We start from the raw sequence: 56216 nt of genomic DNA, 5'->3' as shown, positions 1-56216 counted from the left end.
TCATCTCGTCGAAGGTGTACTTCTTGTAGCGGGTGTCTTCGCTGGAGAAGGCGCCACCACGGTAGGCGCTGGCCACCATGGCATGACCTTCCTGATCCTTCGGTGTGGTCACGGTCTGCTTCAGCTGACCATAGAACTGCACCTGGACCGGCTCGGCGGATTTGTTGTCGATCTTGTAATCGACGCCAATCGCATAGTCACCGCGCTTGAGCACGAATTCCTTGGTGAAGACCACGCCCTTGCTGTCGGTCCAGGTCATGGGCACCACGACTTGATCCTGACCGTCGGCCAGCTGATAGCTGGTCTGGGCGGCTTCATAGGTGGGACGACCCTGGGGCTGGCTGTCCGGGCCATCGCGACCCACCAGACCACTCTGGGCAACATAGATGTGCGCAGGTTGGCTGGTCAGCAGCGTGAACGCCTGTTCCTTGCCTTCTTCCAGCTTGTGGGCCAGCAGTTCGGCAGAGACGATGTCACCACCCTGGGTATCCAGGGTCAGCTTGAGCACGTCGGAGGAGACGGTGACAAGCTTGCGTGCGGCGGTGGCGTTGGCTTGCTCGGAAACCTGGGGAATATCACCGGTCTGACCGGCTTCAGGCACGAAATGTTCGGTTTGGGCCACGGTAACCGGGGCCGGCTTCGGAGCCTTGTCGGACTCCCACTGTTGCCAGAGCAAGAAGCTCACGAACAGCAAACCGATCAGAAGTAAATTGCGTTGTGATTCCATAGTCTTCAGTTTCTTCGCTTTGGTTGCGGAACCGGGTCATAACCACCCTCGGATAAGGGATGGCATTTTAATAGACGTTTGCTAGCTAACCAAACGCCTTTTATGAAACCGTGAAGTCGGATGGCTTCTATCGCAAATTGGGAACAAGTCGGAGTGAAACGGCAGCGTGGCCCGAGCAGGGGACTAATGATTAGCTGATACAGGCGTATCAGTTTGATAGCTACCCATTGCAACGGCGTGACAGAGTGCGCCATAGCTTTTCCAGTAACTTGAACAACTCCTCGTTATCCATCTCTTTGATGCCGCCTTTGGCTATGACGACGATGTCGATAGCGGGCAGGTTGGCCTGATTGAGACGGAAGCTTTCCCGTACCACTCGTTTGACACGGTTGCGCCAGACCGCACGCTTGAGTGCTTTTTTGGGCACAGCGAGGCCAAGACGGGGGTGTTCGAGGGTGTTGGGGCAAGCAAGAAGTGTAATTTGCGGCGAAGCGGCCCGGACAGGCTCGGCGAAAACGCGTTTGAAGTGTTCGGGAGTTAACAGACGTAACTCCCGAGAGAAGGTGTGCTGGGTAGGCATTAGACTACCAGGCGGGCACGACCCTTGGCACGACGAGCGGCCAGAACCTTGCGACCGTTGGCAGTAGCCATGCGAGCGCGGAAACCGTGAGAGCGCTTGCGCTTCAGGTTGGACGGCTGAAAAGTACGTTTACTCATGATTAGATTCCGTATTTCTGTACAGTTTTGATTGTCACACTGAGCCGACGCGCCAGCTATAGCGTGTGACGACTAGCAAAAGAGGCCGAATTCTAAACAGAGTTCGGCTTCTCGTCAATCCGCCGCACCCCTCATCTTGCACCGAACTCATGAAAGAGGCCGTGAAAGCTGACAGGATCCGGAGGATCAAGGGCCCCGAATTATACTGGCAACCCGGGGTTAAACAAGGATCCTCCAAGAAAAAAGGCGGCAAGGCCGCCAAAGAGAGAGCTATTTAAGCACTTTGCGCAGGAATTCCCGGGTGCGGGGATCCTGCGGATCGACCAATATCTGGCTCGGTGGGCCCTGCTCCACGATCCGGCCCCCTTCCATGAAGATCACCCGATCGGCGACATCACGGGCAAACTCGATCTCGTGGGTCACCACCACCATGGTCTGGTGCTGGCTGGCGAGCAGTTTCATCAGCCCCAACACCTCATCGACCCATTCGGGATCGAGCGCCGAGGTGGGTTCATCGAACAGGATCACCTTGGAGTGCGCCGCCATGGCACGACCTATGCCTACACGCTGCTGCTGGCCGCCGGACAGCGACGCCGGATAGGCATCCCGCTTGTCGGCGAGGCCGATGTCCTTGAGGATGCCGAGTGCGGTGGCTCGCGCCTCCGCCTTGGGTTGCTTCCAGACGGTGATCAGCCCCTCGGCAATGTTGTCCAGCGCCGTCTTGTTGGCGAACAGGGCGTAGTTCTGGAACACGAAGGAGGCGCGCTTGCGCAGCTCGATGGCCTGCTGCTCGCTGGCATTGGCCAGATCCAGCCGCAGATCGTCGATGGCAAGCGCGCCGGCATCCGGCGTCTCCAGCAGATTCAGGCAGCGCAACAGGGTTGATTTACCGGTGCCGGAGGGGCCGATGATGACCACAATCTCCCCCTTCTTGACCTCCAGATCGATGCTGTTGAGCACTACATTGTCATCGAACGCCTTGGTGAGGCCGCTCAGTTTGATCATGAGTTGTTCCTCAGTCGGCGCAGTTAAACCGGGCTTCCAGCAGGAGCTGTGAGTGAATAATTAACTTGTTCATCATCTTGTCCTCCCTTAGTAAGCACGGTTGAGACGAACTTCCAGCAGATGCTGCAAGCGGGTGAAGAAGATGACCACGACCCAGTAGACCAGGGCCACTGCCATGAAGCTCTCGAAGAACTTGAAGGAGGAGGCCGCTTCCATCTGCGCCTTGCCCATGATCTCCGCCACCCCGAGAGTGAAGGCCAGCGAGGTGCTCTTGATCATGTCGATGAAGTAGTTCATCAGCGACGGGGTCGCGATGCGGGCCGCTTGCGGCAGAATGATCCGCTGCATCGCCTGGTAGCGGCTCATGCCGATGCTGAGGGCTGCCTCCATCTGACTCTTGTGGATGCCCAGAATGGCGGCCCGGATCGACTCGGCCATGTAGGCGGCAAAGTGCAGGGTCAGGCCTATGATGGCGGCGGTGAAGGCATCCATCCCCACGAAGATGGGGAAGAGTTGTGGCAGGCCGTAGTAGAGCAGGAACAGCTGGACGAGCAGAGGGGTACCCCGAAAGAACGAGATATAGAGCATCGCCAGCCAGTGAATCGCGGGAACGCGAAACACCCGTACTATCGCCAGGGCCAGCGACAGCACGAGTGCCAATACGAATCCCCACAGGGCCATTTCCATCGTGGTGCCCAGATATTTGAGCAGGATGGGGAACAGCCCGAGCGTGTACTCGAGATCGAAATGCATCATTTATTTGCTGGTGATGTCCGCTGCGAACCATTTTTCCGAGATCTTGGTCAGGGAGCCGTCTTTGCGCATGGCGGTCAGGGCATCGTCAACTTTCTTCAGCACGGCCTGCTTTTCCGGGGTTTTCAGGAAGGGCAGGGCGTTTTCGATAGTCTCGAATGGCTTGCCGGCCTGTTGCAGCGGCAGCTTGGATTCCTTGATCAGCTGGGCGGTGGAGACGCGGTCCATCACGAAGGCATCGATGCGACCCAGGGCGACGTCCTGCTCGAAGCTGGAATCATAGGTACGGATGTCGATCTTCTTGTTCGGATCGTTCTTGCGCAGCAGCTCTTCGAAGTTGGAGCCGAGGTTCACCGCGACGGTCTTGCCTTCCAGATCCTTGAGACCCTGGATGCTGTCGTTACCCTTGCGTACTACTATCTGGGCGCCGTCATAGACATAGGGCTGGGAGAAGGCGTACTTGGCCTTGCGCTCGTCGGTGATGGTGATCTGGTTGGAGATGGTATCGACGCGACCGGTTTCCAGCATGCCGAACAGACCGGAGAAGCTGGCGGTGACGAATTCGACCTTGTAGCCGGCACGCTCACCGATCTGGTTCCACATGTCCACCTCGAAGCCCTGCAGCTTGTCCTGCTTGACGAAGGTGAACGGGAAATATTTGCCGGACATGCCGACCTTGATGGTTTCCTGGGCGATGGCTTGGCCTGACAGGGCGGCCAGCAGAATGGCGGCGCCGGAGATCAGCTTGATGGTGGATGTCATGGGATTCCTCTCTCTCTATATTGTCTTGTATTTTTAGTTGTAATCACGGGTTGGCGCTGATGTTATTGGAATAAAATATAAAGAATAAATGATATTTGGTTATATAAAATAACCGCAGCAGCACCGAATCATTCTGTCCACACCCCAGCTGGTAGCTGTGGGTAACTTTGGGGATGAAATCAGATCCTGGGGCGCTGGATCCTTGAAAGTCAAGGATCTTATTTGCTGGATCCCCGTGGCGGCAACTGGAGATCCAGCCGCTAAAAACGTAGAATAGCCGGTCTTTAGTTAATCAATTGACGGGAGTCTAGAGTGACTGCTTCGCTATGGCAGCAGTGCCTAAACCGGCTGCAAGATGAGTTGCCCTCGGCAGAATTCAGCATGTGGATCCGGCCGCTTCAAGCGGAGTTGAGTGACAATACTCTGACCCTGTATGCACCTAATCGCTTCGTTCTGGATTGGGTACGCGACAAGTACCTGCTCCGGGTCAACGGCATCATCAATGAACTCTGTGGCGTCGATGGTCCCACCCTGCGTTTTGACATAGGTAATCGTCCCCATCCCGTCGCGGTCGCCAGAGCGCCGACGCGGGGGGCTGCGCCTGTGAATAACTTGCAGAAGAGCTGGGAAAGCAAGGCGGAAACCAAGCCCGAGCCGAACCACAAGAGCAACACCAACGTGAACTATACCTTCGAGAATTTCGTCGAAGGTAAGTCCAACCAGTTGGCCCGTGCGGCGGCCCGTCAGGTCGCCGACAATCCGGGTGGCGCTTATAATCCGCTGTTCCTCTATGGTGGTACCGGTCTGGGCAAGACCCACCTGCTGCACGCCGTTGGCAATGCCATCAAGGAACGCAAGAAAGACGCCAAAGTCATCTACATGCACTCCGAGCGTTTCGTTCAGGACATGGTGAAGGCGCTGCAGAATAACGCCATTGAAGAGTTCAAGCGTTATTACCGTAGCGTCGATGCCCTGCTCATCGATGACATCCAGTTCTTCGCCAACAAGGAGCGCTCCCAGGAGGAGTTCTTCCATACCTTCAACGCCTTGCTCGAAGGTAACCAGCAGATCATCCTGACCTCGGATCGTTATCCGAAGGAGATCAACGGGGTGGAGGATCGCCTCAAGTCCCGCTTCGGCTGGGGCCTGACGGTGGCGATCGAACCGCCAGAGCTGGAGACCCGAGTCGCGATCCTGATGCGCAAGGCGGACGAAAACCAGATCCACCTGCCGGACGAAGTCGCCTTCTTCATCGCCAAGCGCCTGAGATCCAACGTCCGTGAGCTGGAGGGGGCCCTCAACCGGGTCATCGCCAACGCCAACTTCACCGGTCGTGCCATCAACATCGATTTCGTGCGTGAAGCGCTGCGCGACTTGCTGGCCTTGCAGGAAAAACTGGTCACCATCGACAACATCCAGAAGACGGTGGCGGAGTACTACAAGATCAAGCTGGCGGACCTGCTGTCCAAACGCCGTTCACGCTCGGTAGCCCGTCCACGCCAGCTGGCGATGGCACTGGCCAAGGAGCTGACCAACCACAGTTTGCCGGAAATCGGGGATGCCTTTGGTGGCCGTGACCACACAACCGTTCTTCATGCCTGCCGCAAGATCGAGCAGCTGAAGGAGGAGAGTCACGACATCAAGGAGGACTATTCCAACCTGATCCGTACCCTTTCGTCCTGATAATGGAACGGAGTGCACAGATGCAGCTTGAATATTCCAACCTGATCCGAATTTTTTCCTCCTAATCACAACGGAGAGCACAGATGCAGCTCGAAATTAGCCGTGAGGCCCTGTTACGTCCTCTGCAACTGGTGTCCGGTGCCCTCGGTGGCCGACCGACCCTGCCGATCCTCGGCAACGTCCTGCTCGATGTCAGCAACGGTCTGTTATCCCTGACCGGTACCGACCTCGAAGTGGAGATGAGAGGTTTGGTCTATCTCAACAGCGACAGCCAGGATGGCCGCACCACAGTGCCGGCCCGCAAGTTGCTGGACATCTGCCGTGGCCTGCCGGAAGGGGCGGACATTCGCCTCAGTACCGAAGGCGAACGGTTGATCATCCGCTCTGGTCGTTCCCGCTTCAATCTGTCGACCCTGCCGGCGACCGAGTATCCGAATATCGAGGACTGGGAATCCGTGCTCGAGTTCGACATCAGCCAGCTGGAGCTGAAGAAGCTGATCGATGCGACCCAGTTCTCCATGGCCAGCCAGGACGTGCGCTACTACCTGAACGGCATGCTGTTCGAGAGCGAGGGTCACGGCCTGCGCACGGTCGCGACCGACGGTCACCGCCTGGCCACCTGCCGCCGCGAGGTGGTGCAGGAATCGTTGCCCGATCATCAGGTTATCCTGCCTCGCAAAGGGGTGCTGGAGCTGGTGCGTTTGCTGGAGGCGGAGGACAAGCCGGTACGGCTGCAGATCGGTCGCAGCAACCTGCGCGCCGCCCTCGACGGTTTCATCTTCACCTCCAAGCTGGTGGATGGCCGCTTCCCTGACTGGCGCCGCGTCATCCCGCGGGGCAGCGACAAGGCCCTGATCGCCGGTCGCGAGGATCTGCGCCAGGCCTTCGCCCGTGCAGCCATCCTCTCCAACGAAAAATTCCGTGGGGTGCGTCTCAATTTGCAGCAACACTTGCTGCGCATCACCGCCAACAATCCGGAACAGGAAGAAGCGGAAGAGTTGCTTGACGTACAATACGAGGCTGGCGAGATGGAGATCGGCTTCAACGTCTCCTATGTGCTGGACGTGTTGAATACGTTAAAATGTGACCAGATCCGGATCAGCCTGAGCGATTCCATCAGCAGTGCCATTATTGAGGATTTTGACAGCCAAGATGCTCAGTACGTGGTGATGCCGATGCGGATCTAGTCGTGTCCCTGGTCAAGCTCCAGCTCAGCGACTTTCGCAATATCCAGCAGGCCAGTCTCAAGCTGTCACCCGGCCTCAACATCCTGGTCGGGTGCAACGGCAGCGGCAAGACCAGCGTGCTGGAAGCCATTCACTACCTCGGTCTCGGTCGTTCTTTCCGCACTCACCTGACCGGGCGGGTCATCCGCCAGGGGGAGCGGGCCTTCACCCTGTTTGCCCAGTGCGAGCTGGAGGGGCGCCAGGTGCCCATCGGGCTCGCCAAGGACAAGAGTGGAGAGACCCAGCTCAAGATCGCCGGCGCCCAGGCCCAGCGATTGGCCGAGCTGGCCGAGCTGCTGCCGGTGCAGTTGATCCATCCCGATGGTTTCAACCTGCTGACCGGCGGGCCCCAGGCCCGTCGGGCCTGGCTGGATTGGGGTGTTTTTCATCAGGAGCCGACCTTTTTCTCCCTGTGGGGACGAGTGCGGCGGTTGCTGAAACAACGTAATGCCCTGCTGCGTCAGAGCAGTCAGTATCGCCAGTTAGCGTTCTGGGATCAGGAGTTGGTGCGGTTAGGGGGGGAACTGGCAGAGTTTCGCGCCAGTTATTGTCAGGCCATTACGCCCCTGATCAAGGAAATGACGGCGGATTTTTTGCCGGAATTCGATATCAGCCTCGGTTTCTACCGGGGCTGGGAGAAAGACCGCCCCCTCGGCGACTTGCTGGAGGCTGGGTTCGAGCGGGATCGCTCGCTGGGCTACACAGGAGTAGGCCCGCAGAAGGCCGATGTGCGGCTCAAGGCGAACGGTGTACCCGCTCAGGATATTTTGTCCAGGGGTCAGCTGAAGTTGCTGGTCTGCGCCATGCGACTGGCCCAAGGGCTCTATTTGAATCAACATAGCAGCCGTGGCTGTATTTTTTTAATTGATGATTTTGCCTCTGAACTGGATGTCGACAAGCGCCGACTGCTGGCTGCAAGGCTCAAGCAGTGTGCGTCTCAGGTGTTTATCACCGCCATCGATACCGGTCAGCTCGCAGACATGATGGATGCGAGTGACTGCAAGCTGTTCCACGTGGAACAAGGCAAGATCTCCGAAACGTTAGAGAAGGCAGAGAGTAAGCTATGAGTGAAAATACTTACGACTCCTCGAATATCAAGGTGCTGAAGGGCCTGGATGCGGTCCGCAAGCGCCCGGGGATGTATATCGGCGATACGGACGATGGCTCGGGTCTGCACCACATGGTGTTCGAAGTCGTCGATAACTCCATTGATGAGGCTCTGGCTGGCTACTGCTCCGAGATCCAGGTCAAGATCCATTCGGACGGTTCCGTCTCGGTACGCGATAACGGCCGCGGCATCCCGGTCGACATGCACGAAGAGGAAGGTCGTTCTGCGGCCGAGGTCATCATGACCGTGCTGCATGCGGGCGGCAAGTTTGATGACAACTCCTACAAGGTGTCCGGTGGCTTGCACGGCGTGGGTGTCTCCGTGGTGAACGCCCTCTCTGACAAACTGCTGCTGACCATTCGCCGCAATGGGCACGTCTACGAGCAGACCTATCGTCTGGGTGAGCCGCAGGCACCGCTCAAGCAGATCGGTGACAGTACCACTGGCACTGGCACCGAGGTGCGCTTCTGGCCGAGCCCGACCATCTTCAGCGATACCCTGTATCACTACGAGATCCTGGCAAAGCGCCTGCGCGAGCTCTCCTTCCTCAACTCCGGTGTCTCCATCTATCTCTCTGATGAGCGCGACGGCCGTGAGGCACATTTCTGCTATGAAGGTGGCATCAAGGCCTTCGTCGAATACCTGAACCAGAACAAGACCCCGATCCACCCGAAGGTGTTCCATTTCAGCACCGAGCAGGATGGTATCGGCGTCGAAGTCGCCATGCAGTGGAACGATGCCTATCAGGAAGGGGTGTACTGCTTCACCAACAACATCCCGCAGCGGGATGGCGGCACCCACCTGGTAGGCTTCCGTACCGCGCTGACCCGCACCCTCAACACCTATATGGATAAAGAGGACTACAGCAAGAAGGCCAAGTCGGCCGCCAGTGGCGACGACGTGCGTGAAGGTCTGATTGCGGTCATCTCCGTCAAGGTACCGGATCCCAAATTCTCCTCCCAGACCAAGGACAAGCTGGTCTCGTCCGAGGTGAAGACCGCCGTCGAACAGGCGATGGGTGAGAAGCTGGCGGACTTCCTGCTGGAAAACCCGAGCGATGCCAAGATCGTGGTCAACAAGATCATCGATGCGGCCCGTGCCCGTGAGGCGGCCCGCAAGGCGCGTGAGTTGACTCGTCGCAAGGGCGCGCTGGATATCGCAGGCTTGCCCGGCAAGCTGGCAGATTGCCAGGAGAAAGACCCGGCCCTGTCCGAACTCTACATAGTGGAAGGGGACTCTGCTGGCGGCTCCGCCAAGCAGGGTCGCAACCGCAAGAACCAGGCCATACTGCCGCTCAAGGGCAAGATCCTGAACGTGGAGAAGGCCCGTTTCGACAAGATGATCTCCTCGCAAGAGGTGGGCACCCTGATCACCGCCCTGGGCTGTGGCATCGGTCGTGACGAGTACAACCCGGACAAGCTGCGTTACCACAACATCATCATCATGACCGATGCGGACGTCGATGGTGCTCACATCCGGACCCTGCTGCTGACCTTCTTCTATCGTCAGATGCCGGAAATCATCGAGCGTGGCTACGTCTTCATCGCTCAGCCGCCGCTGTACAAGGTCAAGAAGGGCAAGCAGGAGCAGTATCTGAAAGATGAAGATGCGCTGCTGCAGTACCAGACCGCCATGGCACTGGATGGTGCGACCCTGCACGTCAACGAGTCTGCCCCGGCCATCGGTGGCGAGGCGCTGGAGCGTCTGGTCAATCAGCATCGCGCCGTCTCCCATCTGATCAGCCGCATGTCCCGCCGTGCCCCCGAGGCCGTGTTGACCCAGCTGATCTATCAGCCTGAGCTGACCGAAGCCCTGCTGGCCAGCGAGAGCGATCTGCTGGCCTGGTGCCAGGCCATGGAGGCCGTGCTCAACGAGAGCAACCAGGGCATCCAGTACCAGATGCAGGTACGCCGTGACGAGGAGCGGCGCCTGTTCGTGCCGCACGCGGTGGTGCGTCATCACGGTGTCGATCGTGAATACGCGATCAGCTACGACTTCCTGCAGTCTGGCGAGTACCGTCAGCTGGTTTCTCTGGGCAAGGAGATCGCGAACCTGATCGAGGATGGTGGTTTCATCAAGCGCGGCGAGAAGGTCAAGCCGGTCGCCAACTTCGTGGAAGCCGTAGACTGGCTGATGAGCGAAGGCAAGCGCGGCATCTACATCCAGCGTTATAAAGGGCTGGGCGAGATGAACCCGGACCAGCTGTGGGAGACCACCATGGATCCGGAAGCGCGCCGCATGCTGCGCGTCACCATCGACGACGCTGTCGGTGCCGACCAGCTGTTCTCCACCCTGATGGGTGATGCGGTCGAGCCGCGTCGTGACTTCATCGAAACCAACGCCCTGCGGGTAGCGAACCTCGACGTCTAATCGACGCAGTCAGCTAGCAATAAAAAAGCCGGTCCTTGTGACCGGCTTTTTTGTTTTCGATGTTCCACGTGAAACATGAAACCGAATTACCCCAGCTCCGCTGTCAGGCAGTAGAGACATAGGCGAGCAGGGCAAGCAGGCGTTCGGAACGGGACATGGGGAAACTCCTCGGGGCTTCTGGCCTTGGGCCGGCTGGAACAGAGGCCGGCGACTCTTGTTATTGCGGGACGTCGTCACCATATTCGCTTCGTCATAGGGTCCGGGTGGTCGCAAAAAATTTTTCAATTTTTCCCTTGAAAGCAAAAAGCTGACCCCTATATAGGTAACAAGGCCGGAACGCTCAATAGAGGTTTCGACCAGGCGCCCGTCCAAATGGAGGGCAAACAATTGGTTATCGCTCACAAGAGGATAATACTATGCGTTCTATCGACTTCTCTCCGCTCTATCGTTCTGCCATCGGTTTCGATCGTCTGGCCAATCTCATCGAATCTGCGGCCAGCAATGGCAATGCCGGTTATCCCCCCTACAACATCGAGCAACTGGGCGACAACGATTATCGCATCAGCATGGCAGTGGCGGGCTTTACCCAGGAGGAGCTGGAGCTGAGCTTCCAGGAAAACCTGCTGACGGTGAAGGGCAGCAAGCAGGCCGATACCGATCGCAACTATCTCTATCAAGGCATCGCCGAGCGAGGCTTCGAGCGTCGCTTCCAGCTGGCTGATTATGTGCGGGTGAAGGGTGCCGATCTGAAAAACGGTCTGTTGCACATCGAACTGGCGCGTGAAGTGCCCGAGGCGATGAAGCCGCGCAAGATCGAGATCAGCGGCTAATTGCCACTCTGACCAATGTCATATCTTGTTTCCCGGGTGCCTTGTGAGGGGCCTGTGGAGATTGAAACCTGTTGCTTAATAAAAGGATAGGATTATGCGTAACCTCGATTTTTCTCATCTCTCTTCCAATGCCGTCGGCTTCGAGCGGATGGCCCGTGAGCTGGAAGGCCTGTTTGAACACAAGACAGCCGCCTATCCCCCTTACAACATCGAAAAGCGGGAGCAAGACGGCTACCGCATCACCCTGGCGGTGGCGGGCTTCGAGCGTGAAGAGCTGGAGCTGGAGACCGAGAACGGTACCCTCAAGGTGAAGGGCCGCAAGGCACCCGCCGCCGGGGAGCGTCGATTCCTCCATCAGGGCATCGCCGAACGTGACTTTGAGCTCGCCTTCAAGCTGAGCCAGCACGTCGAGGTGCGAGGTGCCAAACTGGAGCACGGTCTGCTGGTCATCGATCTGGCCCGCGAACTGCCGGAGGCGCTCAAGCCCCGTGCCATCCCTATCGGTCAGGCCGAGCAGCTGGCGCTGCCGAGCTAAACCCGGAGACAGAAAAGGCCTGCGATTGCAGGCCTTTTTCATTTTCGGGCGCCGGGCTTCAGCTGCCGGCGTAGAGGCGGTTGATCTCCTCGGCCAGGATGGCGACACCCCGGCGCACCAGCTCCTCGCTCTGGGAGTAGTTGAGGCGGATGCACTCCTGGCTGTGGCGCCACTCGGGATCGTCGATGCCGGGGAAGAAGTAGTGGCCCGGCACGATCAGCAGGTTCTTCTCCTTCAATCGCTCATAGAGTATCTGGCTGTGGACTGGCAAGTCTTCGAACCAGAGCCAGAGGAAGAGGGCGCCTTCCGGTTTGTGGATATGGAAGCGGGGATCCGGGATCGCCTCGCGCAATAACTTCACCGCCAGCTCGGCCTTCTGCTGGTAGAAAGGCTTCACCACCTGTTCGCTCAGGGCGATGATCTCGCCACTCTCGATCATCGGGATGGTGATGGCGGGTCCCAGGCTGCCCGGTGCCAGATTGATGATGCCGCTCAGGTTGGTAATGGCCTGGATGATCTTCTCGTCGGCGATGACGATGCCACAACGGGTACCCGGCAACCCCAGCTTGGAGAGGCTCATGCAGAGGATGGTGTTGGCATTCCAGAACGGCTTGGCTTCGCTGAAGATGATGCCGGGAAAGGGCACCCCGTAGGCGTTGTCGATCAGCAGCGGAATCCCCTTGTCGCGCGCGATCTGATCCAGGTGCTCGATCTCGTCGTCGGTCAGCACGTTGCCGGTCGGGTTGGTCGGGCGGGAGACACAGATCACTCCGATGTCATCGCCCACCTGCAGGCTCTCGAAGTCCACGTGGTATTTGAACTGACCATCGGCCAACTTCTCGATGGTGGGCTTGTAGGCGACGAAGTGATCCTCGGCCAGGGCCGAGTCGGCATAGCCGATATATTCGGGGGCCAGGGGGAAGAGCACCTTCTTCTTGCGGCCATCGGCGAACTCGCCGGCCAGCAGATTGAACAGATAGAAGAAGGCGTTTTGGCTGCCGTTGGTCAGGGCGATATTCTTGGCGGTGATCTCCCAGCCGAGCTCCTTGCTGAGCAGGGCGGCCAGTGCCTTGGTGAACCTGTCCTTGCCTTGCGGGCCGTCGTAGTTGGCCATGGCTTTGACCAGTTCACCGTTATTAAGCAGGTTCTGCGCCTCGGTTTGGAAGCGTTCCAGCATGGCGGGAATGGGGGCCGGGTTGCCGCCCCCCAGCATGATGGCGTTTGGATTGAGCAGCCCCTGATTTAGGTCATCCATGAGTTGTGTAATGCCGGCGTGGCGAGTGAATTTCTCGCCGAACAAGGAAAATTCCATTCGGTGGCAGATCCAGATTGAGTAACGGGGATGTAGCACCATAGCTCAGTTTAAAAGCGGGTGTCGATCAAAAAAACCGGACGTTTCACGTGGAACGGTAGACGAAAACAGGGTGTGGTAAAAACAACCAACAATTGGTTTAAAAACAACCATGTAAAGTGGCTTATGCATCCGGCTGCGCATCATAAAAACACTAAATTAAACAAAATCATGACGTTACAAATTTGGCACGAGTATTGGAATAACTCTCTGGTCATTTCAACCCTACCGGAGAATGCCAGATGAAAACCCTGATCACCGCCCTGATGCTGAGCACTTTGAGTCTGAATACCATGGCCAATGAGCACCCCAGACCCGAGCTGGATACCCGCCAACTGGAGCAGGAATTAGTGGCTCAGCAACAGGCAGCTTCCCATGCCGTGGTACTGGGTGCGCTGGATAACCTCAAGCCACTGGCGCTGGACACGCAGATGGTGGAGGTCAGCTTGGCAAACGCTAGCCACCCCGAGAGTTGAGATAGCGTAATGGCGTTTGCCCCGAATGCTGCTTGAAGAAGCTGATGAAGGCGCTGTCGCTGGAGAACTCCAGCTGCCCCGCCACCTGGCTGAGAGGCGCCGCTTCGGCCAACAGCTCAAGGGCGCGCAACAATCGCCACTGCTGACGCCAGGCCTGGTAGCTCATGCCGGTGTCTCGCATAAAGATACGGCCAATGGTCTTGTCACTGGCACCCACCCGCTCGGCCAGCCGGTTGAGCCGAACGGGCAGGGTGCCGTTTTGTTTCACCTCCTGCAGCCAGCTTGCCAGTCGCGGATCGGCGGGCAAGGGGAGTTGCCAGGATTCCTGCGGTGCCTGTACCAGTTCCTCCACAAACAGTGCCAGTGTCCGGCTCTGCTCCTGCTCCGGCTTGTCCCATGGCCAGAATGCCATCCGCTCGATGACTTCCCGCAGCAGGGGATTGACCGCGATCACCTGCATGCCGTCAGGCAGCTCAGGCTGTGGCGTGAAGTAGAGGGAGCGGTAGGCGACCACCCCACGCATCAGTACCCGATGGGGCGTGCCCGCCGGTAGCCAGGCCGCCCGACTCGGTGGCAACAGGCAGAGCTGGTTCTCCAGCTCGATGCTCATGCAACCCGCCTGGGCGAACAGCAGCTGATGACGGTCATGCCGGTGCAGGCCTGAGTCGTGCCAGCCGAGATCGGAGGCGATGCCCAGCACCTCACCAGCCAGCTGGTCGGGATCGAAAGGGTGATCGGGAAGAATAAAGGCCATCTGTCCGATTTTTGATGTTTATAGTCCTGCATATTGTAATCAGACATTTGGTTTCTCACTAGACTGGCAGCCTCTCGTTAAGGAGGTGTGCCATGAACAACAAGTCGCCGCCGCTCTGGCTGGTAGTCGGGTTGATGATGTTTCCCCAGATAGTGGAGACCATCTATAGCCCGGTACTGACTCATATCGCCAGCCAGTTTCGGGTGAGTGACGCTCAGGCATCCCAGACTCTGTCGGTCTATTTTCTGGCATTCGCGGTGGGGGTGGTCTGCTGGGGGCGGCTGTGCGATCTCGTCGGACGGCGCCCGGCCATGCTGGCCGGTTTGCTGACTTACGGGTTTGGCACCCTGCTGGCCTTGCTGGCTCAGCAGTTCGAGACCCTGCTGCTGGCCAGGATCATCTCGGCCTTTGGCGCCGCCGTGGGCTCCGTGGTTACCCAGACCATGCTGCGTGACAGCTACCAGGGCAGGGAGCTGGCACGGGTCTTCTCGGTGATGGGAGTGGCACTGTCTCTCAGTCCGGTGCTCGGCTTGATGAGCGGCGGTCTGCTGGTCGAGCAATTTGGTTACCTCGGCGTGTTTGGCGGTTTACTGGTGCTAGCCCTGGGGCTGTTGCTGATCGCCAGCTGGCGGCTGTCGGAGACGCGTCCGGCGAGTACCAGCAGGGTCGCGCTGTGGCCGCTGGCGTGCCGGATGGCGCGGGATACCGGGCTCTGGCGCAGCGCCCTGCTGGTGGCCCTGTTCAACACCATGCTGTTCGGCTACTACAGCCTGGCGCCGTTCATCTTTGCCGGACTGGGGCTGACGGCCAGCGACTTTGGTTGCTCTGGTCTGGTGCTGGCACTGGCGACGCTGATTGGCAGCTTGCTGAACAAGCGGTTGCTGGGCAAGGGGTGGTCGCCAGGATCGCTAACTCGGTTGGCGGTGTCTCTGGCACTGGGCTCTGGCATTGCGGTATGGATGAGTCAGGCATCGCTCTGGTTTCTGCTGCCCATGATGGGAGCCGTGGTGGCCTTTGGCCTCGCCATTCCCAATGTGCTGAGTCAGGCACTGTTGGCCTATCGCGAGGTGGCGGGCAGCGCCGGTGCTCTGTTCGGACTGGCCTACTATCTGCTGCTCAGCCTGGGGCTGGCGATGGCTGCTGCCCTGCAGGATCTGGGATGGTTGCTCATCGGTTGCGGCCTGCTGGCCGTACTGTGCAGCGGACGGTGTTCCACGTGAAACGTCAGCTGCCGATGAAGCGATAGCCGATGCCGGACTCGGTCTCTATCAGGGCAGCCAGCCAGAGGGTGAACAGTATGGGACTGCCAAACAGCGCCCTGGGATTGAAGCGATAAAGGGCTTGCACCATGGCTTGCATGAGCTGCGAGCGCTGCTTCTTGCTCTTCACCGGTGCGGTGTCGACATTCATGGAGGTGGACTTGCTCATTGGATTGTTCCCTGTATCAGGCTCAGATGCTCGGCCACAGGGCCCAGTGCCAGTACCGGCAGGAAGGAGAGGCCGCCTATCAGCAGGGTCACGAACAGCGGGCCAGGGATCGGGAAGTCGCCTTCTCCCGTCTCCTGGCGCTGGGCGCGGGAGGCTGACCGGCGATGGCCAGCACCGGGATGATGTAGCCGAAGCGGCCGAGCAGCATGGCCAAGCCTATGGCGATGCACTGCCTGCTGTCCCCGGCGGCCGAGGCGTAGGCATAGATCAGTCGGGACTGGCCGTGGGGACCATCGTGACCAATCACCGTGCTGGCGGTGGGCATCAGCAGGGTGATCCCGCCGATCACCAATACCCCGACCGGCATCACCAGCATGCTGGCGACGACCCACTTCATCTCGGTGGTGCCGAGGCGCTTGCCGAGATAAGTCGGGGTGCACCCCACCATCAAGCCGCACAGGAACACGGTCAGCAGCACGAACAGCATCATGCCGTAGATACCGGAGCCCACGCCACCGAAGATGACCTCGCCGAGCAACATGTTGATCATGCCGACCATGCCACCGAGCGGGGTGAAGCTGTCGTACATGGCATTGACCGAGCCGTTGGAGGCGGGGTAGTCGCGACCTCCCTGATGCTGGATAGCACAAGGCCGCAGCGGCTCTCCTTGCCTTCCCAGTTGCGTGACTGCGTGTCAATGCACGCATCAGATAGCCCAGCAGGGCGAGGACCAGCAGCAGATAGAGCCAATTCATATAAATTCCCTTGGTGTAATTGACAGCACAAGGGTATGTAAAACCGGCGTAAAGGCGCCATAAAGCACCCTTTGTCCGGCGTAAAAAGCAAAGAAATGGAGGGGATGAAATGGAAAAACCCGGCCTGAGCCGGGTCTTTCAAGAGGCGCTGAGTATCTCAAGCTATAGGCGACATCTCGTCCGCGCTGGTGGAAGGAGAATGCCGCTGTCGAAGCAAGGCTCGGTCTTCCCGTCTGTGTCTTTAGCGCATGATGACAAGCTCTTCCGTACTGGTCGGCTGGGAATAGCAACGTCGTTGTCGAGTTGGCAGCGCCATACCTTATTCCTTGTCGCCCGGCCCCAACGCATGGTGACAAACTCTTCGGCGCTGGTCGGGTTGGAATAGCAACGCCGTTGTCGAGTTGACAGCGCCATACCTTATTCCTTGTCACCCGGCCTCAGCGCATGGTGACAAACTCTTCCGCGCTGGTCGGATGAATGGCGACGCAGTTATCGAAATCCGCCTTGGTGGCGCCCATCTTCATGGCCACGCCGAACCCTTGCAGTATCTCGTCCATGGCGAAGCCGATGCCGTGCAGGCCGACCACCTTCTCCTCGGGTCCGACGCAGACCAGCTTCATGCGGGTGGGCTGGCGGTGCTGGGTCAGTGCCGAATACATGGCGGTGAACTGGCTGCGATAGACCTTCACCTGACTCTCGCCATACTCGGCAATAGCCTCCGGCTCGGTCAGGCCTATGGTACCGATGGGGGGATGACTGAACACCACGGTCGGCACCAAATCGTAGTTGAGGTGCTCGTTTGGCTTGTTGTTGAACAGCCGCTCTGACAGGCGCCGACCGGCGGCGACGGCGACCGGGGTGAGCTGGATGCGGCCGGTGTTGTCACCCACCGCATAGAGGTTGTCGATATGAGTGTTCTGGAACTTGTCGGTCGGGATATAGCCCTTGTCATCCAGCTCGATGCCGGTCGCCGCCAGGTTTAGTTGGTCGGTGGCCGGGGCACGGCCGATGGCCCAGATCAGGCAGTCGACAGTGAGGTGGCGGCCATCTTCCAGCTGCAGGGTCAGGCTGTCGTCTGCGTTCTTGATCACTGCCTTGGGCACGGCATGGGTATGCAGCTTGGGGCCTTCCTGCGCCATGATCTCCACCAGGGTCTCCTGGATCATGGGATCGAAACTGCGCAGCGGACCCTGCTTGCGCACCACCAGGTGGGTCTCGGAGCCGAGCGCCTGCATCACGCCGGCGATCTCGACGGCGATGTAACCTGCCCCCACCACGGCGACCCGCTTCGGTTGCTCCTGCAAGGCGAAGAAGCCGTCGGAGTCGATCCCAAGCTCGGCGCCGGGAATGGTCGGTACTTCGGGGTGACCGCCGGTGGCGATCAGTATGTGGTCGGCGCTGTAGTGCTCACCGTCGACCTCGACGGTGTGGCTGTCGACGAAACGGGCGAAGCCCCGGATGACGGTGATCTGGTTCTTGCCGAGCACGTTCTCGTAGGACTGATGAATGCGGCTGATATAGGCCTGGCGGGATTCCACCAGCTTGGCCCAGCTGAAGTGATTGAGCGTGGTGTCGAAACCGTAGTCGGCACCGTATCTCAGGGCATCGGCGATCTGGCCGGCATACCACATGGCCTTCTTGGGAACGCAACCCACGTTGACGCAGGTGCCGCCCAATGCCTTGGCTTCAATCAGGGCGACTTTCTTGCCATACATGGCCGCCCGGTTGGCCGAGGCGATACCGCCACTGCCGCCGCCGATGGCGATGTAGTCAAAATGCTGTGCCATGGTAGGTTCTCCGCTTGTGAAAAATACTGTCACAGCATGATGGAGACAAAGGCGCCGGCTCACAAGAGCCGGTGCTCAGTTCTGCTGGATGGGCAGGCGGATATGGAACTGGGCGCCCTGGCCGGGTTCGCTGGCGCAGTGGATGCGGCCGCGCAGCAGCTGCACCACCAGGTTGTAGATGATGTGGGTACCGAGCCCGCTGCCGCCGTGGCCCCGCTTGGAGGTGACGAAGGGATCGAAGATGCGCGGCAGTATCTCCGGGGGGATGCCGCGGCCATTGTCGCTGTAGTCGATGACGAGCTCGTTATCCTGCTGTTCCACCCGGATGCTGATCTTCTTGGGCCTGTCCCAGCCATCGAAACCGTGGTTGATGGAGTTGAGGAGCAGATTGGAATAGATCTGGGTGAAGCTGCCGGGGAAGGAGTAGAGGGTCAGCTTGGGATCGCATTGAATGTCGACCTCGCACTGGGCCTTCTTGAGCTTGTGGCCGAGCGATACCACCACCTGGTGCAGGTTGTCCGCCAGGCTGAAGTTGTATCGCGCCTCGGATGATTGATCCACCGCCACCTGCTTGAAGCTGGCGATCAGCTCGGAGGCGCGCCTCAGGTTGCCCTGCAGCAACTGCATGGATTCGTCCAGATTGACCGTGAATTCATTCAGATAGGAGCGTGAGAGCTGCTTGGCCTCGATGTGTTGCTTGAAGTCGGATACCTGCTCCTGCAGGTAGGAGGAGGCGGTCACGCTGATGCCGATGGGGGTGTTGATCTCGTGGGCCACCCCGGCGACCAGTGAGCCCAGCGAAGCCATCTTCTCCGATTCCACCAGGGTCTGCTGGGCTTGTTTCAGGTCGTCGTAAGCCTTGGCCAGTTGATCGTTGGCATCGCTTAGACGGCGGGTTCGCTCGTCCACTTTGCCTTCCAGCTGTTCGTTGAACAGGGTGATCTCCCGCTCTACCTTCTTCAGGCGGGTGATGTCATAACCAAAGCCAATCAGATACTTGAGGTTCGGGCCTTCGTAGAAGGGAGCGAAGGTCCACTGCAGGACGAGTTCGTTGCCCTGCTGGTCATGCATGATGATCTCCCTGTCTTCGAGGGAACCCTGTTCGGCGAGGAGGGCGCCCAGCTCGGTGCGTTGCTCCTCGCTAACGAACAGATCCAGCCAGTTGTGCTGCAACAGCTCCTCATGGTGATAGCCGGTGAGCAGGATGGCGGCAGGGTTGATGCTGGCGATGTTGAGATCCGGCTCCATGCAGCAGATGACCATGTTGGCCGAGTTGATCAGGGTGGCGGAGAAGTCCCGCTCTTGCTGGAGCTGTTCGGCCGCCTGATGACGAGCGGTGAATTCATCGTTCAGGCGGGTACGCATCTGGTTGAGGGTCGCGGCCAGCGCATCGAATTCGTCGGGGTGTTTGCGGGGCAGGGTACGGCCTTCCAGGGTCAGCTCCACCGCGAGCCGATCCAGGTTCAATTTCTGGGCGTAGTTGACGATGCGGTTGATATGACGGATCACCAGATAGTAGATGATGATCAGGATGCAGAAGGAGACGACCAGGGTCTTGATGGTCTGGCTGACCAGGATCAGCACGGATTTCTCGATCAACCGCTGGTAGATCTGCTCCAGCGAGGCAGCGACAAACAGCTTGCCGACCATCTCTCCCTGATAGGTGAGGCTGAATTCGCGGGAGATGTCGTATTGTTCTTTTTCCACGCCCTGGGTCAGCAGCGGCACTTCCGAGTTGCCGAGCATCTCCTTGACCATCACGAACTGCATGTTGGGCAGGTTCATGATGCCCTCGATCTGCACCTTGACCTGTTCTTCGTCCAGGTTCCACAAACTGGCGGAGATGGGTTGCAGGAAGGAGACTTCGATCTGATCGATGCTCGCCTCGATGACGGTCACATCCTTGTTGTAATCCCAGGCGAGCTGCAACACCGTGATGATCAATGCCAATACGGTACTGCATATCAGAATGTAGGAGAGCAGACGGTAAGACAGTCCGTTAAGGCCGATGGCCTTGGAGAAGATTCCTGACATGGCATCCTTGCGGTCTGGATTGAGTGCGGTTTAGTGTAACTGCTTCATGTATCTGTGTCGTGTGTCATGAAAAGGATAAAAAAAGGCCCCTTTCGGGGCCTTCTTTGTTCTCGCTAGGGATTAATGATTCCCTTTTGCCTTGGCCGGAATGGATTCATCGAATTCCGGCAGCGGTTTGTGCTCGGAGGCCAGGTAGGTGTAGATCACCGGCAGCACGAACAGGGTGAACAGGGTACCGATGGCCAGACCGGCCACTATGACGATACCTATGCTGAAGCGCTGGGCCGCACCTGCACCCGCGGCATAGAGCAGCGGGATGAGGCCCGCAATCATGGCCGCCGTGGTCATCAGGATCGGACGCAGTCGCACCTTGGCAGCTTGCATTACCGCCTGCATCCGGTTCAGGCCGTGCAGCAGCTGCTCCTCCTTCGCCACCTCACAGATCAGGATGCCGTGCTTGGTAATCAAACCGACGAGGGTGATGAGACCCACCTGCGAGTAGATGTTCATGGTGGCCAGTCCCCAGGCCAGCGCGATCAAGGCACCGCTGATGGCGAGCGGCACCGAGACCATGATCACCAGGGGGTCACGCACCGATTCGAACTGGATCGCCAGCACCAGGAAGATGATGGCAAGGGCCAGGGCGAAGGTGGCGTACAGGGCGTTGCCTTCGGTCACGAACTGGCGGGCTTCCCCCATGAAGTCGTAGCGGTAGCCCTGCGGCAGCTTCTCTTCGGCGGTGGCCTTGAACCAGTTGATCGCATCACCCATGGCGACACCCGGTGCCGGGACGGCGCCTATGGTTGCGGAGTTCAGCTGGTTGAAGTGGGGCAGGGCGCGAGGCTCTCCCTCCACTTCAATGTTGATCAGGCTGCCGAGGGGGATCGACTTGCCATCGGCGGCGCGTACGTAATAGCCCTTCATGGATTCAGGGTTCATACGGAATTTACGCTCCACCTGCGGGATCACCTCGTAGGAGCGACCATCCAGATCGATCCGGTTGACGTAGCCATCCGCCATCATGGTGCCCATGGTGGTGCCGATGTCCTGCATGGTGATGCCGTAGGCACCCGCCTTGTCCTTGTCGATCTTGATCTTCATGGTGGCGGAGTCGTAGTTCAGATCGAGATCCGAATAGACGAACTGGCCGTTGGCCTGGGTGGCCGTCAGCATCTCGCCGGCGATCAGGAACAGACTCTCGAAGCTGTTCGGGGTGGTGATGACGAACTGAATGGGCAGGCCACTCGAGGCACCCGGCAGTTCCGGGAACTGGAAGGTGGTGATGGCCATCCCGGGGATGTCCGTCACCAGACCGGCTACCCGATCCAGCACCTCTTTCTGGCTCGCCTCACGCTCGCTCCAGGGCACCATGGAGGCGATACCGAAGGCCTGGTTGGCGTTGAACACCCCGGAGAAGACCTGGGCGTAAGCGATCTCGGGCTGCTTATCCAGGATCTTGTTCACGTCCGCCATGGTGTTTTCGATGTAGTCCAGGTTGGCATTGGACGGCGCCGTCCCCAGCACGGCCATGACCCCCTTGTCTTCCGACGGCGCCAGTTCGCTCGGGATGAACTTGAACAGCAGCGGCAGGCTGCCGAATACGATGACGGCGAACAGCACCACCACGATGCGTTTTTGCATCACGGCGTGCAGCATGCGGTCATAGCGATCCGTCATCCGATCCAGCAGGTGGTGCACCGTGCTCTCGAACTTGTTCGGCTGTTCATTGGCCTTGAGCATCTTGGCGCACATCATGGGCGACAGGGTCAGGGCTATGATGCCAGAGACGAAGACCGCCCCCGCCAGGGTCAGCGCGAACTCCTTGAACAGAGAGCCGGTAATGCCCCCCATCAGGGCGATGGGCGCGTACACCGCGGCCAGGGTGACCGTCATGGCGATGACCGGCACGGCGATCTCGCGGGTGCCGATGATGGCCGCCCTGAATGGTTCCTCCCCCTCCTTGATGTGACGGTCAACGTTCTCCAGCACCACGATGGCGTCATCCACCACCAGACCGATCGCCAGCACCATGGCCAGCAGGGTCATCAGGTTTATGGAGAAGCCGAACAGGTCCATCATCATCACCACGCCGATGAGGCTCAGCGGTATGGTGATGATGGGGATGATGACCGCCCGGAACGAGCCGAGGAACAGGGTGATCACCACCAGTACGATGGCGGCCGCCTCCAGTATGGTCTTGATAACCTCGTGGATGGACTCGTTGATGGCGATGGTGGAGTCATACAGCACGTTGGTCTGCAGCGTGCTCGGCATGTTGCTCTTCAGGCTTGGCAGCAGCTCCATCACATCGTGGGCGATGGTGATGGGGTTGGCGGTCGGTGCCGCGTTGACGGCAAGGACCACGGCTTCTTTGCCGTTGGCGCTGGCACGGTAGATGTCGTGGCTCTTCTCCAGCGACACCTTGGCGATGTCGGAGAGACGGATCACCTGACCATTGCGCGTTGCCACCACCAGCCGCTTGAGTTCACCCGTATCGCTGACCTGAGTCTCGGCATTGCCGTTGAACAGGGTGAAGTAGCCGGTCGCCTGGCCCGTTGCTGACTGATAGTTGTTGCTGTTGAGCACCGTCATCACGTCGCTGGAGGTCAGGTCGAAGGCCGCCATTTTGGCCGGATCCAACCACACCCGCAGGGCAAACTCGACCCCGCCGTAGATGTCGATCTTGGAGACCCCGCCCACGGTGAACAGCTGGGGCTTGATGACCCGCTCCAGGTAGTCGGTGATCTGGCTGGAGTTGAGCTCAGGGCTGGTAAAGCCCATGTAGAGCACCGCCGTGGTCGAACCGGTGGAGGAGGTGACGGAAGGGTCTTCCGCCTCCTTGGGCAACTGGGAGCGTACCGAGTTGACCTTGGCCAGGATGTCGGACAGCGCGGCATTGGGGTCGGTGTTCAGCTTCATGTACGCGGTGACGGTGGAGCTGCCCAGCTGGCTGGAGGAGGTCATGAAGTCGATGTTGTCGGCTTGCGCGACCGCCTGTTCAAGCGGTTGGGTGATGAAGCCCTGGATCAGGTCGGAACTGGCACCGTAGTAGCTGGTGTTGACCGTGATCACCGTGTTGATGACCTCAGGGTATTCCCGTACCTGCATCTTGAAGATGGCCTGGAAGCCCAGCAGGGCTATCAGGAAGCTGAGCGAGATCGCCAGCACGGGCCTTTTTATAAATATGTCAGTAAATCGCATCACAGATCTCCGCGCTTACAGCATCGGGGTTTGTGCCGGAACGGCAAGGGCATCATTTTCGACGATGCGCACCTTGGTATCGTTGCTCAGGCGAACCTGACCCGACAGCACGATTTCATCGCCGGCCTTGAGGCCCGACAGCACATGGACGTCATTGCCACGACGCTCACCCGCCTTGACCACCACCTGCTTGGCACGTTTCACGCCGTCGGCTTCGTGGATGACGTAGACGTTCTGCCCGTACAGGGTGAAGGAGATGGCGGATTGCGGGATCACGATCTGATCCTTCACCGTGGGCAGTATGATGCTGGCACGGGCAAACATGCCGGAGCGGAGCTGGCCGTCGTTGTTCGGGATGTCGGCTTGCACCTGGATCAGACCGCTCTGGTAGTTGACGGCCGGCTCGATGGCGGTGATGCGGCCATCAAACTGAACCTGGGGATAGGCATCCACGTTGATCTTGATGGTCTGGTGCAAGGCAATCTTGGAGATGTCGGTCTGGGGCACGGTGAAGCGCAGGCGCATCACGCTAGTGTCTTCCAGCCGCACGATCTCGGTACCCGGCTCCAGGTATTGGCCGAGGAAGACGTTGCGCAGACCGACCACGCCACCGAAGGGCGCGCGCACTTCACGACGGGTGATGGTGGCCTTCAGACTCTCGATGTCCGCCTCCAGCGAGCGGTAGCTGGCTTCGGCGTCATCCAGCTGATCCCGGGAGATGGAGTTCTTCTGGTACAGGTTCTGATAACGCTCGAACTTGGCCCTGGCCGCTGGCAGCCTGGCCTGGGAGGATCTTAGATTGGCTTTTTCCACGCTGGAGTCCAGGCTCAGCAGCAATTGATCCGCCTTGACCGGGTTGCCTGACTCGAAGCTGATGACGTCGATGGTGCCCGCCAGTTCACTGGAGAGGGTGACCCCTTGCTTGGGCTCGATGAAGCCGATGGCATCTATGGTTGGAACCCAATCTTGCGCCTTGGTCACCATGGCGGTAACCGGGAACTCGGGCTCTGGGCGATTGGCCATGAACTCTGCAATCTTCTTCTGCTTGAACATATTGAAACCGATGACACTGCCAAACAGGGCGAGTGCTATCAGCAACATGATGGCCATCCACTTTTTCATGAACAGGCTCCTGTGGTGGAAAAATGAGGGTTTAAAATGGCATTCCAGCTGGCCCGGATCACCGTCTCCAGCTGTTCTTGCGTCAATACAAAATCGTGAACCCGGCGTTGTTGTGCCAGGTTGGCTACGCAATCCAGACTCAGTGCTTGCAGTACCAGGACGGGTAAATCGATAAACAGCCCTTGCTGGCGTCCCCGCTCGAAGAAGAGCTCAAGTGGCGCCCAGGTTGCCATTATGACCGGATCCCGTTCCAATTCAGCCCCCAATGGAGAACTTTCGTACTGCACTTTACATTTGAGGGCGTTGGGGTAATTGGTAAAGATGGCATCGATGTTGAGCCACAGGCGGCGGTACTGCCGATAGGACACCTCTTCTATCTGCACACCTTCCATGACCAGCGGATGACACTTCAGAATAGTGTGCAGATAAAGTTGGCGGATCAGATCATCCTTGTCGCTGAAGTAGCGGTAGATGGTACCGGCAGCCACCCTGGCCTGCTTGGCGACCGCCGCAACGGAGAGACCATAGAAGCCCTGCTCGCCGAGGATTTCGCGCGCCGCCTCGAAAATGCGCTCTTTTTTATCCATGACTCTCAGAACACAATGAATGAACGTTCATTCATTCTAGGTGGAGAAGAAGGCAAGTCAAGGATGAGAATGAGTTCACCGCCAGATGAGGGCAGAGAAGTGGGCCGAGTGAGGACGATTCTGGCCGAAAGCGCGAAGAAGAGATACAAAACTGAACAAATAGATTCAAAAACAACCGCTTGATTCATTGTGATAAAAAAAGAGTGGACAAGGTGGGCGCCATCATCAATAATGCGCCCCGTTCGACAGCGTAGCGCCCGTAGCTCAGCTGGATAGAGCGCTGCCCTCCGGAGGCAGAGGTCACAGGTTCGAATCCTGTCGGGCGCACCATCAAACGTGCGCCAGTTAAGCGGGCGTGTTGTGGAACGAAAACAGCTGTGGTGGCTGTAGCTCAGTTGGTAGAGTCCCGGATTGTGATTCCGGTTGTCGTGGGTTCGAGCCCCATCAGCCACCCCATTTTACAGTTGTTTGGCAGCTTGTTAGGTATGCGAAGGTGGCGGAATTGGTAGACGCGCTAGCTTCAGGTGTTAGTGCCCCCCGGGTGTGAGGGTTCGAGTCCCTCTCTTCGCACCATACTTGCTGTGTGACGAAGATGACCATTGGTTGTCTCGAAAGTTGAAAAAAAGCAGTACCCCATCGGTGATTAGCGCAGCCCGGTAGCGCATCTGGTTTGGGACCAGAGGGTCAAAGGTTCGAATCCTTTATCACCGACCACATTTGAAAACCCCGCTTCGGCGGGGTTTTTGCTTTTCCGCTTCTCTGCCTCCCCGTGCCTGTCACGCCTGTTTACATTTTTGTTGGCGCCTGCCTGCCGCTAGTTCGTTATGCTGGGGGCCGGACTCACGACCAGTGGGCATCATCGAACCCTTTCAGGCGCAAGGTTACATGTTCCATCATCCTATGCTCTTTCAAGCCTGCACTCTGGCGCTGGTGGTCATGACCCTCGGCGGTTGTGCGTTGCAACCCAAGCCGGAGAAGTTGTTGCTGGGCGTGGCTCCCAAATCGACGACCCCCTCGGCGGCGGCCCTGGTGACCGATGGCGGCTTCTGTGTGGCCTTGAGCGAGCAGGGCGGTCTGCTGACTCAGCCCTGTGATCGAAGCCCTCGTCAGCAGTTCGAGTGGGATGCTGGTGCATTGCAGTTGTCGGAGCATTGCTTGATCGCCAGGGGCGGCGACGAGCTCGTCATGGCGGATTGCCGGGATGACAGCCATCAATGGCAATGGCAGGCCGATCGCCTGTTCAACCGGCAAGTCTCCCTGTGCCTGGATGTGGCCGGGCGCCGGCACCAGCCCGGCACTCCGCTGCGACTGGCGGAGTGCTACGGCGGCGCCAACCAGAGTTTCGAGTGGCAGCCCGCCGCCAGCCTGCTGGATCGACTGGCACTGCCGAACCTCGCTTGGTGAGAAGGGCGTGGCAGGTGCGCTGTTCTGCCTGAAGGGATGTAAAAAGGGTGGTCTTTCGACCACCCTTTTGCATTTCTGGCGAGCAGATGAACGGGATCAGCGGACGCTGTGGGCAAACAGCCGCTCCAGATAGACGGCAACCCCATCCTCGTCTGAACTCAGAGTCTGCTCATGTTCGGGCAGGGCCAACTTGAGGCGGTCATGGGCGTTGCCCATCACCACTCCGCGGCCCACCATGCTCAGCATTTCGAAGTCGTTCATGCCATCACCGAAGGCGACCGCCTGGGACATCTCCAGCCCATTCTGCTCCAGCACGGCGCGCACGGCGTTGCCTTTGTGCACACCGCCATGCATCACCTCGAGGCAGTCTGGCAGGGAGAAGGTAACGTTGAGCCGATCACCATATTGCTGGTTGAGGCGAGTCTCGATCTCGAGCAGCTTCTCGTGTTCGCCGATGTAAAACACCTTGTTGATCTTGTCCATCGGGTGGGTGGACAAGTCAGTCAGGCGGTAGGCAAAGCCGGACTCTTCGTGGAATTGCAGCATCTTGGGCATCTCTTCCTCCACCAGCCACTCATCGCCGTAGTAGACGTTGAGGTGGATGGAGGGATCGCGCTCCAGCGCGATCAACTCGGCCGCGACCGCACCCGGCAACGCCTGGTTGAAGATCAGCTGATCCTGCTTGTCGTGCACCACGGCGCCGTTGGAGGTGATGAGATAGATATCGAGTCCGAGCGCATCGCGGATACCGCGCACGTCCACATGATGGCGACCGGTGGCCACCACGAACTTGATCCCCTGATCGACCAGGCGGTGCAGGGTGTCACGGGTGCGGGGGGAGATCTGGTGCTGCTTGTTGAGCAGGGTGCCATCGAGATCGGATACAACTACCTTGAACATCATTACCTCGGCATGAATGGAATGCCGGGGCAGTGTACCCCAGCGTTTTGCCTCACCCCATTTATTTAGGGATCCAAAAAATAGCCAGTGCTGGCAGGACTAGAAGCGGGCGAAGAACGCCAGCGTCGCGGTCAGTGCCGGGATGCGCTGGGCATCCGCCTCGACGAACAGCTCGTGCCAGCCCCCCTCGATCCGCAGCGGCTTGCCGCCCTCACAACTTGCTCTGGCGCAGAACGCGTCCTGGGCCGCATTGTCGACGATACCGTCGCTCCCCGCCTGTATCAGCAGCAGCGGGGTCTTGATCTTGTCTGCCTCGGCGATGGCGGCATCACCGGCGGCGATGCCCTCGCGGATCCAGTGGGCGGTCACCCCGCCCAGCTTGATCTGCGGCTGCTGTTCATAGAGCTGGCGAAACGCCTGATAGCGTGGCTCGCTGTGGCTCAGGCCGTTGTCGGCGAATTCGTGGGAGACATAACCCCCCTGGCCGGGTCCGTAGGGCGGCTCGCCCCACCAGCTGCCGACCGTATCCATGCTGGCAGCCAAGCCCTTGGCCAGCCACTTGGGTAGGCCACCCAGGTTGATGCCCAGCATGGGGGAGGAGAGCACCGCCGCCTTGATGTCATCCGGCCAGCGCTCCAGATAGCGCGCCGAGATGGCGCCACCCATGGAGTGAGCCAGCAGGAACAGCTTGGCGGGTTTATCCCGGGTGACCACCTCGTCGTGGAACTGCTTCAGATCCACTACATAGTCGTCGAACGCGGCGACATAGCCCTTCTCGGGATCCGCCAGCATGCGGCCGGACAGCCCCTGGCCACGGTGATCGATGAGGTAGAGGCTGTAGCCCTGGCGCCACAGATCCCAGGCCAGCTCCTGATACTTGAGGTAACTCTCTACCCGGCCATTGACGATGAGGATGGCTCTGTCCACCTTGGCCTGACGCAGGGTGGCGTAGCGGATGCTGACGCCGTCCTTGCCCTTGAACTCCCCTTCGACGGCATGATCGCGCCAGAAATCGGGCAGGGTCTGCTGATGAAGGGCGGGGACTTCGGCTTCTGTGGTGAGGTGATAGGGATTGTCCACGGCGAGGACTCCGGCAGAAAACAGGGTCAGTGCCAGCAAGGGCAGGCGGTTAAATTTCATCGGATGGATGCTCCCTATCCAGAACGTCTTCCTGTTGCGCGGCCCAGCCCTTGCGGGTCAGCTGCATCTGCTGCCACCAGGCATCGTCCGCCAGGATCTCACCGGCCGGACCGAGCTGGGGGTAGGGCATCTCTTTTTCTTTGCAGAGCTGGGCATAGATGGGGTAACCCCCCTCGAACAGTATGCTGTTCTGCTCATCGAGGCTGAGGGGGCAACCACGTTGATAGCAGCCGGCCAGCTCGCGCTGGCGCTGGGCCTCGTACAGGATGGCGGCGGCGGCCACCGAGACGTTGAGGGACTGCACCATGCCCACCATGGGGATGACGATATGATGATCGGCCAATGCCAGTGCCTCTTCCCCTATGCCGTGCTTCTCCTGGCCCACCAGAATGGCGGTGGGCCAGGTGTAGTCGATGGCACGAAAGTCCACCGAGCTCTCCGAGAGGTGGGTCGCCAGGATCTGCATGCCGCTGGTTTTCAGCTCGCTGACCGCGGTGCTTATGTCCGGGTGCAGCTTCACATCCACCCAGTTCTGGCTGCCACGGGCGGTGCCCTTGCGGGGATGAATGGAAGTCTTGGGCCAGACCGCATGCACCCGATGGATGCCGATGGCATCGGCGGTGCGCACTATGGCGGCCAGGTTGTGAGGCTTGTGAACCTCTTCCATGCAGACGGTCAGGTCGAGCTGGCGCATGGCCAGCATGTCGGAAATTCGTTTAAAGCGTTCAGGTGTCATATCGGTATCTATACAGTGAGGCTCGGGCACGTTGGCATGACCCTTGGCCAGCATGGCAGAGAGGCGGTCAACGCGCTCGGGGGCCATGGATGGTCTCCATAAAGCAACAGGCGGCTTGCGCCGCCTGTGTTCAGTTCTTCTGCCGGCTCACCCTGAGTACGTTAGGCATCACCCGGATCTTGCGCATGATGTTGGCAAGGTGAATACGGCTCTTGGTGGTGATGAGCAGGGTGACCAGATAGACCCGGCCATCCTTCTCCTCGGTGCTGATGGCGTGAATGTTGGCGCCGGTGGCGGCAATCACGTTGGCCAGCTCCGCCAGCGCCCCTTGATGGTTGATGATCTCGATGCTGATGCCGGTGCGGAATTCCTGCTCCTGCTCCTTGTCCACCTCCCACTGCACCGGCAGGTACTTGTCCGGTTCGCGGTTGTAGCCCTTGATGTTGCGGCAGGATTCCTGGTGGATCACCAATCCCTTGCCCGGACTGATGTGGGCGATGATGGCGTCTCCCGGGATCGGGCGGCAGCAGTTGGCGAAGGTGACCAGCATGCCGTCAGCCCCCTTGATCGGCATCTTCTTGCCAGTGGACTTGGGTTGCTCCTCCGGCGGTAGTTCGTCCCCCAGCATGCGGCGCGCCACCATGACGCTCATGGCGTTGCCAAGGCCCACGTCGGCCAGCAGGCCCTGCAGATTTTCATGCTTGGTGTCGGCCAGCACCTGCTTGATGCGCGGCTCGGGAATGTCTTCGATGTTCTTGGCACCCAGCGCATGGTTGAGCAGGCGGCGACCCAGCACCACCGACTCTTCGGTGCGCAGGTTTTTCAGGAACTGGCGGATCTTGGAGCGGGCCTTGGTGGTCACCACGAAGTTGAGCCAGGCCGCGTTCGGACGAGCGCCGGGGGCCGTGATGATCTCCACCGTCTGACCGGAGTGCAGCGGGCTGCTCAGCGGGTAGGGGTGGCGGTCGACCCGGGAGCCGACGCAGGCGTGGCCGATGTCGGTGTGCACCGCGTAGGCGAAGTCTACCGGGGTGGCGCCGGCGGGCAGCTCCATGATGCGGCCTTCCGGAGTGAACACGTAGATCTCGTCCGGGAACAGGTCGGTCTTGACCCCTTCAATGAATTCGAACGAGCTGCCGGCGCTCTGTTGTAGCTCCAGCAGGCTCTGCATCCAGCGCTGGGCGCGGATCTGGGCGGTGGTGCCGGAGCTGTCGCCTTCCTGCTTGTAGGCCCAGTGGGCGGCAACCCCCTTGTCGGCCATCTGATCCATGAACTCGGTGCGGATCTGCACCTCGACCGGCACCCCGTGCGGTCCCACCAGCGAGGTGTGCAGCGACTGGTAGCCGTTGCTCTTGGGGATGGCGATGTAGTCCTTGAAGCGGCCGGGACGCGGCTTGTAGAGGCTGTGCATCTGACCCAGCACCCGGTAGCAGGTATCTATGTCCTTCACCCTCACTCGAAAGGCGTAGATATCCATTACTTCGTGGAATTGCAGTTCTTTCTTCTCCATTTTGTTGTAAATGGAGAATAAATTCTTCTCGCGCCCACTCACCTGAGCCTCGATGCCGGCTTCTCGCAACCGGCCTTCAATCTCGCTCTCGATGGAGTCGATGATCTCCCGTCTGTTGCCACGGGCACGGCGCACCGATTCCCGCAGCACCCGGGAGCGCATGGGATAGAGCGCCTCGAAGCCGAGCTCTTCCAGCTCGTTCTTCATGGTATGGATGCCGAGGCGGTTGGCGATGGGGGCGAAGATTTCCAGCGTCTCGCGGGCGATGCGGCGGCGCTTGTCCGGCCGCAAGGAACCCAGGGTACGCATGTTGTGGGTGCGGTCGGCGAGCTTGATCAGGATGACCCGGATGTCCTGGGTCATGGCCATCATCATCTTGCGGAAGTTTTCGGCCTGGGCTTCCTTGCGATCGCGAAACTTCAGCTTGTCGAGCTTGGAGACGCCAGACACCAGCTCGGCAACGGCATTGCCAAACAGCTCGGCCAGATCGTCTTTGGTCACCGGGGTGTCTTCGATGACGTCGTGCAGCACTGCGGCCATCAGGGTTTCGTGGTCGAGGCGCATGTCGCCCAGGATCCGGGCCACGGCAACGGGGTGGGTGATGTAGGGCTCGCCACTGGAACGCATCTGTCCCTGGTGAGCATCACGGGCCACCACATAGGCTTGCCTGAGCTTCTCGACCTGCTCGGAAGGCAGGTAGGAATTGGCTATTTCTTTAAGGTTTTCAAATAAATACAAGACAGTCCCCGCAGTGGCGAAACAGCAATCCGTGGAATTGAGGGTATGTCTCCGAGTTTGCGAGGTTTTCGAGCGGTTGTAAATGGGAGAACAGTCGGCACCCGGGCGGGTGCCAACCGGAAGAATGACTTAACCGCGGCCTTCGGCGATGGCAGCAACGGCAGCCAGCTCGGCGGCTTCCTGCTCTTGCTGCTCGTAGCGGTCCTGGGTGTCCATCACTTGATTGTTCACCAGACCCAGCTCGATCTCGCGCAGGGCGATCACGGTCGGCTTGTCGTTCTCTTCATCGACCAGGGGATCTTTACCTTGTACCGCGATTTGACGGGCGCGGCGCGCGGCGACCAGCACCAGGTCAAAACGGTTACCTACCTGTTTTACAGCATCTTCTACAGTAACGCGTGCCATGCAGGACTCCAGTGTTTGGGCTTTCTGTGTTGAAAAAAGCGGTGTTTAAAAATGACGCAAAAGTTTACTTGTTTTCGGACTATTCTGCCAGCAACTGTTGCAGCAAGTTTTGTTGGGCCTGCTGTTGCTGGCGCAATTCCAGCCGTTGGCACTCGATGATGGCCCTGAGCTGGAACAGCGCCTGCTCAAAGTCTTCGTTGATAATGACATAGTCATACTCGTCGTAGTGCACCATTTCGGCAATGGCTTTCTCCATCCGCCCTTTGATCACCTCGCTGCTGTCCTGGCCGCGCCCGATCAGGCGTTGCTCCAGTTCGGCGCGGCTGGGAGGCAGGATGAAGATAGACTTGGTCGGCATCTGCTCGCGGATCTGGCGGGCGCCTTGCCAGTCGATATCGAGGAAGACGTCGATGCCCCGGACCAGACAGGCCTCGATGGCGGCGCGGGAGGTGCCATAGTAGTTGCCAAACACCTCGGCCCATTCCAGAAAGTCGCCGCGCGTGATCAGCGTCTTGAACTCTTCCACCTGCACGAAGTGGTAGTGCACCCCGTCCTCTTCACCCGGACGCATGGCGCGGGTGGTGTGGGAGACCGACAGCTGCATCTTGCCAGCATCGTTATGCTTGGTCAGCAAGGCATTGATCAGGCTGGACTTACCCGCCCCGCTCGGGGAGGAGATGATGTAGAGAGTGCCTTGTTGCGCCATGTCGTTACCTTTAATCTAGACCCGTGTTTTGGTTGTAGCAGAGGCCGCCGTCTTGTGCCCGAAAGGGAGACAGTCGCTCGCAAAACACGGAAAAATCAGAATCAGGGGGATGTAAAGGCGGCGAATTTTAGCAGATGGTGGCGGATAAAAAAACGGCCGGAATCATATTCCAGCCGATCAAAGTATTCGTAGCTTGCTGCGGGAGCGTTACCCACAGGGCGCTATTCTGCCCTTGACCCGGGAGAGGGGCCAGCAGGTTATCTCAGCCTCAGGATTCGGAATTTCCGAGTTTTTCAGCGCCTGGCAGCCGATACTGTGCACAGATCCGGTCGAAGGCGGCGATGACCCGCTGGCTGTCTATCTTGCTCATGGCGTCCGGATCCTTGAGGCGGGTGCGCCAGTCGAGCTCGGCCAGCGGCTTGCCGGTCTCCTGCTCGATCAACTCCCGATAGACGCTGACCACAAAATCGCGGCACAGATAGGGGCCGGTGCGGGCCGGATTGTGATGAGCGTAGAGGCCGATGACCGGGGTGCCCACCAGGGTCGCCATGTGGGTGGGGCCGGTGTCTGGCGCCAGCACCAGGCTGGCTTCGGCGATCAGCGCCAGCAGCTGCTTGAGATTGGTCTGGCCCACCAGATCGACCGGCTTGCTGTGGCTCAGCCGCGCAATGTCGGCGGCCAGATCCCGCTCCAGCCTGGCCGGGCCTCCGCACAGGTAAACCTGAAAGCCTTTACTGGCTGCGTGATCCGCCAGGGCAGCATAGCCTTCGGCGGTCCAGTTCTTGAACGCCTTGCTGGCGGCGGCGCAGATGAGCAGAGTCGGTTTGCCGTCCACCTTCTTCCGGGCCCAGGCCCTGTGTTCGGGACTGAGGGGCAATTGCCAGTCTGGCGTCAAATCCTGGATGCCGAGCTCTTTGGCGAAGGCGAGGAAGCCGTCCAGCACATGGGGGGAGGCGGGTGAGGGCACTTTGTGGTTGGTGAACAGCCACTGGCCGTCGTTGGCTCGCTCTTTATCGAAGCCGAGTTTGACCCTGGCGCGGATGCCGAGGGTGGCGATGCTGGCCCGCAGTGCGGCTTGCAGGTGCAGCAGGGCATCGAACTGGCGCCCCTTGAGGGTCTGCCAGAGGTCACGATAGCCACGCCAGCCCTTGCCCTTGTCGAAGGCGATGACCTCGACTCCCGGCAGGTCGGCAAACAGTGTCGCTTCAATCTTGCCGGTGATCCAGGTGATGCGGGTCTCTGGCCATTCCCGCTGGATGACGCGCACCAGCGCCAGCGCGTGGCAGCAATCCCCGATGGCGGAGAGCCGCAGGATGCAGATAGAAGATGGTGGCGTTTGGAACAGAGGCATGATGTGGCGCAATGGTGGCAAAATGGATGGATGGCATTATGCAAACTCCCTTGTGGATTGTAAAATCGCGCCAGCTGGCATGCCTGACCGGCACACTCTCCATGGATTGATACATTGCGCCCAACTATCGACCGGAATCTTCAGATGTTGACACAGACCATCCATAACCAGATCTGCTGGTATGCCGAAGGGGCCTTCAGCGACCCTTCCCCCGAATTGTTCGATCCGGCCTGGTGGCAGGCCCATCGTCAGGTGGTGGGTTCCGCCATCGGTCGCGGGGTGACCTGGTTTGTGAAGGACGAGTCGCGCCACCTGGTGCTGCGCCACTACTATCGGGGCGGCATGGTGGGCAAGCTGGTGCGGGATCGTTTCTGGTTTGAAGGGGTGGAGACGAGCCGTGCCATGGCCGAATACCGCCTGCTGGCCCGGCTGAGCGAGCAGGGCCTGCCGGTGCCGCGCCCGTTTGCGGCGCGGATGGTCAAGCAGGGTCCCTTCTATCGTGCCGACATCCTGATCGAGCGCATCCGCGGTGCCAAGGATCTGGTGGCGCTGCTCAAGCAGGGCAGCATTGCCAGCGAGATATGGCACAAGGTCGGCCAGACGGTGCGCCAGTTACACGATGCCGGTGTCTATCACGCCGATCTCAATAGCCACAACCTGTTGCTCGACAAGGAGGGCAAGGTGTGGGTGATCGACTTCGACAAGGGAGCGATCCGCACCCCCGGCAACTGGCAGCAGGCCAACCTGGAGCGACTGCTGCGCTCCTTCACCAAGGAGTCCCAGCTACACACCAGCTTCCACTTCGTGCCGGAAAACTGGCAATCGCTGATGGCGGGTTATCAAGGCGTCGCTGGCTGAGTTCCGGCTGCATCATTTTGTGAAAGGGTTGAGGTGGGTGGATAAGGAAAAGCAGGCCGAGCCTGTTGCTCGGCGCGAGCGCCAATGCTACTTATTTGGGCTGATATTTGGATCCGGCTTCGAGGCGCGTGATGGAAAGAGATGTAATTCCCTGGGTGGAGACCGTGACCCGGCTCGATATGCCCCTGATGGCACAAGCCATGGCGGTGCTGGAGGCCGGGATCTGGGTCTGGTCGGCGGAGCTGGGGCTGAGGCGTGATCCCTCCTGCCTGCGTTTGCTGGGGCTGGAAGGGGATGAGCTGGATGACCTCGGCTGGTTGGCGCGGGTGCACCCGGACGATGCCAGCCGCCTGGAAGAGGCCATCCGGGCTTGCCTGGGCGGCAATGGCAACGAGCTGCGGATCGAGTACCGCATCCTGCACCATCAGGGTCACTACCTCCGGCTGGAGGAGCGGGTACAGACTGATGGCCGGGGCCAACGGCTGGGCGTGGTGCGCCACCTCGATCCGGCCGTCCCCCAGCTGGATGAGCGCCACAACACGGATCCTCTCACCGGGCTGGAGAGCCGCAGCTACTTCGAGTTGTTGCTGGACGAACGGCTGGCACAGGAGAGTGGCAGCTTCTGCTTGCTGCAATTCACCGTGGATCACAGCAGCAAGATACTGCAGCTGTTTGGCGAGGTGGCCTGCGACGCCATGCTGGCGAAACTGGCCCGCATCGTGCGCCGCGAGCTGCGCCGGGAAGATCCCTTCGCCCGCTGGGACGAGGACGGTTTCATCCTGATGCTGTCCCAGACCGATCGCCTGAGCGGCCTGGAGATTGCCGAGCGGCTGCGCCTCGAAATCGCCGACGCCAACCTGCTGCCGGAGCGGCCGGTGACCGTCAGCATCGGGCTGGTGCAGAGCCAGAGCGCCGAGCAGATCGATCACCTGCTGGCCCGGCTGGCCTCCTGTCACGGCCAGGCCAAACGGGAACACAACACCGTTGTCGGTTAACTTTTAGTCAGCACTCACTCACCCTACGGCGCAGGCAGATCCATAGAGAGCCTGCATCAGCAGGCTCATCGATCGGCTGATCGTCAGTCTGCCTTATGCGCCGGCTGACGCTGGCAGACCCAGAGGGAAGCCAGCATCAGCAGACCACCCAGCGTGATCCTGAGCAGGTCTGCATCCTTGCCCCAGAGCACCAGGTTGACCAGCAACCCTGCCGGGATCAGGGCGTTGTTCATGATGGCCAGCACGCCGCTGCTGACCAGGGTCGCACCCTTGTTCCACAGGAAGTAACCCAGCCCGGATGCCCCCACCCCCAGCCAGAGCAGAATGCCCCATTGCAGGTTGGTGGTCGGGTATTGGGGTTGACCCAGCAGCAACCAGGCGGGCAGGGCGATCACCAGGGCTCCCAGATAGAAGCAGCCGAACACGGCGAGCTGGGGCGGCTGTTCCTTCTCCCGTGCCAGCAACACCTTGTAGCCGACCTGGCCGATGGCAAAGCAGATGTTGGCTCCCTGCACCACCAGGAATCCCAGCACATAGCTCTCGGTCAAGCCATCGAAGCGGATGACGGCGGCTCCCAACACGGCGAGCAGGGCACCCCACAGATAGGTCGGCTTGAATCTGGACTCCAGCAGATCGTGGATCAGGGTGACGTAGATGGGGGTGAAGATGGTGAACACCAGCACCTCCGGCACCGTCAGCAGCAGGAAGGAGTGGTAATAGAACAGATACATGATGCCGAGCTGGGTAGCACCGAGTGCCATCAGCTTGATGACCAGATCGGGCCTCAGCCAGCGACGGCGCAGGAAGGGCAGGAACACCAGGCTGGCGAGAGCGATGCGGGTCAGCACGGAGAAGTAGGCATCCACCTGGCCGGCGAGGTAGACCCCGATCAGGCTGAAGGAGAAGGACCAGAGCAGGGTGACCCCTATCAAGTAGTTCATGTGATTGAATTGTCGTCAGTTGTCAATTTGGAGGGCGCTATGATGGCCGAGTTGGAAGGCGCGATCCAGCGTTTATGGGCACTGTTGCCACAGATCGGAGCATTTGCCTTCGAGGCGAGCAACGGGGTGGGCTCCGCCACCGACTGGAACGGGCGGGGCGAGGGAGAGGTGCGGGTGACCGATCATCAGGGGGGTTGGCGGTTTGCCGAGACGGGCCGCTATACAACGCCTCATGGCCGCGAACTCGCCATGCACAACCGTTTCTGGTGGTGGCGCGGTGAACGGGGGATCTCGCTCTCCCATCTGCGCTACGAGGCGCCGGTCCTGCTGTTTGAACTGCAGCCCCAGCCGGATGGGCGCTGGCTCACCGCCGAGCCCCATCTGTGTGGTCAGGATCACTACAGCGCCGAACTGGTGCCCCTGCCGGGCGGCTTCAGGCTCAACTGGGAGATCACCGGCCCGCGTAAAAACGAGCGGCTCGAATACCGTTACCTGCGGGGTGGGGAGCAGACATAAAAAAACCGGCGCAGAGCGCCGGTACAGGGGACAAATCGGAGGTTTTGTTAACACGGTCCCAAAAACAGGAGACGCACAGTCTCATCACAGATTCAGAGTCAATCGTCAGGCGTGCAGGGCATAGCTCAGCATGGCCTGCAGCTTGCTGTCGAAACACCAGGGCAGGGTCAGCATCAGCAGGCCGAGCAGTCCGGCCAGCCGGTGGCGATATTGCCAGCCGGCGATCAGGACCAGCGCGCCACAGAGGGTGGTCAGGATGCCTGACATGGGGTCGCCTCCCGCTGGGTGCGACGCTGCTGGGCCCACTGGTTGAGGGCCACCGAGCCCAGGATCAGCGCCAGTGCCGCACCTGTGGTGGACTGGATCTGCTCGCCGAGGAACAGGGCACCGAGCATGACGCCAAACAGCGGCACCAGATAGTTGCTGAAGGAGGCAAAGGTCGGGCCCGCTTGCTGGATCAGCGCCATGTAGAGGAAGTAGACCAGGCCGGTACAGAACACGCCCAGCACGGCGACCGCACCCATGGCCTGATGGCTCGGCAGGGTGAGCGCACTCAGATCGGTGACGAAGGGGGCAGCCAGCAACAGCTGGATGGCCGACGAGATCAGGATGTTGCGGGCCACGACCACGGGGTGGTCCTTGGCGAAGCGCTTGATCATCAGCAGACCGATGGCGAAGCAGCTGGCCCCAAACAGGATGGCGATGGCACCGAGCAGGCCGGCGTTCATGCCGTTGGCGAGTTTTGGCCAGAACAGCACCAGCACGCCGATGAAACCGATGACCACGGAGACGAGGCCACCCTTGGTGATCCGCTCACCGCTCAGCAGCAGCGGGGCCATCAAGATGGTGACGAAGGGGATGCAGCCCATGACCACGGCGGCGATGGCGCTATCCACGTACTGCTGACCCCAGGCCACCATGATGAAGGGGATGGTGGCATCGAGCAGGGCGATCAGCATATAGGTGCGCCACGGCGTGTGCTCGCTCTTGAGGCGCATGAACAGGCAGAGCAGACCCAGGGTCAGGCTGCCGAACAGGGCACGTACGGCCGCCACCATGATGGGGGGCATCTCAGTGACTGCCTGGTGCATGAAGATGAACTGGGAACCCCACAGCAGGCCGATTGCCAGCAACAACAGATAGCTACGCATTTTAATCTCCGATGTAATTTGCCCGCGCATTCTATGCAATCTGTTACTATGTCAAAAATGAATTGTCGTCATTCCACTATGGCCAATATCGATGGAACTCCCTCTCTCCCGCCTCGATCTCAACCTGCTCACCGTGTTTGACATGCTGATGCAGGAGCGCAACGTCACCCGTGCCGCCGAGCGGTTGCACCTCTCCCAATCCACCGTCAGCCACGCGCTGGGGCGGCTGCGCGGTGCGCTGGACGATCCGCTGTTTGTCATGAGCCGGCGCGAGATGATGCCCACCGAACGCGCCAAGGCGCTGGCGGGGCCGGTGCGCCAAGCGCTGGCCATGCTGGAGCAGGGCTTGCGCCAGGCGAAGGGGTTCGAGCCCGCCAGTGCCCAGCGGGTGTTTCGCATCGTCACCCCGGGCTCGGTGGAGCACGGCCTGGTGCCGACGCTGGTGGATCGCATGGTCCAGCAGGCGCCCCACTGCCGGCTGGAGGTGTGCGAGCTGGCGGATAGCGACTACGAGCGGGAGCTGGAGAAGGGGGAGCTGGATCTGGTGATCGGTTTTGCCGATGCCAACAGTCTGTCGCCCCGGCTGTGGCGGGAGGAGTGGTTCAGCAATCCGCTGGTCTGCCTGTCCCCCCTTGGCAGTGAATTGCCGGATGCGCTGGGGCCGGCCGATCTGGTCAGCCGCCCTCATATTCACACCTCCAGCTGGGGCCACAGCCAGGCCATGGTGGATCTCTGGCTGTCCCGCTTCGAGGTGGCGCGTGAACTGGGTGTCAGATTACCGAGCTTTATGGCGGTGCCACAGCTGATGGCCACCGGTCGCTACCTGGTAGTGGTGCCGGAGATGATCGGCCGCCACTTCTGCCGCTACTACCCGTTGCGGCTGCATCAGCTGGACCCGGACATCCCCATCGTCTACCTGATGGCGGGCCATCCGCTCAGCGCCCATGACGAGGCGATCCGTTGGTTCAAGGCCTTGCTGCACCGGCTCGCCTTCGAACTCTACGGCACAGCCGCGCTGGGGACCGAGGCTCAGCGCAGCCCGGCGAAGTAATCCAGCCCCATCGCACTCTTGACCTCGGCCAGTACCTCGTCGGTGAGGGTGCGAGCCTGCAGTGTCCCCTGGTGCAGCAGCGCCAGCAGCTGACCCTTGTCGGCGAGCGCCGCCTGCCGCCGCGCCCGCATGGGGGCGAGCAGGGTCTGCAGGCAGTCGTTCAACACCCGCTTGCATGCCATGTCACCGAGCCCGCCGCGCTGGTAGTGCGCCTTCATCTCGGCTATCAGTGCCTTGTCCGGGTGGAAGGCATCCAGATAGGCGAACACCGTATTGCCTTCTACCTGACCGGGATCGCTCACTTTCAGGTGATTGGGGTCCGTGTACATGGCGAAGACCGCCTGCTTGATCTCGTCGCTCGACATGCCGAGTTCTATGGTGTTGCCGAGGGACTTGGACATCTTGGCCTTGCCGTCGATGCCAGGCAGACGGCCGGTGTCGCTCAGGATGGGCTGGCACTCGGTCAGCACCTCCTTGCCCACCAGGGCATTGAAGCGGCGCACTATCTCGTTGGTCTGCTCCAGCATGGGCAGCTGATCCTCACCGACCGGCACATGGGTGGCACGAAAGGCGGTGATGTCGGCGGTCTGGCTGACCGGGTAAACCAGGAATCCCGCTGGCAGGCTGCGCTCGAACCCTTTTTGTTGGATCTCCGCCTTGACGGTGGGGTTGCGTTCCAGCCGGGCGACACTGACCAGGTTGAGGTAGTAGCAGGTCAGTTCGGCGAGGGCGGGCAGGGCGCTTTGCAGGCAGAAGGTGGTCTTGGCGGGATCGAGGCCAGCCGCCAGATAGTCGGCCATCACCTCCAGTACGTTCTCGGTCACCTTGGCCGGGTTGTGGCCGTTGTCGGTCAGCGCCTGCAGATCGGCGATCATCACGAACTGGCGGTAATGGTGCTGGGCCGCCACGCGCTGGCGCAGGGAGCCGACGTAGTGGCCGATGTGCAGGCGGCCGGTGGGGCGATCGCCAGTCAGTATGATGGGGTTGTGCATGTCATTCTCTCCGGTTGGGGTGAGCCGGGAGGCGACAAAGGGATAAAAACAATGACCGCCTCTCGGCGGTCACGGTGTTTTCTTCTGGGAATTTCACATAGAAAAGCGGTGCCGCCTGTTTAGGAGCAGCACCACCAGTTGTTGTGATTGAAAGTGGTCATGTTCATGGATAAACAAGCTACGCCCGTTTGCTCACTTCTGCAAGGGGACGACCAGCAGATCGCAGGGCACCGTGTTCATCAGCTGACGGGCGCTTGAAGTGAGCAGGCTCCAGAAGCTCTGGCGATGGCCGCACACCAGCAGGTCAATCTGGTAATCCTTGACCGCCTGGTTGACCCGCTCGCTCAGATCGCCGCAGATCACCAGCTTCTTCTCGATGGGGTAGTCCACCGAGGCCAGGAAGGCTTCCAGCTTCTCCTTCGCTTCGGCGATCACCTGATCCTGCACGTTGTCGATGTCGATATCGATCATCTCGGTGTAGAGATCCTTGAGGTCCACGTCGACGTGGATCACCGACAACTTGGCGCCATTGGAGCGGGCCCGGTCGACCGCCTTCTCGATCACCTTGCGGTTGTCTTCCGACAGGTCGATCGCGGCCAGTACGTGTTTGTAATAGGTTCCATTCATGGGAGTTCTCCTCACTGATCCTGGGTTCACTATACCAATGTCTGATGAAACTAAAACGGTGCTGTCACCACGGCCTCAGGATTGGAATGGGTTTTCTGTACGGCTATGTTGCCGCCTCCGATGAAAAATTGTGCGTAAATTGAGCAGGAATTTGAAGCCGATCACAGCCGGCGTATTGCCCCGCACCGGCGAGGGGAATAGGATGTGCCCGTGCTTCGCAATGAACACAAAACAACAAAAAGCATCTGAATACCGCTTTGGGGAGCCTTGTGCTCCCTCTTGTTTTTCTGCCCCCTCTCCGCTCTATCCCCTCTGACATCAAGGTAATCTGCCCTGTCATGGCTATGCTGTAGCCAGTCCAATCGGAGATCCCCCATGATTATTCATCCGCAAATCCAGGGCTGTGTTGCCCACAATTGTCATCCCATCGGCTGCCGGGCTGCCGTGGCGCAGCAGATCGCCGGCGTCAGGGCGGCGGGCCACTTCAACGGGCCCAGGCGGGTGCTGGTGCTGGGGGCCTCGTCCGGTTTCGGGCTGGCCTCCCGCATCGCCCTGACCTTCGGGGCGGGGGCTGACACCGTCGGTGTCTCGTTCGAGCGAGGGCCCTCCGACAAGGGGCTCGGCAGTGCGGGCTGGTACAACAACATCTGGTTTAGGCAGGCGGCGGAGCAGGAGGGGCGCATCGCCGTCAACCTGATCGGTGACGCCTTCTCGGACACCATGCGCCAGCAAGCCATCGACACCATCCGCCAGCAGCTGGGACAGGTGGATCTGGTGATCTACTCGCTGGCGAGCGGCATCCGGGTGCTGGCCGACGGCACCCAGGTGCGATCCGTGCTCAAGACCACGGGCCAGCCGTTCAGCGGTTGGGGGCTGGATCTGGAGCGGGATACCCTGGTGCAGCAATCCCTGGCACCCGCCACCCCGGAGGAGATCCAGGGCACCGTCACCGTGATGGGGGGCGAGGACTGGCAACTCTGGCTACAGGCGCTGCAACAGGCCGATTGCCTCGCGCCGGGCGTGCAGACGGTGGCTTACTCCTACATAGGCCCGGAATCCACCTACCCGATCTACAGAGACGGCACCATCGGCTATGCCAAGGAGCACCTGCACGCCACCGCCGAGACCATCAATCTGCAGCTGGCCGAGCTCGGCGGCCATGCCTGGGTGTCGGTGTGCAAGGCGCTGGTGACCAAGGCGAGCGCCTACATCCCTGTGCTGCCTGTCTACCTCGGCCTGCTGATGGGGGTGATGAAGGAGCGCGGGGTGCACGAGGGCTGCATCGAGCAGATGCGGCGCTTGTTTGCCGACAAGATGTACGGAGCGCACGGAGTGGTGGCCGACGGCAACCGGCTGATCAGGATGGACGACCACGAACTGGACCCGGCCATTCAGGCGGCGGTGTCGGCGCTCTGGTCCAAGGTGACGCCGGACAACTTCCACGCCCTCGGGGATTTTGCCGGGTTGAAGCGGGACTTCATGCAACTCAACGGCTTCGAGCTGACGGAGATCGACTACGGGGCGCCGGTGAATGAGGCGTCACTGACCGAGCTGGTGCCCTGAACCGGGTGAATGGAGCGGGGCTGACACAGCCCCGTCTCAGGCCACGCTGCTGGTCAGCTCGGGCAACAGACCGGGGGCTGCCGCCAGTATGGTCTGATTGCGGCCCTGGCGTTTTGCCTGATACATCGCCATGTCAGCCCTGTGGATCAGCTGATTCAGGCTGTCATCGTCGGGGGAGCGCTCCGCCACTCCGGTGCTGATGGTCATGTGAGGGGATCCCAGGTTCTCGATCCGGCTCCTCAGCTGTTCGGCCAGGTGCCAGCAGGTGGGACCGTCCTGCGGCATCGCCACCAGAAACTCCTCTCCCCCCCAGCGCCCGACCTGCTGCAGGTCGGGGGCCCAGTTCTTCAGCTCCTCTGCCAGTTTCTGGATGGCCAGATCGCCGGTCTGATGGCCGTGCCTGTCGTTGATCTGCTTGAAGTGGTCGATGTCGATGATCAGCAGGGTCAGCGGCTCGCCCAGCTGCCACTGTTGGGTCAGCCGCTCCAGCAGGGCGCGCCGGTTCGGCAGCCCGGTCAGCTGATCGAAGGTGGCGAGCTTGTAGAGGTGGCGTGAGCTGCGGTGCAGTCTGCGGGTGGTGAGTCCGAGCAGGATCAGGGCGCCGGCCAGCAGGATGACCAGCATCAGCTGGTAGTAACGGGCACTCTGCTGATACAGCAGTTGCTGCCGTTTGCGATCGTTCTCCTGTTGCAGTGCCCGGTTGTTGGCCTCGCTGCGTGCCAGCTCCATTTCGGCCTGGAAGGCGTTGGCATGCTGGCTGAGGGTCTGATTGAAGTGCTGTTTGTAGTGCTGCATGTACTCGGTCATGACCCTGTACGCCTCTGGGTATCGCCCCAGATCCGCCAGCAACCTGGCCTGCAGCGCCTGACCGTCGATGGTGGCGGAGTCGGACCGGGTCGTCAGCAACTGCAAGGCCAACTGCTTCTCCCCGCGACCCTGCAGCGTCCTGGCCCGGGTCTCGGTCAGGCGGGAAGCCGCCTGCGGATAGCCGAGCCGCTGGTAGATGGTCTGCGCCTCGTCCAGACTGCGCCAGGCGGCGTTCCAGTCGGCCTGGGCGTTGAAGGCCATGGCCTGATAGCCGAGCACGATGGCACGATAGTCCGGTGACAGGCCGGGGCTGGCCAGCAGGGCATCGAGCAGTTGCCTCGCCTTGGCGGGGCGAGCCATGTCGATGTAGAGCCGGGCCATGTTGGCCCTGATGATGATCTGGCTGTTGGGCTCGCGCAACCGCACCATCAGCCCCAGCGCATCCTGATAATAGGTTTCGGCCTCCCGGTGGAGGCTGAGGTCGGCATAGAGGTTGCCAAGGGTCATCAGCACGCGGGCGCATTGCAGGTCGGAGAGCGCGCTCTTCGGTTCTTGTCGCTTGAGGTGGAAGGCGGTCTTGAGTTCGGCGATCGCTTCTTTGAGTTGCTGAGTGCGGTAGAGGGCGAGCCCGTTCAGGGCATGCCATTCGGACTGCTGGGCCGGGTGGCCGCCGAGGGCGGGTTGCAGCTGGGCCAGCAAGGTGAGGGCCAGCAGTGGCGCTTCGGTATCCAGGGTGAGCGCCACCTGTTGCAACTGGAAGTCCAGCAGTCGCGCGTTTTCCTGACGGGCGCTGGCCAGGGCGCGGGCCCGGGCATTGTCCAGCAGGGCTTCGGGATAGCGGCCCAGTGCCGCCTTGGCCAGGGATCTGGCGTGGAACAGCTCCATCTCCTGTTGCTGACTGGCATCGAGGCGCTGCAAATAGCCGACGGGATCGCGCGCCGCCTGCAATTCAGCCTCTTCCGACAACGGGGGGGAGGCCTGCAACTGGGTCGTCCAGAGCAGCGCCAGTACCATCACCAATCTCATTGCATCTTCTTCCTGACCATTGGCGCCATCATAGAGGCTGGGTCCGGTTACACCATCCTTCTTTGCTTCTCTATGCCCGTATGGGGGTCAGGATGAGAGGAATATGCGTCACAACAATGGCCTGTGACGGAAGTGGACAGTTGATTCGTGCTGCAACAGTGGCGACAATCTGAATCAAATCACCATGGAGAATCATCATGTTGGCTAAAGCCATGATCGAGAAGTTGAACGAGCAGATTAATCTTGAATTCTATTCTTCCAATCTCTACCTGCAGATGAGCGCCTGGTGTGAGGACAAGGGCTTCGAAGGGGGCGCGGCTTTCCTGCGCAAGCACGCCGTCGAAGAGCGCCAGCACATGGAGCGCCTGTTCACCTACGTGAGCGAGACCGGCGCCATGCCAATATTGGGGGCTATCGAGGCACCGCCCCATGAGTTCAACTCGCTGGGCGACATCTTCCGCACCACCCTCGAGCACGAATTCCACATCACCAAGTGCATCAATGGCCTGGCCCACGTGGCCTTCACCACCCAGGACTACTCCACCTTCAATTTCCTGCAGTGGTACGTGGCCGAGCAGCATGAAGAAGAGAAGCTGTTCAAGAGCATCGTCGATCGCCTGTCGCTGGTGGGCGAGGATGGCAAGGGTCTCTACTTCATCGACAAGGAGCTGGCCGAGCTGGCCAAGGGCGCTCCCGCCAGCATCATGGATGGCAACCCCTGATAGTCGTGGACACTGAGTGTTCAGCCAGTACAATGACGGCCCTCTCGAGGGCCGTCATTGTTGGTACGCGGACACCAAAGCCTCGGTTGGTGCCCATGATGGCGGCGTTCTCGATGGAGGGCCGTCATTGTTTGTGCGGCTATGCCGCCAGGCATGATAAGGGCGCTGTCTGCGGGCCCTGCTCTGTGATTTTTTGATAAACAAGGTTGTGATGATGCAAGTGGATGTGGTGGTGATCGGGGCCGGTGCGGCCGGTTTGATGTGTGCGGCCCAGGCAGGCTATCGGGGTCGCTCCGTATTGCTGCTCGACAATGCCAAGAAGCCGGGCCGCAAGATCCTGATCAGCGGCGGCGGTCGTTGCAACTTCACCAACCATCAGGCCGGGCCGCACGCCTTCCTCTCGGGCAATCCCCACTTCTGCAAGTCGGCGCTGGCGCGCTACACCCAGCAGGATTTCATCGATCTGGTGGACCGGCACGGGGTCAACTACCACGAGAAGACCCTGGGCCAGCTGTTCTGCGACGAGAGCGCCAAGGAGATCGTCGAGGTGCTGCTCACCGAGTGTGACTGGGCCGGGGTGACCCAGCAGTACCAGACCGAGGTTCTGTCCGTCAGCAAGACGGATGACGGCTTCCTGCTCGACACCAGCAAGGGGGAGGTGCGCTGCCACTCCCTGGTGGTGGCCACCGGCGGCCTCTCCATGCCCAAGCTCGGTGCCACCCCCTATGGCTTCAAATTGGCGGAGCAGTTCGGCCTGGCGGTGCTGCCGACCCGCGCCGGTCTGGTGCCCTTCACCCTGCATCAGGAGCAGAAAGAGGCGTTTGCCGACTTGGCCGGGGTCAGCCTGCCGGTGGCGGTGACCGCCGAGGACGGCACTCGCTTCAAGGAGGCCATGTTGTTCACCCACCGCGGCCTCTCCGGCCCGGCCATCCTGCAAATATCCTCTTTCTGGCTACCTGGGCAGAAGATCCACATCAATTTGCTGCCAGACCTGGATATTTCAGCTGCCCTCAAGGGCTGGGCCGAGGCCCATCCGGCCCAGGAGCTGAAAACCGTGCTCGGCCGCGAGCTGCCCAAGCGCTTCGTCGACAAGCTGGTGGAGTTGGGGCAACTCGTCAACAAGCCGATGCGCCAGTACAACGAGCGGGAGCTGGCGGCCATCGCCAGCCTGCTGGGGGATTGGCAGATCCTGCCGAACGGCACCGAGGGTTATCGTACCGCCGAGGTGACCCTGGGCGGGGTCGACACCAACGAGCTCTCCTCCAAGACCATGGAGGCGCGCACCGTGCCCGGTCTCTACTTCATCGGCGAGGTGGTGGACGTGACCGGCTGGCTCGGTGGCTACAACTTCCAGTGGGCCTGGTCCTCCGGCTGGGTGGCAGGTCAATATTGCTGATGGATGCTGCACCCGTGTTGTTGATGGCCGCGATAACGGACTCCGTGGTGACAACTTCCAATGGGTCTGCAGTCACTTCCGGCTGGGTGGTGGGGCAGTACTGCTGACAAACTCACGCACTCATACATCCACATCAAGCGAGCCGTGTCGGCGGCTCGATTGATGTGCTTCAACGCGGCCGCTTGGGCCGCGTTTTTATGGCTGATTTCCTCACCCATCGGCCTTTGTCACCGCCGATCCGCTAGCCCTTCCTGATAGTCGGCAAGCAGACGGTCAGCAAGCCGATGAGCGGCAGGTAGGCGCAGAACTGGTAGACAGTTTCGATGCTGGTGGCGTCGGCCAACTGGCCCAGCAGGGCCGCCCCTATGCCCCCCATGCCGAAGGCGAAGCCGAAGAACAGGCCGGAGATGGTACCGACCTTGCCGGGGACCAGCTCCTGGGCGTACACCAGGATGGCGGAGAAGGCCGAGGCCAGGATCAGGCCGATGATGACCGAGAGTACCGAGGTCCAGAACAGGTCGACGTGGGGCAGCAGCAGGGTGAAGGGGGCGACGCCGAGGATGGAGATCCAGATCACCCGCTTGCGGCCGATGCGGTCACCGACGGGCCCGCCGAGCACAGTGCCCGCCGCGACGGCAAACAGGAAGGCGAACAGATAGAGCTGGGCGCTGTCCAGCGACAGGCTGAACTTATCCATCAGGTAGAAGGTGTAATAGCTGCTCAGGCTGGCCATGTAGAAGAACTTGGAGAACATCAGCAGGCCGAGGATGGCCAGCGACCAGCCGATCTGACGGCGGCTCAGGCCGTTGCCGGCGTGGGCCTTCATCCGCTTATGGAAGCTGGCGGCGTGATGGCTGGACCAGCGCCCGACCAGGCTGAGCACGACGACGCCCACCAGCGCGAACAGCGAGAACCAGGCCGCGCTGCCCTGACCCTGCGGCACTATGATCAGCGCGGCGAGCAGCGGCCCTATGGCCGATCCCAGGTTGCCACCGATCTGGAACAGGGACTGGGCCAGGCCGGGCTGGTTGCCCGCCGCCATGCGGGCGACCCGGGAAGATTCCGGGTGGAACACCGACGAGCCCATGCCGATCAGCATGGCCGACAGCAGCACGGCGCCAAAGCTCGTCGCCTGGGACAGCGACAGCAGCCCGAGCATCGTGAATCCCATGCCGAATGGTAATGAATAGGGCATGGGCCTGCGGTCGGTGTAGAGGCCGATCAGCGGCTGCAGCAAGGATCCCGTGAACTGGTAGGTGAGGGTGATGAGACCTATCTGGGTGAATGACAGGTTGAGGCCGAGCTTGAGCAGGGGATAGATGGCCAGCAGGACCGACTGCATCATGTCGTTCAACAGGTGCGAGAAGCTGATGGCGGCGATCACCGGATAGGTGGTGGTATTCAGGGCGTCGGTCGCGGGGGGCGCGACGAGAGGGTTATCGGTGCTGAGGCTCTTTTCCATGAGATAGTGTGTCTGTTGTCCTTGGGATCCCTCTACCATGCCTGATCCCGGCCCGTCTGGACATAGCAAAATGGGTGGGAGTCGGGGCGGCGAGAGGATGGGGTGAACAGATAACCGCTCGGATCTTGTGCTTGGCGAGAGGCGGATTAGTATAGAAAGCCTGCCGTCGTTAGTCGGCTCATCACCCGCCATGGAGGGAGCATGTTCGAAAGCCTGGGAGTCATCAACGTCTGGACTTATTTAGTCGGACTGTTTTTCATCATCATAGCGCCGGGGCCCAACTCGATTTATGTGCTGCGCACCGGTGCGACCCGTGGCATAGGCCCGGGTTACCAGGCGGCCCTCGGGGTCTTCGTCGGCGATGCCATCCTGATCTTCTGCGCCTATCTGGGCATCGCCTCCCTCATTCGCACCACCCCCTTGCTGTTTACCCTGGTGCGCTACCTCGGTGCCCTCTATCTGCTCTACCTGGGGGTAAAGATCCTCCACGCCAACTTCATCGCCAGGCGGGAAGGGCAGGCGTCGGTGGTCGAGTCCGGCGAGCGCTACTTCTCCAAGGCACTGACCCTGAGCCTCACCAACCCCAAGGCGATTCTGTTCTACGTCTCCTTCTTCGTGCAGTTCGTCGACTTCAACTATGCCCACACCTGGGTCTCTTACCTGGTGCTGGCGAGCATGCTGGAGGCCATGAGCTTCGTCTATCTCACCTTGCTGATCTTCGGCGGCACCCTGATGGCGCGCTTCTTTGCACGCAAGCGGCGCCTGGCCCGGCTCGGCAACGGCCTGATCGGCCTGTTCTTCATGGGCTTCGCCGCCCGGCTCGCCACCCTCTCCTCCTGACCTGACCAAAGCCCCCGTCGCAGGCCCTTTGGTCGGGCAATGCAGCCCTTTGCTCCCATATCCGGCCACCTGAGGTAAACTGGCGCCCCCGACGAGGGGCTGCTCTTCCTGATCCTGCTGCGCACACCCTGCCCAGCCCTGGCTGTGGGTCAGCGGCCTCCCGCTCGATACCTTCTATAGTGCGCCCCTCGTGGCCATAGGCCGGAGGGCCCCATGCTCGAAAACCAGATGATGTTGTTGGCGGTGTTTGAACGGGCGGCGTTGATGCTGATGACGCTGTTCCTGCTGACCCGCACCCGACCCTTCCAGCGCCTGTTCCAGAAGCGGGATCACACCCCGGCCGAGCTGACGCTGGTCGCCTCCATCTTCTGCCTGTTCGCGGTGTTCAGCACCTACACCGGCATCCCGGTGGAGGGGGCGCTCATCAACGTGCGGATCATCGCCATCATCTCCGGCGGCATCCTGTTCGGGCCCTGGGTCGGCATCCCGGCCGGGGTCATCTCCGGGCTGCATCGCTACCTCATCGACATGGGCGGCCACACCTCCATTCCCTGCCTCATCGCCAGCATCATCGCCGGTCTGCTGGCGACCTGGATCCACCTCCACTGCCGCAAGTCGCGGCTCTGGCTGTACGGCATCCTGGCGGGCATGGCCTGTGAGGGGCTGACCATGCTGCTTATCTGGTCCCTAACAGAACCTCATTCTGTCGGGGTCGAGATCGTTAGTCATATCGCCTACCCGATGATCGCCGGGGCGCTCTGCATCGGCCTCATCATCAAGCTGGTGCAGGACTTGGACGACGAGAAGGAGATGATCGCCGCCAAGCAGGCCAAGCTGGCGCTGGACATCGCGAACCAGACGCTGCCCTTCTTCCAGAACATCGATCGCCACTCCCTCGGCCAGGTGTGCGGGGTGATCCGGCGCGAGATCGACGCCGATGCGGTGGCCATCACCGACACCCGCGACGTGCTGGCCTACGTGGGGGTGGGCAAGGATTACTACGAGCTGGACGAGCACCACGCCATCAGCGACATGACCCAGCGGGCGGTGCTGCTGGATCAGATCATCATCAACAACGATCTGCGCCAGTATCACCTGTCGGATTTCCACTCGGTGATCATCATCCCGCTGCGGGAGAACGGCGCCGTCAGCGGTACTCTCAAGATCTACTACCGCCGCACCCACAGCATCACCAGCTCGTTGCGGGAGATGGCGGTGGGCCTCTCCCAGCTCATCTCCACCCAGATGGAGGTATCGCGCATCGAGCAGCTCAAAGAGATGACCCGCAAGGCGGAGTTCACCGCGCTGCAGAGCAAGATCAACCCGCACTTCCTGTTCAACGCCCTGAACGCCATCTCGTCCCTGATCCGCATTCGTCCCCAGCAGGCGCGCCAGCTGATCGCCAACCTGGCGGATTACCTGCGCTACAACCTCAACAAGGGGGACGAGCTCATCGACATCCAGGAGGAGTTGCAGCAGGTGCGCGACTATGTGGCCATCGAGCAGGCCCGCTTCGGCGACAAGCTGGAAGTGGTGTTCGAGGTGGACGACGTGCACATCCAGGTGCCCTGCCTGTTGCTGCAGCCGCTGGTGGAGAACGCCATACTGCACGGCATCCAGCCCCGCAGCGCGCCGGGCCGGGTCACCATAGAGGTGAGGCAACTGGCGGGTGGCATCCGGGTGGCGGTGCGCGACACCGGCTACGGCATCAGCCAGGCGGTGATCGATGGGGTCGCCGCCGGCCGGGTGGAGAGCCGCAGCATCGGCCTGATGAACGTGCATCAGCGGGTCAAGCTGCTGTACGGGGACGGGCTGCAGCTCAGGCGGCTCGAACCCGGTACCGAAGTCTGTTTCTATCTGCCGGATCCGGAGGCGATGCCATGTTGAGAGTCATCAGGTCGAAGATGGGGGTTTGGCTCGAGAGGAGCCGGTCTATCTGCCGTGCCCGGAGGCAACTTTATGCTAAAAGCCATCATGGTCGAAGATGGATGTTTGGCTCGAGAGGAGCTGGTCTATCTGTTGTGCCCGGAGACAACTTCATGTTGAAAGCCATCATGGTCGAAGATGGATGTTTGGCTCGAGAGGAGCCGGTCTATCTGCCGTGCCCGGAGGCAACTTCATGCTGAAAGCCATCATGGTCGAAGATGAACGCTTGGTTCGGAAAGAGCAGGTCTGTGTGTTGGAATCGGAGGTTGCATCATGTTGAAAGCCATCATCGTCGAGGATGAATATCTGGCGCGGGAGGAGCTCATCTATCTGGTGAACCAGCACAGCAGCATCGAGATAGTGGCGAGCTTCGAGGATGGACTGGAGGCGTTCAAGTACCTGCAGGATCACGAGGTGGACGTGGTGTTTCTGGATATCCAGATCCCCTCCATCGACGGCCTGCTGCTGGCCAAGAATCTGCACAAGTCGAGCCACCCGCCCCACATCGTCTTCGTCACCGCCTACAAGGAATTCGCGGTGGAGGCGTTCGAGCTGGAGGCATTCGACTACATCCTCAAGCCCTACAACGAGCCGCGCCTCATCAGCCTGTTGCAAAAACTGGAGCTCGCGGGCAAGTCGCTGGCGGGGCAGGGGACCGAGGTGAGCGCGCCGCAGAACCGCACCGTCAACCTGGTGAAGGGGGAGCGCATCATCGTCACCCCCTGCGAGCAGATCTATTACGCTGAGGCCGACGAAAAACTGACCCACGTCTACACCCGCACCGATCGCTACGTGATGCCCATGACCATCAGCGAGTTCGTCAGCCGGCTGCCGGCGGAGGGGTTCTTTCGCTGCCACCGATCCTATTGCGTCAACATCAACAAGATCCGTGAAATCGTGCCCTGGTTCAACAGTACATACCTCATCCGGCTCCATGATCTGCCGTTCGAGGTGCCGGTCAGTCGCAGCAACATCAAGGCGTTCCGTCAGCTGATGCGGCTCTGATTGTCATTCATTCCCGCCGATCTGCATTTCATGCCTTAATCGGTCGGCGCGAGCTGCGTCTTGCCTATAGTGGCCTCAATTTCCTGACGGCCACTGCCCGAGACGCATCATGACCAAAGAGATGAATCGCACCCGGTACCTGACCCTGATCGGTACCATCATCACCCAGTTCGCACTGGGCTCTGTCTACACCTGGAGTCTGTTCAACGCCCAGCTCTCCGACAAGCTGGACGAGCCGGTGAGCCAGGTGGCCTTCGCCTTCGGCCTGCTCAGCCTCTCCCTGGCGGTCGCCTCCTCCCTGGCGGGCAAGCTGCAGGAGCGGTTCGGGGTACGCAACGTCACCCTCGGCGCCGGCGTGCTGCTCGGCATCGGCTTCTTCCTCACCGCCCATGCCAGCAACCTGGCCATGCTCTATCTCTGTGCCGGTATCCTGGTGGGCTTCGCCGACGGGACCGGCTACCTGATGACCCTCTCCAACTGCGTGAAGTGGTTCCCGGAGCGCAAGGGGCTGATCTCCGCCTGCTCCATCGGTGCCTATGGTCTGGGTAGCCTCGGCTTCAAGTACATCAACCTGTTGCTGCTGTCGAACAACGGCCTGGAAGCCACCTTCCAGCTGTGGGGGCTGATCGCCATGTCCATGGTGCTGGTGGGCGGCATGTTGATGAAGGATGCCCCCCAGCAGGTCGCCTCGGTGCAGCAGACCGAGAGCCGCGACTTCACCCTGGCCGAGGCGATGCGCAAGCCGCAATACTGGATGTTGGCGCTGATGTTCCTCACCGCCTGCATGAGCGGTCTCTATGTCATCGGCGTGGCCAAGGACATCGGCGAGAACATGGTCGGTCTGTCGACCGCGGTGGCAGCCAACGCGGTGGCGGTGATCGCCATGGCCAACCTGGGTGGCCGGCTGGTGCTGGGCATTTTGTCCGACAAGATGTCCCGCATCCGGGTCATCACCATCGCCCAGCTGATCACCCTGTGTGGCATGGCACTGCTGCTGTTCGTGCCGCTCAACGCCGACCTGTTCTTCGTGGCGGTGGCCTGCGTGGCGTTCAGCTTCGGCGGCACCATCACCGTCTACCCCTCCCTGGTGAGCGACTTCTTCGGCCTGAACAACCTGACCAAGAACTACGGCGTCATCTATCTGGGCTTTGGTCTGGGTAGCATCATCGGCTCCATAGTGGCGTCCCTGTTCGGCGGCTTCATGGCGACCTTCAACCTCATCCTGGTGCTGCTGGTGGTGGCGCTGGTGCTCTCCCTCACCATTCGTCTGCCGGCTGCCAAGGCGCAATACGCGGACTGATAGCCGAACCTACTGATAAATCTGACAAATCGGAGCCTGCAGGCTCCGGTTTTGTTTTTATGATCAAAAGACGTATAGATGGCTAAATTGCTATACTCTTCTGCCCCCCTTTCCTATAATCCTCCCGCTTTGGCGCATCATGCTTAATAGGGAATCCGGTGAAAATCCGGAGCTGGCGCGCAGCGGTAAGGGGGAACGAAGCGACATCAGGGCACTGCCGTCAGGTGGGAAGCCGTCGCCGTAGGCCATCAGCCCCCCAGCCCGAAGACCTGCCAAAGTTCGTATTTCTGGCCGAGAGAAACCGGCCATGAAAGATGCTTACGCGAACTTAAGGATCTGTAATGTCCAAGAAATTATTGGCGGCTGCCCTGTTGCCGGTGGCGGCCTTCGCCCAATCTTCCCTTCCTGCCGATGATACTATGGTGGTGACCGCCAACCGGGTGGATCAATCCGTCGGCTCGGTGCTGGCTCCCGTGATGGTGATCGATCGCGCCGAGATCGAGGCCCGCCAGGTGTCGAGCCTGCCGGATCTGCTGAAGACCCTGCCGGGGGTGCAGATCGCCACCCTGGGCGGCCGTGGTCACCAGAGCAGTCTGTTCATCCGCGGTACCAACTCCAACCACTCCCTGGTGCTGATGAACGGCCGCCCCATGGCCGCCATGGTGGCCGGCACGCCGGATCTCAGCCAGATCCCGCTTGGCAACATAGAGCGCATCGAATACATCCGGGGCCCACGTGCCGCCGTGTACGGCTCGGATGCCATCGGTGGCGTCATCAACCTGATCAGCAAGACCTCGGCCAAGAGCGGCAACGAGACCCACTTGAAGGGCGGGGCGGGCAGCCATGGCTATGGGGAAGGGCAGGTGCGTACCGTGCAGGCCCTCGGCCAGCAGACCGACATGAACATGCTGATCGGCTATGAGCGCACCGACGGCTTTGACGTGGTGGCCGGTGCCCAGCAGCCGGATCGGGACGGTTTCGACAGCCTGAACGGCCAGTTCGGACTAAATCACGCCTTCAACGATGTCTGGAGCGCCGACTTCAACGCCCAGGGTTATGACAACCAGACCGAGATGGATGACCCCTATCTGTCAACGGATCAGAGCCGGGTGCAGGCCTTCCAGTACGACGGTGGCCTCAAGTACCAGCACGGTGACCTGACCAGCCGGCTGGAGGCCAGCTACGGCGAGAACAAGTTGAAGAACTGGCTGGAGAGCAAGGGAGAGTCCAGTGCCGAGCCCATCCATACCGGGCTGACCCGCTTCTCCTGGATCAACAGCTGGAGCGGAGTCGAAGGGCTGCTGCTGACCGGTGGCGCCGACTGGCAGCAAGAGCAGTTGAAATCCGACTCGAGCAGCTATGGCCAGTCGTTCAATGCCCCGGATCGTGACAACACCGGTCTGTTTGCGGTGGGCAGCTATCGCTGGCAGGCCCTGCTGTGGGAGCTGTCCGGCCGGACCGATGACAACAAGCAATACGGTCGCCACAACACCTGGTCCGCCGCCGCCGGACTGGACATCGACGCCAACCACAACGTGCGCCTGAGCTACGGTACCGCCTTCAAGGCGCCGACCTTCCTCGATCTCTACTATCCCGGTTACGAGAACCCGGACTTGAAACCGGAGGAGAGCAAGAACCTGGAACTGGATTTCTCCGGTCGTTATACCGCCTGGGACTGGTCCGTGAACCTGTATCGCAACCAGATCCAGAACTTGATCGCCTGTCAGAGTGCCTTCTCCACCTGCATGCCGGACAACACCGATGCCGAGATCCGGGGCGTGGAACTGGCACTGGGGCTGGAAACCGGTCCGCTGCGCCATGACCTGAGCTTCGATTACACCAAGGCCGAGGACAAGAACGACGGGGATCAGCAACTGCTGCGCCGCGCCAAGCAGAAGGCCAGCTGGCTGACACAGGCACAGCTGGGCCCAGTGGATCTGTCGACCGAGCTGCTCTATGTGGGCAAGCGGGATGACAAAGACTTCAACAGCTTCCCCGCCCAGCGGGTGGTGCTGAGCTCCTATACCCTGGTCAACCTGGGTGCCAGCTATGGGGTGACGCCTCAGTTCACTCTGGGCGGGCGCATCGACAACCTGTTCGATCGCGACTATGCCCCGGCTTACGGCTACGCCTCTCCGGGCACCGAGTTCAAGCTGACCGCCGATTACCGTCTCTGATCCGTTGCTCTGCTTATATAGAGAGGAAAAAGCGAGGCCCCGCCATGTGCGGGGCCTTTTCTATTGGCCGCCGGCGGGAGTATGATCGCCGCCTCGCATCCAAGGGGGAGCTCAGGTGGCCAATATTCTAGTGTTCGACTCAGGCATGGGCGGCTTGACCGTTTATCGCGAGATCCGCCGCGCCCTGCCGGCACACAACTATGTCTACTGCTTCGATAATGCCCACTTTCCCTATGGCGAGCTGAGCGAGCCGGATCTGATCTCCGCCTGCTGCCGGCTGGTCACGCACATGGTGAGCGAGCACGCTATCGATCTGGTGGTGATCGCCTGCAACACCGCCAGCACCATCGCCCTGCCATCCCTGCGCATGGCCCTGAGCATTCCCGTAGTGGGCGTCGTACCCGCCATCAAACCTGCCGCCGCCCTCACGCGCAATGGCTGCATCGGCCTGTTGGCAACGCCGGGTACCGTCAGCCGAGCATATACCCATGAGCTCATTGCCCAGTTTGCGCCGGGCAAGCGGGTGCTGCTCAAGGGAGCGACCGAACTGGTGCTCGAGGCCGAGCACAAACTGGCTGGCCGACCGGTCAACATGCGGTTGCTGCGAGAGGTGCTGGCGGACTGGTTGGAAGGAGCGAATGCCCCGGATACGCTGGTGCTGGGTTGCACTCACTTCCCGCTGCTCAATGACGAGATACGGCAGCTGATGCCGGAGTGCCAGCTGGTCGATTCGGGCAGTGCGGTGGCAAGAAGGGTGGCC

At 60.5% G+C, this 56216-nt stretch carries 50 protein-coding genes, 4 tRNA genes, 2 pseudogenes and 1 riboswitch (2 of these 57 running past the window's edge); of the genes and pseudogenes, 26 read left to right on the top strand and 30 right to left on the bottom strand.

The annotated features are described in order from the left end of the window. From yidC to ACZ9IL_RS17710, 7 genes are all read right to left on the bottom strand, one after another. On the bottom strand, positions 1-727 hold the beginning of the coding sequence (yidC, locus tag ACZ9IL_RS17740; protein WP_476004652.1) for a membrane protein insertase YidC. The gene continues 920 nt to the left of window position 1, outside the view; the window shows 727 of its 1647 coding nt (coding positions 1-727); the start codon lies at positions 725-727; the stop codon falls past the left edge of the window. Positions 728-732: 5 nt separating this feature from the next. Next, the gene (yidD, locus tag ACZ9IL_RS17735) at positions 733-981 is read right to left on the bottom strand and encodes a membrane protein insertion efficiency factor YidD (RefSeq protein ID WP_010672280.1); all 249 of its coding nucleotides are present in this window, start codon (positions 979-981) and stop codon (positions 733-735) included. Then, on the bottom strand, positions 948-1307 hold the full coding sequence (gene rnpA / locus ACZ9IL_RS17730) for a ribonuclease P protein component (RefSeq protein WP_476004651.1): 360 nt from the start codon (positions 1305-1307) through the stop codon (positions 948-950). Before rnpA ends, yidD begins: the two co-directional genes overlap by 34 nt. Continuing rightward, a complete protein-coding gene (gene rpmH, locus ACZ9IL_RS17725; protein ID WP_033129679.1) occupies positions 1307-1444 on the bottom strand; it encodes a 50S ribosomal protein L34 in 138 nt (45 codons plus the stop codon). Before rpmH ends, rnpA begins: the two co-directional genes overlap by 1 nt. A 270-nt stretch (positions 1445-1714) precedes the next feature. Continuing rightward, a complete protein-coding gene (locus tag ACZ9IL_RS17720) occupies positions 1715-2449 on the bottom strand; it encodes an amino acid ABC transporter ATP-binding protein (protein WP_476004650.1) in 735 nt (244 codons plus the stop codon). An 87-nt stretch (positions 2450-2536) separates the two neighbouring features. Further along, a complete protein-coding gene (locus ACZ9IL_RS17715) occupies positions 2537-3205 on the bottom strand; it encodes an amino acid ABC transporter permease (protein ID WP_476004649.1) in 669 nt (222 codons plus the stop codon). After that, a complete protein-coding gene (locus ACZ9IL_RS17710; RefSeq protein ID WP_476004648.1) occupies positions 3206-3964 on the bottom strand; it encodes an amino acid ABC transporter substrate-binding protein in 759 nt (252 codons plus the stop codon). It abuts the gene before it with no gap. 312 nt (positions 3965-4276) lie between these two features. On the opposite strand from ACZ9IL_RS17710, the gene dnaA reads away from it, so the two are divergent. The 6 genes from dnaA (at position 4277) to ACZ9IL_RS17680 (ending at position 11716) form a co-directional block, all read left to right on the top strand. Then, positions 4277-5647, top strand: coding sequence for a chromosomal replication initiator protein DnaA (dnaA, locus tag ACZ9IL_RS17705; RefSeq protein WP_476004647.1), 1371 nt, complete (start codon positions 4277-4279; stop codon positions 5645-5647). Between the two features lie 83 nt (positions 5648-5730). After that, positions 5731-6834 (top strand): DNA polymerase III subunit beta, encoded by a 1104-nt coding sequence (dnaN, locus tag ACZ9IL_RS17700; RefSeq protein ID WP_476004646.1) that lies wholly within the window; start codon positions 5731-5733, stop codon positions 6832-6834. Between the two features lie 2 nt (positions 6835-6836). Next, positions 6837-7940 (top strand): DNA replication/repair protein RecF, encoded by a 1104-nt coding sequence (gene recF / locus ACZ9IL_RS17695; RefSeq protein WP_476004645.1) that lies wholly within the window; start codon positions 6837-6839, stop codon positions 7938-7940. Continuing rightward, positions 7937-10351: a DNA topoisomerase (ATP-hydrolyzing) subunit B gene (gene gyrB, locus ACZ9IL_RS17690; protein WP_476004644.1), complete on the top strand. Its 2415-nt coding sequence runs from the start codon at positions 7937-7939 to the stop codon at positions 10349-10351. Before recF ends, gyrB begins: the two co-directional genes overlap by 4 nt. 416 nt (positions 10352-10767) lie before the next feature. Beyond that, positions 10768-11181, top strand: coding sequence for an Hsp20 family protein (locus tag ACZ9IL_RS17685; protein ID WP_476004643.1), 414 nt, complete (start codon positions 10768-10770; stop codon positions 11179-11181). A 94-nt stretch (positions 11182-11275) separates the two neighbouring features. After that, on the top strand, positions 11276-11716 hold the full coding sequence (locus ACZ9IL_RS17680; RefSeq protein WP_476004642.1) for an Hsp20 family protein: 441 nt from the start codon (positions 11276-11278) through the stop codon (positions 11714-11716). Positions 11717-11774: 58 nt separating this feature from the next. Here the strand turns inward: ACZ9IL_RS17680 and ACZ9IL_RS17675 are convergent, their stop codons facing one another. Further along, complete coding sequence (locus ACZ9IL_RS17675) at positions 11775-13028, bottom strand: valine--pyruvate transaminase (RefSeq protein WP_476004641.1); 1254 nt, start codon at positions 13026-13028, stop codon at positions 11775-11777. Positions 13029-13309: 281 nt separating this feature from the next. On the opposite strand from ACZ9IL_RS17675, the gene ACZ9IL_RS17670 reads away from it, so the two are divergent. After that, a complete protein-coding gene (locus ACZ9IL_RS17670) occupies positions 13310-13543 on the top strand; it encodes a hypothetical protein (protein WP_476004640.1) in 234 nt (77 codons plus the stop codon). Here ACZ9IL_RS17670 and ACZ9IL_RS17665 read toward each other — a convergent pair. After that, positions 13524-14297, bottom strand: a complete 774-nt coding sequence (locus tag ACZ9IL_RS17665; RefSeq protein WP_476004639.1) for an AraC family transcriptional regulator — start codon at positions 14295-14297, stop codon at positions 13524-13526. The genes ACZ9IL_RS17670 and ACZ9IL_RS17665 overlap by 20 nt on opposite strands. Before the next feature lie 92 nt (positions 14298-14389). Between ACZ9IL_RS17665 and ACZ9IL_RS17660 the strand changes: the two genes are divergently transcribed. After that, on the top strand, positions 14390-15517 hold the full coding sequence (locus ACZ9IL_RS17660; RefSeq protein WP_476004638.1) for a multidrug effflux MFS transporter: 1128 nt from the start codon (positions 14390-14392) through the stop codon (positions 15515-15517). 10 nt (positions 15518-15527) lie between these two features. On the opposite strand, the pseudogene ACZ9IL_RS17655 reads toward ACZ9IL_RS17660, so the two are convergent. The 7 genes and pseudogenes from ACZ9IL_RS17655 to ACZ9IL_RS17625 form a co-directional block, all read right to left on the bottom strand. After that, a pseudogene (locus ACZ9IL_RS17655) lies at positions 15528-15725 on the bottom strand (hypothetical protein); the annotation flags it as partial. Then, positions 15722-16406: pseudogene (locus ACZ9IL_RS17650) on the bottom strand (potassium-transporting ATPase subunit KdpA); the annotation flags it as partial. The pseudogenes ACZ9IL_RS17655 and ACZ9IL_RS17650, both read right to left, overlap by 4 nt. A gap of 511 nt (positions 16407-16917) precedes the next feature. After that, entirely contained in the window at positions 16918-18267 is a 1350-nt protein-coding gene (gene gorA, locus ACZ9IL_RS17645; protein WP_476004637.1) for a glutathione-disulfide reductase, read from the bottom strand. A 75-nt stretch (positions 18268-18342) separates the two neighbouring features. After that, on the bottom strand, positions 18343-20301 hold the full coding sequence (locus ACZ9IL_RS17640; protein ID WP_476004636.1) for an ATP-binding protein: 1959 nt from the start codon (positions 20299-20301) through the stop codon (positions 18343-18345). A 120-nt stretch (positions 20302-20421) separates the two neighbouring features. Continuing rightward, positions 20422-23502, bottom strand: coding sequence for a multidrug efflux RND transporter permease subunit (locus ACZ9IL_RS17635; protein WP_476004635.1), 3081 nt, complete (start codon positions 23500-23502; stop codon positions 20422-20424). 15 nt (positions 23503-23517) lie between these two features. After that, the gene (locus tag ACZ9IL_RS17630; protein ID WP_476004634.1) at positions 23518-24624 is read right to left on the bottom strand and encodes an efflux RND transporter periplasmic adaptor subunit; all 1107 of its coding nucleotides are present in this window, start codon (positions 24622-24624) and stop codon (positions 23518-23520) included. Beyond that, positions 24621-25211: a TetR/AcrR family transcriptional regulator gene (locus ACZ9IL_RS17625; protein WP_476004633.1), complete on the bottom strand. Its 591-nt coding sequence runs from the start codon at positions 25209-25211 to the stop codon at positions 24621-24623. Before ACZ9IL_RS17625 ends, ACZ9IL_RS17630 begins: the two co-directional genes overlap by 4 nt. Positions 25212-25464: 253 nt before the next feature. Between ACZ9IL_RS17625 and ACZ9IL_RS17620 the strand changes: the two genes are divergently transcribed. The 5 genes from ACZ9IL_RS17620 (at position 25465) to ACZ9IL_RS17600 (ending at position 26615) form a co-directional block, all read left to right on the top strand. Beyond that, positions 25465-25541 (top strand) — tRNA-Arg (locus ACZ9IL_RS17620). Between the two features lie 50 nt (positions 25542-25591). Continuing rightward, positions 25592-25667, top strand: a tRNA-His gene (locus ACZ9IL_RS17615). A gap of 31 nt (positions 25668-25698) precedes the next feature. Further along, positions 25699-25784 (top strand) — tRNA-Leu (locus ACZ9IL_RS17610). A gap of 64 nt (positions 25785-25848) precedes the next feature. Then, positions 25849-25925: transfer RNA gene (locus ACZ9IL_RS17605), tRNA-Pro, on the top strand. Between the two features lie 171 nt (positions 25926-26096). After that, positions 26097-26615 carry a ricin-type beta-trefoil lectin domain protein gene (locus ACZ9IL_RS17600; protein WP_476004632.1) on the top strand — a complete coding sequence of 173 codons (519 nt, stop codon included), beginning with the start codon at positions 26097-26099 and terminating at the stop codon, positions 26613-26615. Between the two features lie 96 nt (positions 26616-26711). Here ACZ9IL_RS17600 and ACZ9IL_RS17595 read toward each other — a convergent pair whose 3' ends face one another. The 7 genes from ACZ9IL_RS17595 to ACZ9IL_RS17565 all read right to left on the bottom strand — a co-directional run bounded on the left by ACZ9IL_RS17595 (position 26712) and on the right by ACZ9IL_RS17565 (position 34101). Then, positions 26712-27515, bottom strand: coding sequence for a Cof-type HAD-IIB family hydrolase (locus ACZ9IL_RS17595; RefSeq protein ID WP_476004631.1), 804 nt, complete (start codon positions 27513-27515; stop codon positions 26712-26714). Positions 27516-27614: 99 nt separating this feature from the next. Then, positions 27615-28655 (bottom strand): alpha/beta fold hydrolase, encoded by a 1041-nt coding sequence (locus ACZ9IL_RS17590; protein ID WP_476004630.1) that lies wholly within the window; start codon positions 28653-28655, stop codon positions 27615-27617. Continuing rightward, positions 28645-29391, bottom strand: a complete 747-nt coding sequence (gene trmH / locus ACZ9IL_RS17585; protein ID WP_476005374.1) for a tRNA (guanosine(18)-2'-O)-methyltransferase TrmH — start codon at positions 29389-29391, stop codon at positions 28645-28647. Before trmH ends, ACZ9IL_RS17590 begins: the two co-directional genes overlap by 11 nt. A 130-nt stretch (positions 29392-29521) precedes the next feature. Further along, complete coding sequence (gene spoT / locus ACZ9IL_RS17580) at positions 29522-31639, bottom strand: bifunctional GTP diphosphokinase/guanosine-3',5'-bis pyrophosphate 3'-pyrophosphohydrolase (protein ID WP_476004629.1); 2118 nt, start codon at positions 31637-31639, stop codon at positions 29522-29524. Between the two features lie 129 nt (positions 31640-31768). After that, positions 31769-32044: a DNA-directed RNA polymerase subunit omega gene (gene rpoZ / locus ACZ9IL_RS17575; RefSeq protein ID WP_005307060.1), complete on the bottom strand. Its 276-nt coding sequence runs from the start codon at positions 32042-32044 to the stop codon at positions 31769-31771. Between the two features lie 79 nt (positions 32045-32123). After that, positions 32124-32750, bottom strand: coding sequence for a guanylate kinase (gene gmk / locus ACZ9IL_RS17570; RefSeq protein WP_476004628.1), 627 nt, complete (start codon positions 32748-32750; stop codon positions 32124-32126). 268 nt (positions 32751-33018) lie between these two features. Further along, positions 33019-34101 (bottom strand): glycosyltransferase family 9 protein, encoded by a 1083-nt coding sequence (locus ACZ9IL_RS17565; protein ID WP_476004627.1) that lies wholly within the window; start codon positions 34099-34101, stop codon positions 33019-33021. Between the two features lie 144 nt (positions 34102-34245). Between ACZ9IL_RS17565 and ACZ9IL_RS17560 the strand changes: the two genes are divergently transcribed. Beyond that, positions 34246-34959, top strand: coding sequence for a 3-deoxy-D-manno-octulosonic acid kinase (locus ACZ9IL_RS17560; RefSeq protein ID WP_476004626.1), 714 nt, complete (start codon positions 34246-34248; stop codon positions 34957-34959). A gap of 131 nt (positions 34960-35090) precedes the next feature. After that, positions 35091-35954, top strand: a complete 864-nt coding sequence (locus tag ACZ9IL_RS17555) for a sensor domain-containing diguanylate cyclase (protein WP_476004625.1) — start codon at positions 35091-35093, stop codon at positions 35952-35954. An 83-nt stretch (positions 35955-36037) separates the two neighbouring features. Here the strand turns inward: ACZ9IL_RS17555 and ACZ9IL_RS17550 are convergent, their stop codons facing one another. Further along, a complete protein-coding gene (locus tag ACZ9IL_RS17550; protein ID WP_476004624.1) occupies positions 36038-36895 on the bottom strand; it encodes a carboxylate/amino acid/amine transporter in 858 nt (285 codons plus the stop codon). Between the two features lie 42 nt (positions 36896-36937). Between ACZ9IL_RS17550 and ACZ9IL_RS17545 the strand changes: the two genes are divergently transcribed. Further along, complete coding sequence (locus ACZ9IL_RS17545) at positions 36938-37411, top strand: DUF6314 family protein (protein WP_476005373.1); 474 nt, start codon at positions 36938-36940, stop codon at positions 37409-37411. 105 nt (positions 37412-37516) lie between these two features. Here the strand turns inward: ACZ9IL_RS17545 and ACZ9IL_RS17540 are convergent, their stop codons facing one another. Continuing rightward, a complete protein-coding gene (locus ACZ9IL_RS17540; RefSeq protein ID WP_476004623.1) occupies positions 37517-37678 on the bottom strand; it encodes a hypothetical protein in 162 nt (53 codons plus the stop codon). Next, the gene (locus ACZ9IL_RS17535; protein ID WP_476004622.1) at positions 37663-38562 is read right to left on the bottom strand and encodes a DMT family transporter; all 900 of its coding nucleotides are present in this window, start codon (positions 38560-38562) and stop codon (positions 37663-37665) included. The genes ACZ9IL_RS17540 and ACZ9IL_RS17535 overlap by 16 nt, the downstream gene beginning before the upstream one ends. Before the next feature lie 91 nt (positions 38563-38653). On the opposite strand from ACZ9IL_RS17535, the gene ACZ9IL_RS17530 reads away from it, so the two are divergent. Further along, positions 38654-39613, top strand: coding sequence for a LysR family transcriptional regulator (locus tag ACZ9IL_RS17530; RefSeq protein WP_476004621.1), 960 nt, complete (start codon positions 38654-38656; stop codon positions 39611-39613). Here the strand turns inward: ACZ9IL_RS17530 and trpS are convergent. Together trpS and ACZ9IL_RS17520 are read right to left on the bottom strand one after the other, a co-directional pair. Next, positions 39592-40605 (bottom strand): tryptophan--tRNA ligase, encoded by a 1014-nt coding sequence (trpS, locus tag ACZ9IL_RS17525; protein WP_476004620.1) that lies wholly within the window; start codon positions 40603-40605, stop codon positions 39592-39594. The genes ACZ9IL_RS17530 and trpS overlap by 22 nt on opposite strands. Before the next feature lie 192 nt (positions 40606-40797). Then, a complete protein-coding gene (locus ACZ9IL_RS17520; protein WP_033130880.1) occupies positions 40798-41232 on the bottom strand; it encodes a universal stress protein in 435 nt (144 codons plus the stop codon). Between the two features lie 375 nt (positions 41233-41607). Here ACZ9IL_RS17520 and fabV point away from each other — a divergent pair, with 375 nt between their 5' ends. Beyond that, the gene (gene fabV, locus ACZ9IL_RS17515; protein WP_476004619.1) at positions 41608-42795 is read left to right on the top strand and encodes an enoyl-ACP reductase FabV; all 1188 of its coding nucleotides are present in this window, start codon (positions 41608-41610) and stop codon (positions 42793-42795) included. Positions 42796-42831: 36 nt separating this feature from the next. On the opposite strand, the gene ACZ9IL_RS17510 is transcribed toward fabV, so the two are convergent. Continuing rightward, positions 42832-44616 (bottom strand): GGDEF domain-containing protein, encoded by a 1785-nt coding sequence (locus tag ACZ9IL_RS17510; RefSeq protein WP_476005372.1) that lies wholly within the window; start codon positions 44614-44616, stop codon positions 42832-42834. Between the two features lie 209 nt (positions 44617-44825). Between ACZ9IL_RS17510 and ftnA the strand changes: the two genes are divergently transcribed. Both ftnA and ACZ9IL_RS17500 read left to right on the top strand, forming a co-directional pair. Then, the gene (gene ftnA / locus ACZ9IL_RS17505; protein WP_476004618.1) at positions 44826-45350 is read left to right on the top strand and encodes a non-heme ferritin; all 525 of its coding nucleotides are present in this window, start codon (positions 44826-44828) and stop codon (positions 45348-45350) included. 211 nt (positions 45351-45561) lie between these two features. Beyond that, positions 45562-46746: a BaiN/RdsA family NAD(P)/FAD-dependent oxidoreductase gene (locus tag ACZ9IL_RS17500; RefSeq protein ID WP_476004617.1), complete on the top strand. Its 1185-nt coding sequence runs from the start codon at positions 45562-45564 to the stop codon at positions 46744-46746. Between the two features lie 241 nt (positions 46747-46987). Here the strand turns inward: ACZ9IL_RS17500 and ACZ9IL_RS17495 are convergent, their stop codons facing one another. After that, positions 46988-48208, bottom strand: a complete 1221-nt coding sequence (locus ACZ9IL_RS17495) for an MFS transporter (protein ID WP_476004616.1) — start codon at positions 48206-48208, stop codon at positions 46988-46990. Positions 48209-48409: 201 nt separating this feature from the next. Here ACZ9IL_RS17495 and leuE point away from each other — a divergent pair, with 201 nt between their 5' ends. The 6 genes from leuE to murI all read left to right on the top strand — a co-directional run. After that, positions 48410-49048, top strand: coding sequence for a leucine efflux protein LeuE (leuE, locus tag ACZ9IL_RS17490; RefSeq protein ID WP_476004615.1), 639 nt, complete (start codon positions 48410-48412; stop codon positions 49046-49048). A gap of 213 nt (positions 49049-49261) precedes the next feature. Beyond that, entirely contained in the window at positions 49262-50935 is a 1674-nt protein-coding gene (locus ACZ9IL_RS17485; protein ID WP_476004614.1) for a LytS/YhcK type 5TM receptor domain-containing protein, read from the top strand. Positions 50936-51247: 312 nt separating this feature from the next. Continuing rightward, positions 51248-51979 carry a LytR/AlgR family response regulator transcription factor gene (locus ACZ9IL_RS17480; RefSeq protein ID WP_476004613.1) on the top strand — a complete coding sequence of 244 codons (732 nt, stop codon included), beginning with the start codon at positions 51248-51250 and terminating at the stop codon, positions 51977-51979. A gap of 109 nt (positions 51980-52088) precedes the next feature. Continuing rightward, positions 52089-53279 carry an L-lactate MFS transporter gene (locus ACZ9IL_RS17475; RefSeq protein WP_476004612.1) on the top strand — a complete coding sequence of 397 codons (1191 nt, stop codon included), beginning with the start codon at positions 52089-52091 and terminating at the stop codon, positions 53277-53279. Positions 53280-53392: 113 nt separating this feature from the next. Next, positions 53393-53570, top strand: a riboswitch (cobalamin riboswitch). Positions 53571-53620: 50 nt separating this feature from the next. Further along, positions 53621-55456, top strand: coding sequence for a TonB-dependent receptor domain-containing protein (locus tag ACZ9IL_RS17470; RefSeq protein WP_476004611.1), 1836 nt, complete (start codon positions 53621-53623; stop codon positions 55454-55456). Positions 55457-55571: 115 nt separating this feature from the next. After that, positions 55572-56216, top strand: partial view of a glutamate racemase gene (gene murI, locus ACZ9IL_RS17465; protein ID WP_476004610.1) — the 5' portion only. It continues 144 nt past the right edge of the window; the window shows 645 of its 789 coding nt (coding positions 1-645); the start codon lies at positions 55572-55574; the stop codon falls past the right edge of the window.

It is taken from the genome of Aeromonas sp. TECH754 (genome assembly GCF_056279295.1).
The sequence above is the reverse complement of the archived record's forward strand: the minus strand, read 5'-3'. Positions and strand labels throughout refer to the sequence as shown.

Bases quoted from the DNA above. Each gene is read 5' to 3' on its own strand.
- yidD (WP_010672280.1), bottom strand. From the start codon at position 981: ATGGCGCACTCTGTCACGCCGTTGCAATGGGTAGCTATCAAACTGATA.
- rnpA (WP_476004651.1), bottom strand. From the start codon at position 1,307: ATGCCTACCCAGCACACCTTCTCTCGGGAGTTACGTCTGTTAACTCCC.
- rpmH (WP_033129679.1), bottom strand. From the start codon at position 1,444: ATGAGTAAACGTACTTTTCAGCCGTCCAACCTGAAGCGCAAGCGCTCT.
- ACZ9IL_RS17720 (WP_476004650.1), bottom strand. From the start codon at position 2,449: ATGATCAAACTGAGCGGCCTCACCAAGGCGTTCGATGACAATGTAGTG.
- ACZ9IL_RS17715 (WP_476004649.1), bottom strand. From the start codon at position 3,205: ATGATGCATTTCGATCTCGAGTACACGCTCGGGCTGTTCCCCATCCTG.
- ACZ9IL_RS17710 (WP_476004648.1), bottom strand. From the start codon at position 3,964: ATGACATCCACCATCAAGCTGATCTCCGGCGCCGCCATTCTGCTGGCC.
- dnaN (WP_476004646.1), top strand. From the start codon at position 5,731: ATGCAGCTCGAAATTAGCCGTGAGGCCCTGTTACGTCCTCTGCAACTG.
- gyrB (WP_476004644.1), top strand. From the start codon at position 7,937: ATGAGTGAAAATACTTACGACTCCTCGAATATCAAGGTGCTGAAGGGC.
- ACZ9IL_RS17685 (WP_476004643.1), top strand. From the start codon at position 10,768: ATGCGTTCTATCGACTTCTCTCCGCTCTATCGTTCTGCCATCGGTTTC.
- ACZ9IL_RS17680 (WP_476004642.1), top strand. From the start codon at position 11,276: ATGCGTAACCTCGATTTTTCTCATCTCTCTTCCAATGCCGTCGGCTTC.
- ACZ9IL_RS17675 (WP_476004641.1), bottom strand. From the start codon at position 13,028: ATGGAATTTTCCTTGTTCGGCGAGAAATTCACTCGCCACGCCGGCATT.
- ACZ9IL_RS17670 (WP_476004640.1), top strand. From the start codon at position 13,310: ATGAAAACCCTGATCACCGCCCTGATGCTGAGCACTTTGAGTCTGAAT.
- ACZ9IL_RS17665 (WP_476004639.1), bottom strand. From the start codon at position 14,297: ATGGCCTTTATTCTTCCCGATCACCCTTTCGATCCCGACCAGCTGGCT.
- ACZ9IL_RS17660 (WP_476004638.1), top strand. From the start codon at position 14,390: ATGAACAACAAGTCGCCGCCGCTCTGGCTGGTAGTCGGGTTGATGATG.
- gorA (WP_476004637.1), bottom strand. From the start codon at position 18,267: ATGGCACAGCATTTTGACTACATCGCCATCGGCGGCGGCAGTGGCGGT.
- ACZ9IL_RS17640 (WP_476004636.1), bottom strand. From the start codon at position 20,301: ATGTCAGGAATCTTCTCCAAGGCCATCGGCCTTAACGGACTGTCTTAC.
- ACZ9IL_RS17635 (WP_476004635.1), bottom strand. From the start codon at position 23,502: ATGCGATTTACTGACATATTTATAAAAAGGCCCGTGCTGGCGATCTCG.
- ACZ9IL_RS17630 (WP_476004634.1), bottom strand. From the start codon at position 24,624: ATGAAAAAGTGGATGGCCATCATGTTGCTGATAGCACTCGCCCTGTTT.
- ACZ9IL_RS17625 (WP_476004633.1), bottom strand. From the start codon at position 25,211: ATGGATAAAAAAGAGCGCATTTTCGAGGCGGCGCGCGAAATCCTCGGC.
- ACZ9IL_RS17600 (WP_476004632.1), top strand. From the start codon at position 26,097: ATGTTCCATCATCCTATGCTCTTTCAAGCCTGCACTCTGGCGCTGGTG.
- ACZ9IL_RS17595 (WP_476004631.1), bottom strand. From the start codon at position 27,515: ATGTTCAAGGTAGTTGTATCCGATCTCGATGGCACCCTGCTCAACAAG.
- ACZ9IL_RS17590 (WP_476004630.1), bottom strand. From the start codon at position 28,655: ATGAAATTTAACCGCCTGCCCTTGCTGGCACTGACCCTGTTTTCTGCC.
- trmH (WP_476005374.1), bottom strand. From the start codon at position 29,391: ATGACACCTGAACGCTTTAAACGAATTTCCGACATGCTGGCCATGCGC.
- rpoZ (WP_005307060.1), bottom strand. From the start codon at position 32,044: ATGGCACGCGTTACTGTAGAAGATGCTGTAAAACAGGTAGGTAACCGT.
- gmk (WP_476004628.1), bottom strand. From the start codon at position 32,750: ATGGCGCAACAAGGCACTCTCTACATCATCTCCTCCCCGAGCGGGGCG.
- ACZ9IL_RS17565 (WP_476004627.1), bottom strand. From the start codon at position 34,101: ATGCCTCTGTTCCAAACGCCACCATCTTCTATCTGCATCCTGCGGCTC.
- ACZ9IL_RS17560 (WP_476004626.1), top strand. From the start codon at position 34,246: ATGTTGACACAGACCATCCATAACCAGATCTGCTGGTATGCCGAAGGG.
- ACZ9IL_RS17555 (WP_476004625.1), top strand. From the start codon at position 35,091: ATGGAAAGAGATGTAATTCCCTGGGTGGAGACCGTGACCCGGCTCGAT.
- ACZ9IL_RS17550 (WP_476004624.1), bottom strand. From the start codon at position 36,895: ATGAACTACTTGATAGGGGTCACCCTGCTCTGGTCCTTCTCCTTCAGC.
- ACZ9IL_RS17545 (WP_476005373.1), top strand. From the start codon at position 36,938: ATGGCCGAGTTGGAAGGCGCGATCCAGCGTTTATGGGCACTGTTGCCA.
- ACZ9IL_RS17540 (WP_476004623.1), bottom strand. From the start codon at position 37,678: ATGTCAGGCATCCTGACCACCCTCTGTGGCGCGCTGGTCCTGATCGCC.
- ACZ9IL_RS17535 (WP_476004622.1), bottom strand. From the start codon at position 38,562: ATGCGTAGCTATCTGTTGTTGCTGGCAATCGGCCTGCTGTGGGGTTCC.
- ACZ9IL_RS17530 (WP_476004621.1), top strand. From the start codon at position 38,654: ATGGAACTCCCTCTCTCCCGCCTCGATCTCAACCTGCTCACCGTGTTT.
- trpS (WP_476004620.1), bottom strand. From the start codon at position 40,605: ATGCACAACCCCATCATACTGACTGGCGATCGCCCCACCGGCCGCCTG.
- ACZ9IL_RS17520 (WP_033130880.1), bottom strand. From the start codon at position 41,232: ATGAATGGAACCTATTACAAACACGTACTGGCCGCGATCGACCTGTCG.
- fabV (WP_476004619.1), top strand. From the start codon at position 41,608: ATGATTATTCATCCGCAAATCCAGGGCTGTGTTGCCCACAATTGTCAT.
- ACZ9IL_RS17510 (WP_476005372.1), bottom strand. From the start codon at position 44,616: ATGGTACTGGCGCTGCTCTGGACGACCCAGTTGCAGGCCTCCCCCCCG.
- ftnA (WP_476004618.1), top strand. From the start codon at position 44,826: ATGTTGGCTAAAGCCATGATCGAGAAGTTGAACGAGCAGATTAATCTT.
- ACZ9IL_RS17500 (WP_476004617.1), top strand. From the start codon at position 45,562: ATGATGCAAGTGGATGTGGTGGTGATCGGGGCCGGTGCGGCCGGTTTG.
- ACZ9IL_RS17495 (WP_476004616.1), bottom strand. From the start codon at position 48,208: ATGGAAAAGAGCCTCAGCACCGATAACCCTCTCGTCGCGCCCCCCGCG.
- leuE (WP_476004615.1), top strand. From the start codon at position 48,410: ATGTTCGAAAGCCTGGGAGTCATCAACGTCTGGACTTATTTAGTCGGA.
- ACZ9IL_RS17485 (WP_476004614.1), top strand. From the start codon at position 49,262: ATGCTCGAAAACCAGATGATGTTGTTGGCGGTGTTTGAACGGGCGGCG.
- ACZ9IL_RS17480 (WP_476004613.1), top strand. From the start codon at position 51,248: ATGTTGAAAGCCATCATCGTCGAGGATGAATATCTGGCGCGGGAGGAG.
- ACZ9IL_RS17475 (WP_476004612.1), top strand. From the start codon at position 52,089: ATGACCAAAGAGATGAATCGCACCCGGTACCTGACCCTGATCGGTACC.
- ACZ9IL_RS17470 (WP_476004611.1), top strand. From the start codon at position 53,621: ATGTCCAAGAAATTATTGGCGGCTGCCCTGTTGCCGGTGGCGGCCTTC.